The following is a 54,398-nucleotide window of genomic DNA, read 5'->3' as shown; positions in this document are numbered from 1 at the left end:
ATGCCCACAACCTCAACAACAGACGCAGACAGAGGCCCTCGCGGCCTCATATCAGAAAATCGGAGCGGCGAGAGTTCCAACTAAGAAGGCGGCGTCAGTGGTCCTGCTCCCGGGGTCCACTTCACTGTGTCGTAATCCTACGGTTCAGGTGCTGCTTGCAAAACGCCCAGATCTGGTAGTGCCAACTGATAGGATTTCCATCCGATAAATACGCTCACGCGATTGCACTGCCACGCAAAGCCACTTGCGACCGTCGTTCTCGGTTACGCGACCTTTGCTGCCAGCTCCTTGAGAATACCTCCGCGTCCGCAAGTTATTGACGCTCGCACAGGCAGGGCCTACGCCGTTTCCGAGTAAGCCCTCCACGGTCACCGGTTTCGCTGCCCAATTTGCGCGAATCCAGCCGACGTCGAGCGCTGGTTGGCGGCCGAGCCCCGTCTGAGGGCGCTGGCAATTCTCGGTCGCCTCGCTGAGCAACGCCCCAAACAGTTCGGCCCGCAGCACACCATCGTGCAGCGCTTGTTGGGATGGCTCCGACGCAAATCAGCCGAAACGATCATCCCGCACGGCGCAAAGCTGCGACGCTGGCCGCGTGTAATGGGCATTCCGCGACGTCTCCAGTCCCTCCGATTCTGCGCGCCATCGTGGAATCTCGGACTGGCCCACAGCGGGAGCTACATCGTTTAAGCGAAAGTCACACCGGCAGGGGAGGCAATACGGGCGCAATATGGCAGGCCGGATGACGGGCCGGCACCACGCAGATGAAATGGCAAGGATGACCGTGCATCTCGTGGGCTGCCAGGGGGTCCAATGATGCGTACCCACTGGCGGCGCGAACAGTCCACTGTTAAGCGGCGAATGTCTCTCCAGGTAAGGACAACCGAAGTGATCGCAGGCCTCCAGTCCGGCGCGATCGCTTCACCGTCGGGTTGCGTCTCATACCCTTGTAAGCCTAACGAACCCTCCTTCCACTAATTCGGCTTTGTAGGCCCGATTGTTAAGTAGGATTGTGGCGGGGTTATCTGCGGTCGGCATGAAACCTTCTTCGCGCAGCTTGTCCATTAGGGCAGGTGTGGCCCATTGCTGTCCTAGCGGCATTCCGTAGCGCCATTTCTCCGCAAAGAAGGCTCCGAAGTCCGGTACTCCCGCCCGGCCGGCCCCAACCACTTGGTCCTCCGCGGGGTTATGAACAAGACGAACGCGATTGGACTCATCCAAACCGGCCGTGTAGCGGTGACCTTGGATTTCATAGGTCATCGTCGGCTGGTCCGAGTCCGGCAAGAGACCGTGGTGGAATAGCCTCTCAACCATGGCGTCAGGGGCGATTTGCGAACCGTGTGAAAATCTCTGTGGAGCGGCGAATGAGACATCTACCGCTTCCTCAGGTGCGGCAGGTGATGATGGTCCAGCTTCATTCATGATCTGACTGAACAAATCATGATCTTCCTGTGTCCAGATGTGCGCCGTTGGCGATTCCGGTGAACGGGCATTATCGATCGGGTTCGGATCCAGAAAGCTCTCCTTTCTGTTATAAGAACAAAGGCCTCTTGAAGATCTGCCCCCAGGGAATGAGCTGAAGTTCGTCACGAATTCAGAGATGGGTGGCTTCGTCATCGAGAGGCCAAGTTCGAATGTTAAAGAGGCTGGCTTTCGAGAAGCTGACAAAGGTCGAAAAAGGAGACAAACCCGCGGCCGCAGCTGCCCCCTCTGATGCGATCATCTCCGGGCCAAGTCTCATTCCGCCTGGCCTCGCAGTCGGCGCGCGGGTCTGCGTCGTGCATTGCGTTCACCTGAGCGTAAAGCTGGTTAGGAGGTCCAGGTGATGCGGACCGCGACCAGACTCAGTCTTGCACCGAACATGTGCATTTCGACCTCTGCCCTCGACCCGTCGTTCTGGCTGACGCTTCGAGCCTATGCTCGGGGCCGCTAACCAGAATGGCCACGATAGTCGCGCGAGCGCGAGAACAGACGAGAGCGAGACCTACGTGAGAGTCCGGCAAGCGCGGAGCGAAGTGTTCACCTGAGATAACGAAATCGCTGAGACGCAAACCAGCCGAGACGATCATCCCGAGCACGGCTAAAGGTGCGGCGGTGCCGGTGATCCGGGGACTGCGGCCGCCGCTGCGTGTAGTGGGTAGTCCGCGAAGTCCCCAGTGCCTCGAACCCTGCGCGCCATGATACAACATCCGAGTGACAGCCGGAGCTACATCGGTCAAGCGGAACGCTACGTCCTCAGGTGAGGCAATACGAACCGCCAACTTTGTCCCGGCTGCTATCGACGCTCTGCGTCATGCAGATGGCACTCGTGTCAGGGCGTTGGAAAGAGAATTCACTGGTGTCCTGAATAAGGAAAATCGTCGTAATTCGTGCGCGCGGTGGCGAGGTCGCCGCTGAAATGTCCGCTTCCTCCAAGCGTCCGTTGGCGAAGAACCGTAGGCCACATTCGTGCTCGCCCGTTGCGGGCGCACGAACAGTAGCTCCTGGGGATGCGTCACTGGTTTGCCTTAACAGCTCTCTAAGTGGTTGACCAAGATGTACGCCCCCTGAACCTTTGGCAGCGCTCCCCGAACGACTTGAGATCGGCCTCGTCGGCGTCGGGGCCGAATAGCCGGGCCTTCTCCCCGTCCCGGCTGATGCCCTCGCGCAGGAGATAGCCAAGATGCGGGCGAGCGGCGCCGAACGCACGTTATGACTGGACGACCTAGGTCTTGATGGTCGCCAGACGCGAGCGTCCCGCGAGCAGGCGTTCGCCCACTCGCCGGCGACCCGGCCGGGACGCAAAGGTGGAGCACTGATGATTGGTGGATCTTGTCCGCCGCGCGAGAGAGAGCGGCAGGAGCGCTGAGCGGCGGCAAGCGCCTTGGCGACGAAGGGCGTGGCACGCTGACTCCTTAAGGAGCGGACGCAACCTGGCCGAGGCTGAAAGGGCGCGAGACATCGCCAATCGTGTTCGGCGCCCGCCAATTTGTCCCAAACTCGCCAAAGCAGCGCGATGTCTGGGTGCCCGACAACTATAGCAGGTCTCATATTTGTCTTGCCGGGAAGGCCAGCGATCAGATCAAGGGTAAAATGGGCCACGAAAGGCGGGCATTTTTATTGCAGAGCTTACCGTGAGGTTCGTCGTGACACGCTTCAGCCTACATGTGAACAGGCGATGGCCGTGAGGACGAGCTCGGGCAAGTGGAATGCAACTTTGCGCGACCTGTCTGGTCGAAATGTTCGGGCCATGGATCGCGCTCCAGATCAGGTCGAGGATGGCGAGGCAATTTACTCCAGAGGGGCTGGAGCCGGTCCTCGGTCCGGCAGACGAACGCTTGACACGCCGCGCGGTGTTGGGCGCAACCATCGGCAACATTATCGAATTCTACGACTTCGGGACCTATAGCTTTTTCGCAATACAGATCGGTCAGGCGTTCTTCCCGGCAACTGACCAGTTCGTCAGCCTCATGCTGTCACTCGGAACCTTCGGCGCAGGTTTTGTGACCAGGCCGATCGGAGCCATCGTGCTCGGCTCGTATTCGGATCGGGCCGGCCGCCGACCCGCGATGACCGCCAGCTTTGCCATGATGAGCGCCGCGGTCCTGTTATTGGCTATCACGCCATCGTACGAGACAATAGGACTTGCCGCTCCGTTGCTAGCCATTTTCGCACGCTTGCTGCAGGGCTTTGCTCTCGGAGGTGAAGTCGGTCCAACGACAGCCTACTTGATGGAGGCGGCCCCCACCAAAGCCCGCGGTCTTGCGGTCTCCTTTCAGCCCGCGAGCCAACAGGTAGCTGCGACGGCCGGAGCGTTGGTTGGAGAAATACTCTCGCTCACCATGACAAGCGAAGCGCTCAATGCGTACGGATGGCGGGTCGCGCTGTTGCTCGGCGCGGCTACGTTGCCGTTTGGACTTTGGTTGCGGAGCGTCCTGCCCGAAACGCTGCACCGCCCCGAGGCGCCGGTTCTTGTCACCCAGCCCGAGGGGCGACCACCTACCGATCGCCGCATCATGAGCTTGGGATTTGTCATCTTGGCCAGCTGCACGATCACGACTTATGTTACGGGATACATGACGACCTACGCGTTGAACACCCTCCGCGTTTCCACGCCTCTCGCCTTTGCTACTACGCTCATCAGCAACACGGTCGGAATTTCTGCAGCACTGCTGGGCGGCCTGCTCGCCGACCGCGTAGGCCGTCGGCGTATCATGATATGGCCGCAGGTCACTGCATTACTGATGACCTATCCGGTATTCTTGTGGATTGCAGAAAGCCGCAGTGCCTTGGCACTTCTAGGAGGTCTCGGCGTCCTCACCCTGATCGGAACGATTCCGTATAGCGCCTTCTACGTGAGCATGGCCGAAGGTTTGCCCAAGTACATTCGTGGTCGCGCGTTCGCGACGATCTACGCTTTTGCGATAGCGATTTTTGGAGGCACAGCTCAACCGATCGTCACCTGGCTCATCCACCTTACCGGGAGTGCACTCGTGCCCGCCTGGTACATGCTCTTCGCGGGCGCGGCCGCGCTTTGTGCCATGCTTATGATGCCGGAGACGGCGCCACTCAATTATGTGCCCGACCATAGACGAATGGCCGTACCGGCACGACCGCTGCCCTAGTCATGCCCGAACAGGTAAGGATGACATCTATGATGTCCGAAATGCGAAACATCGAGCCGGAGGACGGGTATGGAGCCAGCACGTAAAAGAGAATCTATCCTGAAAATTCGAGCAGCTTTACATCGAGCAGCAGCTCCTGTCGGAGCGCAGCGTCTCCGTCTGAAATGACTTTTCCCCATTTACCCGATCTTGGCCGATGCGGCAGTTGCACGATCGGCGGATGTCACCGAAAGGCTGTAAGTGAGCCGTCACTCTGATCGTCGTTTAGAGAACAAGAAGGCGCGGCTTGTACTATCTACTAGCGCAAGTACGGCATGAGGATGCGGCCGCTGTCGGAGCAGCGGCCGCACGAGGGTCAATCCTCATCTCTGCTTGATATGTTTCCCGCTGTCAGTGCTGGACGCACGAGGGATCCGTCAAGCAAAAAAACAGATCGCAGATACCATTCAACGGGTCATCCACGCACTCAGGATATGATGTATCGGCTACCGGCGCACTCGCCGCAACCGGCTGCGCGGCAACGTTTGCAGCAAAAGGAGGCATTACCGCCGTTGCAAGCGCGAGGGCGCTCGCGGTCACTAACACAGACTTTTTCATTCGAGATATCGCTTCCCTAGGTTAGCCCCAGCCGCCCTCGAGGGTCTATATGACCACGTTGCAAGCGGTAAAATTGATTTTCTTGATCAGATCTATTGACCGAATGGATAAGTATGCAGCAATCGACGATCGGCTCATCGATGCGATGGGCGACGAGTTTCAAATTTGGCTGAAGCAACGGCTGGCCGAAGCGGGTCTGACGGACGATGCCGAGGTTAAATCGTCAACGAGATCGCCTGCGAGATCAAAAGCGAGGTGATGCACCGGGTGCTTAGGGAGCACGGCATCCAGCTGTAAAAGCTCGGCCAGGCCCGTCTTACGGATTGCTGTCGCGAGCTCGCGCCATGACACAATGAACAGTCCCACCAAGCTGATCGTGCGGCGCAGCCTGCTCTTCCGACGGTGCCACCGTTGCTCACTCGTGGCGGCGAGTGAAAAAAGCAGGGAAATGACTGACCATACGCCGGTGTACTGAAATTGTCTCCGCGGCGCCCGGCGCCATTGCAGTTGAAACGAAGAAGCTCCGACTTACTCGGATTGAGACGCTCAACGAAGAACGACAAGCCCAGCATCTTTTGGGGGGCCAAGGAGGCGTGATGCTGGGGCCGTCGTAGGCTGATGCTAGAGTAGCAAACAGGCGGCGTTGTTGTGCACCGCCCGGTTTGATTCGTCAAAGCGGCCGGGACGCTCAGCTCCCGTACATCCGGACCATCCGCGATCCGTTGAAGCTCGCCCGAAGAGTTTGCGCGCCAGTTCGCCGCGGGCAGGCTGGTGAAAGCACTGTGACACCGGGCGTATCGCCGCCAGCATCTGGTATATCTCCCGCCTGCAATAGTCAGCGGCCCAGCTTCTCGTCCGAGCGCCGATGTTCGCCACAGCAGAGAATGGCAGCTTGCTTGTACGACGACCCACCATCCTCCGGATCGCCAGCCGATACCCCTCCCGTAAGCAGTGTTCTCTCCCAGGCTCCAGCCTTCTGTGAGCTGGAGCCCGACGACGCTCAGCGCAGCTCAGGCAATCCGCCGAGCCGGTCCGAAAGGCATGAACTCACGCCGACGGCTCACCGCCGCAAGACAACCAGCTCACTAGATCCCCAGTCGAGCCATCTGAGCTGAAGCGTGCTCCGGGTCGGGAAGGGGCTGCCACGGCTGGCCAGCGGCGGTGCTCAACAAGGACCTACAGAACGCAGGAGTAAGCTTGCCGCGGTGGACCACGACGTTCTCGTGCCCCTCGGCGGCTCGAGCGTTCTGCCAGTGCTGATTGTAGCCGCGCTGTTCGTCAGACTTCACGTGGCTAGCGGCGAATTCGCGATCGCCCAGCGTTGCCAATTGCCAGGCATGTACCGGCCGCTTGGTATGGATGTGTACCCACATCGGCCTTGGCGTCCCGCCATTGCTCAGCGCCATGGGCTGTAGCTTGATTTCGAACAGCGTCCCTGGCTCTCCCTTCAAGGCGCGAGGTGGATCCACTGACGCCAGTTCCCCCGCTGCCCGCAACTGTGCAAGGTATTTCTGCGATGGAAACGCATAGCTCTTCATGCAATCGCTCGTGATTGCTGCCTTTCGCGCGCTCAATGACTTTGCCTGCCCCTGAACCTCGGACCCCATCCTTTGAAGCCGGACTATCTTTTCGTGCACTTCGGGCACCTGCGCAGCCGTGAGCATGCCCCGTCGGCGAGGCTCCTCCAGCGCGACTACACAGGCCTCAATCTCGGAGGACTGCGTCTGCAAGCGCTTGATCACGCGATTCAGGACATGTTCGGCGTCCTCGGGCTTCATCTGGCGCGCTTGCGAGACGGCGCTTTGCTGAGCCCGCAGATCGAACTGCAGCAGCTCGTCCAATCGCTCAAGTAATCCCGGCAGTGCCTTCCTGGAGGGCGGAGCCTGCCACATCTGGAGGTGATCGGTCGCAGAGGATGACGCAGCTGCCTCCTCCGGCGTGGCGAGTTTCTTTGTACCGAGATCCGAGAGCACGATGACCTTGCCCGTGGGGGCCGTCGTGACATCGGGCCTGGCGAGTTGCGCCGCAGGCGGGCTGGCCGTCGAACTCCCCTCGCCTGCGGCTGCTCCGCGCCTTGCTTTGCCCTTTCTGCGCACTGGAGTGCCTTCACCCACCAGGGCAGTGTTTTCTGGCAGCGCAGCCCAAGCCGGCGGTTCAATCGTCACTTCCGTCTTTGGCTGCAATGCCAGCAGCCGCATGACGTCGTTCGCCGTCACCCACGCACCGTCCACGATCTCGCCAAGCAACTGCAAAGGAAGGTCAGCTTGCGTTCCAGCCTCCCTCAGGGGGGCAAGCATGCCCCTCAGTTGGGATGCAAATTCCGAAAGCCGTTCCATCACTCCTTCCAGAACGGCGCGGTGCTCGGCGTCGAGCACCGCTCCTCCGCGAACGGCGTCGCCCGTCGAAACAAATGCCGGAAAAACATCTCCAACAAAAGTCCCGAGCAGACGCACCCTCCCGCTCTCGTCCATGAGGGCGGCTCGCGCCTCTGGTGCTAACGTGCTCGCTTGCGACTCAATCAAGAGCTGCGCGAGAGCGATCCGCGATTGCAGATACATACACTTGGTAGTGAGCGCCCAGCCTGTATTGAGCCTGAGTTCCGCCTCTTCGGCCTTGCGCATCTCGGGCGTGCTGCTTGGCAAGTGGGCAGTAGCCGCACAGACTGACTGCATCCGCTCGAAGCGCAGCGCCTTCTTTCCCCACCACTCCATGCAGGCAGCATATTGGTTGGCGACGCCCGCAACGACGCGGCTCAGCTGCTCGGGCGGAGCGGTGTCTTTGACATGGTCGAGCAGGGCTGCTGCTTGCTCTCTCCTGTTCTCAAGTTGGTAAATGATATGGGTGGCCGCTTTGTTACATTGGTTCCCCGCATCCAGCGTGTCGTCGCGGAGCCGGCGAGCCTGATCGTCAGGCAGGATACGACGCGCCAAATTGGCAGGCAGATTCGCGTAATGCTCCAGAACTGCTGAGCCTGCTTCGACCACTCGATCGATCAGCTCTTGCGCCTTTTCCAAGTTGCAGCGTTGCGTGGCCGCTCGACGGCAAGCTTCAAACTTCTCAAGCAGGCTGTCCAAGTTTCGCTTTGCCGCCTTGATCTCGTTGCGCGTTGGCGCCGCCATATCTGAAGCCGCAGTTCTGTCTTGAGGCCCGGAGCGCATCCGCTCCAGGACGGCATCGAAGGATTGACCGCGTTCCCCAGGGAAGAGACCAGGCTCCAGGCTCGAACGGCTCAATTCCCCGGCGCTGTCGGCTCCCGCCGCCTCACCCTGTGATGAATCAGCTCGGCCAATACCTTTCATACTTCATCTCCGAATAGTCGAGAGTGCGCAGCCTGTCTGGATAGGCCCCCCAGCTGACGACTAGCTGACCAAGAGCATTCATCTGGATGCACAAGAAAGAAGATCTCGCCTTGTGTTCGACTTCCATCGCAGCTCCTCGTGTTGCTGAACGAGCCGCATCAGTGCCGGCGTGATCAGCTAGGACGTGACCGGGGCCCGACCTGCCCTGCCCGCGAGATAGTCCCGCCCCAATGCGGTGCCTCGGTGCACGCGAACTGGGCCAAGTCATCCCCAACCGCCTCCTGGACGGCAATTTTGGCCAAGCAGGAATGGCTAGCGTATGTCTATCGGCAGACCTGCGCTCGCAACACGCGTCCCGCTATCCAGCAAACAGACTTCGACCGAAGAGCTTACCAAGTCACCAGCCATACACGGGCGTGGCGAGACGCCGGAGGCCATCAGCAACAACATTCTCCAGGTCCGAACTGAGCAGAATCGACGTTGCGCAGCCTTCAAACTACATCTCGCCAAAGCCGGGCCGCGCCCAGGCCGGTTAAATCACACTCATAGAAATATGGCAGCGAGGGTACCAATCGCACCGAACATCAAGCCTATCAACGAACCGGCTGTCGGCACGTCTCTAAAGAGCAGGAGGGTGAGCATCGGTTCCACTACCAGAATCGCTCCCATCGATATCGCGACAATGATCCAGATATTCTTCAGATGCATGTAGCCCAGCGCGTATCCGAACACGAGGAGGATGCCGCCGAACGATATCAGGAGAAACATCGGCAACAGCATTGCCAGATCACCGCCGGCCTTTCCAAATTGCCGTGAGGCAATCAGCTCGGCGAATATCGAAAGCGCTTCTCCAAGGAAAATCGCTGCCACCGCTACAATCTTCAACATCAAATTCATCAGCCTCTGCGGTCCCGGCTACCCAAGGCAGCCCGGAGACGCGGCATCGGAGTTACCGTGGCGGTTGGCTTTTCGGCGTCAGGCGCTTTGCAAGTCGTCCGCGCGCTACACTATCGCTCCTCACGTGTACTTCGAACATCTGCCCGGCTGATATAGATTCCTACATGCAGCCATTGTTTCGCGCCGACCAAACCATCTTCGCTGCTTGCAGAAGCGAAGATGGTTCAGGACGGCCCACCCCACCGCGTGCCGGCTGCCAGACCGGGAGCGACCAGGGCCTAGGCTGCAATCCGCACGGGGAGAGCGGAATAGCCGTGCACGAAGTTGGACGCAATTCGCTCGGGTTCGCCGACAACCTTGACCTCCAGTCCCGCACCCAAAATCTCTTCCCAGAGGACTCTCAACTGCAGTTCCGCAAGATGTCGACCAAGACAGCGATGGATACCAAATCCGAACGAGAGATGCTGCCGTACATTCTTGCGGTCGATGACGAAACTGTTGGCGTTCTCAATGATCTCTTGGTCTCGGTTGCCGGAGATGTACCACATGACGACCTTGTCGCCCTTCCTGATCTGCTTCCCGCCTACGATGCTATCGGTCGCGGCGGTGCGGCGCATATGTGCGATCGGCGTCTGGTATCGAATAATCTCGGACACGGCACTCCAGACCAGCTTGGGATTGTCGGTTAGTTTTCTCAGTTCGGAGGGGTGCTGACTCATGAACAGGAGGCCGCCGGTAATCGAGTTGCGCGTGGTGTCATTCCCCCCAACGATCAGCAGAATCAGATTCCCGAGAAACTCATTCGGCTCCATATGGCGTGTGGCGGGCGAATGCGCCATCAAGGAAATCAGATCGAGGCGCGGCTCGGCATTGATGCGCTCGTTCCAAAGCCGTGTGAAATAATCCAGGCACTCGGATAAGATTGTGCTTCGCTTATCCCAGCTGTCGATCGCATGCCCTGCTTTCGGAGTTCCAACAGCTACGTCTGACCAATAGGTCAGGAGTCGCCGATCCTCAAATGGAAAGTCGAACAACGTGGCGAGCATCTGCGTCGTCAACTCGATGGAGACCATCTCCACCCAATTGAAGGCATCATTGCGCGGCAAGCCGTCTAGAATCGCCCTGACCCGAGAGCGGATCAAGATTTCGAGTTTCGCCAAGCTTTCCGGTCCGACTATTGGACCCACGGTATTACGCTGCTCGGCGTGCTGAGGAGGTCCCATCTTGATGAAACTCTGGGTCCAGTGCTCGGCAGGCACGTCAACAATAGTGACACCTTGCTCTGACGAGAATGCTTTGTGGTTTGTGTCTACCGCTACGATATCCCGGTATTTCGTCAGGGACCAATATGGGCCATGAGGGCTGTCTTGACAGTAGTGAACGGGATCTTCCCTTCGCAACCGCTCGAAGCACCCCCATATGCTGTCGTCTTGGAAGCGCTTGGCCTCGCTTACATCCAGATTTCTTAGCGGGACAACACACGCGTCGTCAGCTCTATAATCTTCCAATCGCCTTTCCATATCATCTCCGCAGATTCTGCTCTCGAGAGCTTACGGATCCAAAGGTCGCGATTCACCGTTTTCGAGCTGCCGTGACGTTTGGCTGCGACGCGCCGCTCGAGCAGACTATCTCAACGTGCGGCTAGCCGACCCTACCATATTGGGCAGTTCGGTATGGATTGACTTTTCAAGTTGATCTACTCAGTGGATCGTGAGAGCTTCACCGCTGGTGGGACGATGGCTGTGCGCTTGGGCAGCGCAAAGCGGAATGCACAGTCATAACGTAGGCGCTGCGTTCAGGCGCGGCCGGAGTGACTACTTTTGTCAAAATCACGACATTCATAATCGTCTGGCTAGGACTTTTCAGGTAGATCGATCCAGATATCCGGAGCACCATTCAGGAGTGTATCCTGATCCGGAACGTAGATATTATCGAAGACCCTGAGGCCATGAGCCGTTGCCGCTGCAACAATTATGAAGGGGAGCTTGACCTGCTCCAGGTCTGCGAAGCTATCAGCGCCAACAATGCGAACAAAATCGAGTTTAAACTGTCGGAACGCTATTTGAGTTGTAGCCGACGCGACAAGATCCTTGACGCTCGACGCCCCTTGGGCGATCTCTTTTCTCGAATGGTTGAGGGCCGTGAAGAGACACGAAAGCTCATCAAGCTCGGATCGGCTAAATCTTCGCAAGCGCGACGAAATGGGAACTCCGTTCCTGTATCTCACGGTCGGCACAAATCGTATCTCACAATCAAGAAGCAAGTCTGCGACAGCGCGCTTCACCAGGATCGCCTGACCGATATCCTTGAGACCGAAGTAGCTGCGAGTTGGTCGCGCATAACAAATCCAGCGGATTGCCCCCGTAACGGCTTCCTTCAAGTACGCCTCAGGCCCATCTAAACGCAAATGATAGTCGCCTTGCGATACGAACGTTCGATAGCCAGGCGGGAACATTTCGGTGTCGTTCGAGGAAATCACGGCAGTTGCTCCCGCACGTAGGGCAAGTCCAATATCAGCGTCCAAATCGAAATCGTAGCTCCCACCTGGTCTAAGCTGAGTCTTGTTCGGGTAGACTGTGACAATCGCGACGTCATTCTCCGATGCCGCTCTTCTGATCAGTTCTGCATGCCCATGATGCAGGGCGCCTAGGGTGTGTACCGTCCCAATACTCTGACCTGTTCTCGCCACCTCCCGGATGAACGCTTTGCCTGCGGAAAGACATCCCAGATGCATTTTCTTACTCCAGTTCTTTTGGACCCCGAAAGAGTGGTCTGATCGGTCGGATCGCAGAAGGTAGGCCCTGGTGTCGTATTGGCCGCGCACGCCTCCGAGCCCCAAAGAGCTTTAACGCCCGCTCACAGCTCGGACCACCGCACCAAGCTGCTCTAAGCTCACCGACATTGTACGCCCTTCTATTTTGCGATTTCCAAAGCCGTCAGGTCGAGCCTTCTCGACCACGTCTGATCAACGATGAGAATTCAGCCAGATAGCTTGATGACTCGCGCGGCTGATCAGCCTTCAAAGCGGTCTGCAGTCCCGGACATCGGTCGGCAAAAAACGGTGGCTCGAATGTGGTTATCTTAGCGCCCGAAAAGTCGACCTTTACGAAGCTGGCCTGGAACGGCGATATCCCACTCAGATTCGCGTCGCGCAAGGACGATTGGTTCATGCGAACGTATGCGACGCGCGTTGCCTCCAGGTTGGTGTCGGTCATTCCCGCGGCGAGATATGCCTGAACGAGATTGGATCCTTCGAGATTTGCGTGATCCAATGCCATTGATTGCGGGGGATCACCGGTCATCATCGACCTGTAGAGGTAAGCCTGGGATAAGTCGGCATATTCAAGATCGCAGTCGCGCACAAAGGCACAGCGGCCACGAAAGCCCGTCAATTTGGAGGCTCGCATTGTGCTCTCTGTAATCGAAATGCTTTCGCCTGATGCCCGAGACAGGTCCGCTCCATCGAGCTGACAGGAATGAATAGAGGCACCGTCCAACACAGCACCGATTAGGTTCGCGTTGGACAAGCTTACGGACAGAAGCCGCGCCTTGGTCAAGTCTGCCTGCTCAAGCTCCGCACTTGAAAGATTTGACAGGTGAACATCAGCGAAGGGAGCGCTCAGAGCCCTCGCCGCAATGCGGCCGCTCACCTTTGAGAGTCTCAGATACGGAAGATGAGCGCCTTCTAGGGTGAGACCGTCGACCGAGGTGGGACGCAAGATCGATAAACAGTCCCCCTTTGACTGGAAGAACGAGCAAGCCGCCAGGTGCGCTTTCGTGATCGTGACTTGGCTCAGCTTGGCAAAGCGGAAGGAAGCGGAAGGAAGGAAGCATTCATTGATGGTCGAACCCTGTAATTCCGCGCCATCAAATACAGCATCACTCGCGTCGCACTGGTAAATGAGAAGTCCGCTTAGCATCGCGTTGTCAAAGCGTGTCCTTTTCATGCTGCAACCGTGAAACAGACTTCCGGTTGCATCAATTACACTGCGCAGACTGGCATCATCGAAATTGCAGACCTGCGCTGCAATCGCGTGCATATACGCAAAATCGAGCTTGGCCCCGCGGAAACTTGCCCTCTCTAGCCCTGGGCAGATAAGGTTTGCCCCAGAAAGGTCTGCCCGATCCAACTTTGCTCCGTAGAGCTGCGCACGATTGAGGGTACAGCGTCGCAACGGGAAATCTGACAGGTCGTGACCGTTAAAGTTCTCGGAGGATAGCTGCAAACCAATTCCAGTCATTCTGATCGCCTCCTCGGTTCGCCTCCCGACAGCGGCCACTGCGCGCAGCCGATCGGCAGCTCGGCTCCAGTACCGAACAAACTCGCCATCTGATGAAAGTTTGTTTTTCGACTCTGACCAGTGCTCTGCCCCTTCATTCGCGGTGCACTCGCTATCAGCGCCGATTGTTTGCGACATGTCGACGATTCCGTATTGCCCGGATTAGGGGGGGCCTGTTATTGACCTCTTTTTTGGTAGTCCTTGGAGTTACGCTATGCGATTTGTGGCGAACTCGTCGGCGAAATGGCGACAAGATGCGTCGGTGAGACACCTATTGTGTCGGTGGCCTCCGCAGCCGGCACGCTTGAGCACGTCAGCCGAATTCTCGTCTTGCGTCCCCACTGCCGCTCGCTGCCATTGTTTACCGAGACCGGCTAACGCTGGCAGCGCAACGGTCGTTTGACAGTGCCGATATGTCCAGAAGTTGCGATTTGGCTCGTCAGCTCTTATAGGCAAATCCACATCGCTCTCCATCAAACCGAATGCGAAGAATTCAAGGTCTTGCTTCTTTTTCAGAAATGGACCCACGGCTTGCCGGCTGAAACGTGACCATTCACAGCGCTGCTCTCAGCCTTTCCTCGGCATTACATCAATTTGATAGCAATGACCGTGCCAGCCGCATCAGTCGTATTAATGGCTGAGTAGGCGTCATGAAATCGATATTGACGCCGAATGTTTTGAACCTGACAAACACGGTCTCATTGTCAGAGACCGCACCATCATCGCAAGGCTATCGTGAAAGCGACAATTCCGAGCTCGTTTGCCGGAGAGCAAGAGCCGCGAATCCTTGCGGGCACCCATCGATGACTTGCAATGCAACACTTGCGGATCGCCGACCTCACGGTTAGCGAGTGTTCGAACTCGGCTAGTCCTGCTCCGCGCGCCCGCCGGTCCATCTAAATGGGAGCCCGGGCCACAGCTGTCCTCGTCGAGCGATGATCGAGCGCGCAATCGTCACCAAATCGGCGCGCAAGGCGAATGCCCGTAGAGGATCGAATTCGAAGGCATTCACGCGATGCCTTCTTCGAGGATCGTAGATAACTGACCTATCTCTTGCTCGCGCACAAGACGCGGCATGGCGGCGATAAGGCTCTTGGTATATTCAGACAGTGGATTACGAAATATCTCTTCAGTGGGGCCACTATCGACGATTCTCCCCCGGCGCATAACTATGACGCGATCGCTGATATGACGAACAACACTAAGATCATGCGAGATAAAGAGATAACTTATGCCGAGGTGGTCGGCGCTCCAGAATTCATCAACAAGCCAGCTGCTTCTCAGGAAGGAGTTCTGATGCCCATTCGCGATCGGAACGTTTGGACTCGCGAGCGAGCGAGCAAGGATCGATAGAGGATCTTTACAGGTCGAAACCACGCAAACGCAATAGTTGAGTATTTCAATCTACTATCGTCTGTTGGCATCCCTTCTATTGCGACGTCTATCTGTCCATCGCTTAGCCCAAATGGTCTCTGATCAGGCTCGGCGCCGGCTCAAAGCGAGGAACATGAATTGATGCGCTCGAGAACACACGACAGATTTGGCCGACCGCACCCCCGGCGTTCTGACCTAAGCCATCACCGTCCTGCCATTAGCAACAGGAGTGCAACCCGCGAGCGCCAAGAGCCGCTTCCTTCGGCCATCCCGGCTTTGGATCAACCCAGGAAGACTGATGCTTGTCAAATTTTCATGCGTCGGTGCCTGGTATCTATCGCTACTTTGACCGGAAACGCGCCGGGCTCGGAGGAAGGAGGGGCCGATACGACCGACCGCGAGATTGCCCTAGGTCTTTTTGTTCAGCTGCGCCTGCAGGTCACACCAACGGCTTGCGCGGCGAGATGTTTATAAGGCGCGACTAACGTTGTGGTGCATTGTGTGGCGCATCGGCTGCAAGCGTCAACGCCCCATTTTTCTTTTCCGAACTGAGGCGCCCGAGCGCCAGTCCTTGCCGCCACGTTCTTTATACACCCGAATCGTTTGTGGCCCCAGCCACGTCTGGTTGGCAGTTCAACGTCTCGCGGCCGCACAGCCTGTTAACGTTGCGAGTTAAGCCACTAACCGTGTGTTGCGGATGCCTGGATCGGAGCCGCACGCCCGGCTCTTGTTTTACGGCCAGCGCCCCGCGTACCGACGCAAGGCCCCGCATCAGCGGTCCCGACAGAGGACAATGAGCTTCAGCCATCCCAGCCCGGACACGAGCCCGACGGCTGCGGCCAGACTAAGCTGTTCGGACCACAGCTAGCATCTTGACGAGCATTTAAAGGAGCTCCACTGGGAGCCGATGCAAGCTGGCCCAGGCATACTTCTCCACGCCGCTCAAGCCCACCGATAGCCGCGCTTCCGCCGCGCTGCTTCTGCCGGACCTTCACACGGCGCTGCCGTGGAGCGGATACCGACGATGGCCCCATCTCCAAACTCCGCTCTGCAATGAACAACAGGCTCGCTGGCATAGTCGGAAGGGCCCCGAATTTTCTTCAATGAGGCTGGTCAGGTGTTCGACAGCTAACCCTTCTAGCATGGCAAGACTTTGTCCGGACAGGAGGCCGACTTGATGGCCCAAACTCTGGAACAGAAGAATGACTTGGATCCCCGGTCAGTCCGGCCCGCACGCCCTCAACACACCGATCCGCTCGAGAACAGCCTCGGTGTGTTTTATCGACATTGCGCGGGTCGCGGTTTCTGATCCTTATCGGATCAACTTCGTACGAATGATATTGACAAGGCTACCAAAGGGAGAAGGGCATGGACCCATTTGAGGACGTCAACCGATCCGAGGCTCGGATGCATCACCTCGAGCCGCGACAGGAAGAGACAGCGCAAGCAGACTTTGAGCAGCGGCTTAAAGAGTCTCAGCCAATCCTCGCAGCATCGGCTTCACCCGTGGCTGGATCGAACCGGACGGTAACGGATGGTAACAAGAGAGCGCAAGCTATACTGGAGAATGAACGGTGCACGGCTCCATCCTTTGTCAGAACGCGCGCTCAACTTGCCGCAACGCTGACGTGCGCGAACATTGCGGAACTCAGAAGAGAAATCGAACTCGCTGCGCAAAGATCAGCAAAATGGTCACGAGTGAGTGGATCGTCAGTCGACCGCGTCGATATTGGCCGCGTTTACGACGACGTGATGGTATCATCATACCTGGAGCTGCAGCGCTTTCAAAACCACGCCAGTCATTGCAAACCACATGCGTTGGACCGTCTAAGCGCGATGGCCCATTTGCGTTCCATGGCGGCTTTGCGTTACGACGCCGCCCCTTGGAATATCTGGGGAGGCCAACGACTTGATCTGGGTCGCGCAGCGGCAGAGCACGTGAGGGGCGATACCAGTTGTTCGCCTTTTGTGTCGCTGTCAGAGGAGGCCTCACAACTGCTCCTTTCGCCGGACGATGACAACGAGTATGGCGCCAAAGTCATCGCGGAAAACGCGAATGAGTTGCACACCTACACGGTGCCGAGGGTCACAACTTGGACGGCGGAAGAGATCGTCAGTATTCTCGAGGACGGACTGAGAATGATGAACCCGCTCTGGCATGGATGAGTGATACCCCGACTGAGGAGCGTGAGGTACTATTTCTGGGCGGAAACTTGGACGACTATCGGACCGCTAGCGCATCTAATCCATATAGAAAGTCAGGAACAAAAGGCTGAGGTACGGGCTACGGAAAGGGTGATTTGCCTTTTCCGGCGCTCGGAAACATCGAACGCAGCGTTTCGCGCTACCAATAATACTCCGGTCCAACTGGCCAGCGCGGGCGACCGGCCGCGTTCCGCGCTTGGAATGAGAGTTTCAGCCCAAACCTGTATGGTCTCTAAAGTTCGCCCACTTATCCTCGGGTTGGAAGGGCCCGTGCCGATCATTATTCACTTTAGCTTTCCGTCTGGCCAGGTCAGGTTTTGCGAAGCTAACATGAGTAGCGATAGAACGAGGTAGTCATGCCCGCCGACCGCAGCATGGATCGATACAACGAAATCAGCCCAACCGACGGCCGCGCTCTTCTCTTCCGTTGGCCGCAATTTGGCTGAACGAGGTGCTCGTCGGCACCTCGGGCGGATGCTCAAGCTTTCGAAACCACGGATCGTTTGCTCAGAGAGCTTAGATCTGCGCCCGAACGCAGTTTACGAGCGGTGAGCAAACCCATAGCAGCCAGCCCAGATGATCTTAAGCGGGATCGTTCATTCACCTTGTGGCTGCATTCGGCAGTACTGAGATTTCAGGTGAAAGGATCCCAAAAAGAGGCGGATGAAAGATAAGAGCGCACCCGGGCCTAAGGTCGTCATCATTGCGGGCCCGCGGCTGGAGCGACTTGGGAATAATGTTCTTACGATAACCGCAGCCGTGAGGACGTCCTTCGAACTCATCTGAAGCGTTCAACTGAGAGCCTTGGGTCCGCCCATAAGACGACTACCTGAACCGCCGACCTTCCAATCCCTGAGATGGAATGGAGATCGGCGGCCCTCATGAGTTACCTGAGCAGCAAGTTCGTACAACTTGATCCTCGTCCGACGAAACGACCGTCAGAAACACTCTGATCTTTCCTGACGATCGAAAGGATTGGTATCCGTGCGAAGGTGTCCGCACGAAAGGATTAAGTCTTCGAAGCGCCCCCTGCTCTGTGCTCTTCGTTACCAGATGAACTTTGCGCCATCCGGCAGTTCGCAGATGAATTCTCCCTGGTTCACGAGTTCGGTGGTCCCGACGACAAGTTTCGAGGCTCGCACCGTCAGCTTGCCTTCGCGGCTAAGGCTATGGCGGATGTACTCGGTCACGGCATGCCCGGAGCTGTCGACCGTTTGATGAGCATTGGCGAAGCTGATGCCGTTATGGACGGTCACCCTGAAGGCAGTGATGACCAGACCGGCTTGCGTCGCGGACGCAGGCTTGACACCCTCCGCTGTGGTACAGCGGCTCATGTCCAGTATGAGCTTTACATTCTTCCCCGCCTGGAGGGCACTGAGCACCTCAGTGTATTTCGGCGAGGGCTCATCGGCTCTCGCCGGCGCGCTCACGCTCGCGGCCGAAAGCAAGGACAATAGGATCGGTAGTGCTCGGCCAGTAAACTTCATATGCTCTTCTCCCTCGATAAGTACCGCAGATTGCGCTTTTAAGGACGTCGTGCTCGCAAGCCGTTTGTCTGCTTCCAGACACACGCGCGCTCGCGCCGGTACAAAAGCAGCCTGTCGCAACGAGGCGCAAGTCGCCGTGATGGCTATTCCGACATCACAACCTCGTAGGTCAGGTTTGCTGGAGTGACTTAGCTTCGCGCGCCGACTTGAACGATTTGATGCAGCGTCTCCTCCGCTTGGAAACCACAAAACGGCAGCCGGTTGCGCTTGTCCGTCGCAGTCCTAACGGGCGAGAGAATGCTGTTCTCACATCTGCATAAGGAGACGATCCAGGAAAGAAATTCGACCAGCCGCAAGCGCCAGTTCGTCCGCCTTGCTGTGCACCGTCTCCCTAGATGACGCGTCCGCAATGAGGTGGTGGAGCGAACCTGACGCGGCGGTCCGAAAAAGCTCAATCAGGGGACCCGATCTCGGCCTGATCGAACACCAATGTCGGAAGGCACAAGGTAGCACCCTATTATGATCCGTCGCTTCGCGCGGCTTCCGTCCAGCTGACCGTTCGCGTCGTTGACGGAATCTATTCGACTCATTCCAAAGCTATTCGCTACCTGGATGCGTTCCATCAAAACAATCGATTTTGTCGATCGCGCCTAAAGCCCCATAATCTCTCGTGATGTATGGAGGCAGCATTCAAGAATGTCCCTTGGCAATCGATTCCTTCTTCAGTCCCTTTCCGGTCAAATCGGCTTGCGCGCTCCGGCGTCTGCATCCCAGAAGTTAGCTGTCCCTGTGCGTCACATAGAGGCATCTCGCCACCGTCTCCTTGCTAGATTGACACGCATGAGATCTCTGACGACCGTGAGGTCACGCCTTAAGGCCTAGCAAAGACGACTGCCTTCACACACTGTCATCGGCTTTGGCTCAAGCTACGCCTTATTGGACCGACGAAACGCTCATGACCCTGGCGAGAGGGCCGAGCGTTCCGCAGGTCGATAGTCTGGCTTCAGAGGTCGCCATCGTTTCAGAATGCTTGCGAGGTCGAGAGCACTGCTACGACCAGCGGTCAAAGCACTTGAATCTCACCTAGCGTCAGATTGTAGGATTTCCGACAGCCCCGCGACACAGAACCAGCTCGCGTGTACCCTTCCTGACAGGTAGCAAGAATTGCGAACGTCTCAAAAGCACAATGCTAAGCCGCTCCGTCCCTCACGCTGCTGGACTGCTCCTCTCCGGAACGCTGGCGGTCGCCATCTGGCCCTTACTGGGCGAGACCCGAACATTCTGGCGCCGTGCACCCCGAAAGACGAAATGGTGCTGGTGTAGTCACCTGGATCTATGCGCGATGACAACCACGAGGAGCTCGATTGGATCGTTCGCAGCTTCCGCTGGGCTGCGGCGGACGAGGGGACCTCGGGCGCGACGGAACTTCAGGGCGGTCGACGTCTTGCGTGCAAAGAGTCGGCTGCGAGAGGGTGTTCTTCAAACCGGGAGGGGCATTGATCGTTTCGTCGAGCATCTCAGCCTGTGAAGCCATTGGCCAGGTGCGTCGCGTGATGTGTCTTCGAATGCGGAAAGACTTGCATTGTCGTGACTTCACGACACGACAGGCTCAACAGCCCAGCAAGACTGACCGCAGACCAAGACGAATTGGGGAAGTTTCCAAATGTCGGTTTCGCTCATCTGTTCAGTCACAAATCCGATCGTCTCCCGCGCTTTGGTTAAGATTGCGCGGCCTGGCGCTATTCGCACTGCAGGCGTTGGCTCAGTGCACGCAAGAACGGCTGTGATCGGCCTGCGAACGCGTCAGCGAGCTGCCGCGGTTCAAACAGAATCAGCTCTCTTGCTCGCATGAGCGGCATGTTGAGCGGCGCCGAGGTCGTAAGCAGCCCCGAGGGGTCCGTGGTCCATCTGACGACAATGGACCGGCAGAGACGGATCGACTGTCAACATGTTCCGCCCTCTCGTTTCGGGCTGTTCAAATTCACACCAATCCAGCCGCCTCTCAGTTCCATCGAGCCCATGGTCAATCGTGACGCGCTCAGGTCTTGACGTGGATGGACGAGAGGCGATGAAATGCGAATTCTCCTGGTTGATCATCATGCGGACTTTGCCCGCGCCGTGAAGGAAGCGCTCTTAAATTGCGGCTTCGCCGTCGACGTGACACGCACGCTGGATGAGGCGGCGGCCGCGCTCGATTGCGCGAACTACCACATGGTCCTGGTCGAAACGGATTTGCCCGATGGAGACGGATTGGACTGGCTGAAGCAGCTGCGGCGCGAGGGACGGTCAATGCCGGCGGTGATGATGAGCAGTCTCAATGATCTCGGACGGCGGATTGCAATTTTCAATGCGGGCGCGGATGATTTTCTGCCCAAGCCCGTGTCTATCGACGAACTCATTGCTCGCATGCGGGCCATTTTGCGACGGTCAACGCAGATGATGGCGCCGGTAGTGACATTCGGGAATCTGCATTTCGATCCGATCGCGCGACAGGTCTCGGTCGGTGGTCGAATACTGAGAATTGCGCGCCGCGAAGTGTGCATTCTTGAACATCTGCTCAACCGCGCCGGCCGTACCGTGCCGCGCGCATCGCTCGAAGATAGCTTGTATGCATTTGACGACGAGGTCTCGACCAATGCGCTGGAAGTCGGGATTTATCGCTTACGCACGCATTTGAGCCAGGCCGGTGCAACGCTAAGGATCAAGACCGCGCGCGGTGTCGGTTACACTCTTGAACTCATTGGCGCAGCATCGGCTGCCTAAGCCGATCCAACTTGAAAGCTACACTCCCTTGAACGTCATTAACAATGCCGCCGGCGCTGATGAGCCGTCGATGGTCGCCAGCGGGTTGCAGTGTGCCGCTTTTCCCCGCCTCTGCTACGTGCTGTGCGCAGTCGCTCTGCTATTTCCGCTTGCAGTCACAGCTCAGACAAAGCGGGATGGCAAGGGAGAACCGCCACGCGCGGCGCCAGGCAGCACCACCGGCACGCTCAACCTAACCTCCTCACAGGGTAAAACAGTTCATCTGACCGGACCGGCTGCGAGCATTTTTATAGCCGACCCGGCGATTGCGGATTATCAGGCGCCATCGAACACCACGATTTTCGTGTTTGGCAAAAAGGCCGGACGGACGAGCCTGTTTGCCCTGAACGACAACGGAGAGGCTCTCGCCGAGCTGCGTGTTGTCGTTACCCAACCGATCGAGGATCTGCGGGCCGCGCTTAAGGCCGAGGTCGGCGACTATCCAATTCAGGTCAGCTATACCCCGCGCGGCGCGATCCTTAGCGGTACGGCGCCTAGTGCCGATGTCGTCGAGACCGCCAGGAAGGTCACCGAGCAGTTTCTTGGTGCGGGCGCGCTGGTTGTCAACAAGATCCAGGTCGCCGGCTCATTGCAAGTGAATCTCAGCGTACGGGTGGCAGAAGTCTCCCGCAGCGCCGTCAAGGATCTCAACATCAACTTCACGGCCTCGAGCCCAAACGGCGCTTTCCTTGTGACCGGCAAAGGGGGCGGGTCCGGCGCGGCCGGCGGCGGCGGCACGATCGGGATTGGGTTTAGCGCCGGCAATACCAACCTGAGCGCTGTTCTCGACGCTCTCGCGAGCGAGCACCTCGCCTCAATCCTGGCTGAGCCGAATCTAACGGCCATGTCCGGCGAAGCCGCAAGCTTCCTCGCCGGCGGCGAATTCCCCATTCCGGTGATGCAGGACAACCGGCAGGTGTCCGTCCAATTTCGCCAGTTCGGCGTGAGCCTCGAGTTCGTTCCGACGGTTCTCAACAATAATCAGATCATTGTCCGTGTGAAGCCCGAAGTCAGCGAATTGTCGAGCGAAGGCGAGGTCAAAATCAATGGCATGGCGGTCCCTGCCCTCTCGACTCGGCGGGCCAGCACCGTGGTCGAGCTCGCCAGCGGTCAGAGCTTTGCAATCGGCGGCCTCATCAGGCGCAACTTCAACACTGATATCGGCGAGTTTCCCTGGCTCGGCGATGTGCCGATCCTGGGCGCGCTTTTTCGCTCCTCATCGTTTCAAAAACGTGAAACCGAGCTGGTCATTATTGTCACGCCCTACATCGTACGGCCCGCATCGAACCCGAACAAGATGAGTGCGCCAAGCGACCGCATCGCACCGCCCTCAGATGCGGGGCGGATTTTGACAAACACGGTGGCCCGGCCGCCGCGAGATCGCGATGCGCCTCGCGCCAGCACACCAGGATTGACCGGCAGCGCCGGCTTTATTATCGAATGAGGATCGCCAAATGACTTTGCGACATCTGTGCTACCCGATCGTTATTGGAGCAACATTGGGGGGCTGCGCAAATACTGCCTCGATCCAGCCCGCGCCGGCTGACCAAGAGATCCGGGTCGAGCAGAAGAGTAGCGTGCTGTTCCTGCAGAGCCTTCGTGGCCCCGAACGGCATCGGCTGCGAAGCTTTATTGCAGCGACCAGTCGCGGCCGGCGAGATGCCCTCCATGTGCGTGTCATCGGCCCACCCAGACTCATTGCACAGGTGGCCCACGAGGCTCGCGCCATGGGCGTTGCCACCTACAACATCCACCTGTCCGCTTCTCGTGTGGATTTGCCGGCTCGTTCCGGGGGGAGGATTGAAGCGATCACTTTCGAAGCCCATCCTCCGGTCTGCCCCTCGCTCTCCATCGTCGCTCCTACAGTGAACGACAATTCGTTCAATCCAACCCTTGGCTGCTCAGTCCGGAATAACCTTGCGGTTATGGTCAATGAACCTGGCGACTTGTTAGGCAATGGCGCTGTCATGCCGACCAGTGGTGATCGTGCAGTGCTTCCCTTCACCGCACTTGGGGCCACGTCGGCGGGCAACAGGAGCAATTTGGAGAATGAAACGCATAGCAGGGTTGCGCCAGAAATCCAATAAGCGGCTCGTAAGACCCGAGCAGCATGAACATCGGTTGGCCATTCTTGTCCATATCAGTCTTGGAATCGGCCGACGAGCCTCCTGGAATCCAATCTTTGCCCGGTCCTTTTCTTGGGATCGTGCAGCTTGCCGATCAGGTTCTGGGACAGTTGGGTCGTTGACCAGAGATTTGAGCGCATCGCTGTTTTGCGCGACGCTAAACTAGGCCGGCGGCAAAGACTGCCTTTGCAACCCTCTCGAAACACTCCATCGGAACGGCCTTGCCCATCGCACCCTTCCGGATCAGCTGACGCGCCAACACATGATCCTCGACAATGCTCAGACGTTGGGCGCGCGCCTCCGCCAGTAACTGTGAAGCCGTTTCGCCCTCGCCGCGGCACACCAGTACCGGGACGCCGGTCTCGCCCCGAACGTAGCGCAGTCCAATCAATGTCGCTCGCCCCGTCAGTATCACTGTCGCCCGATGAATGCCGAGCGGAGACTCGTTCGCCGACTCCCGGCGGAGCCTGCGGTGTTCACCCTTGATCTGCGGATTACCATCCTGTTCCTTGGACTCGCGCTTGGCTTCGCTCTGCGTCATGCGCATGTCGCGCAAGAACAACCAACGCTGAATGAGCAGATCGGCCAAGCCGCCAATCAGAAGAGCGCCGGCAGCAATCGCGATCAGCACTTTGAGCTCTTTAAAGACAAAACCAAAGCAGCTCAAATCGCACACGGGCAAGTATACCAGTGCCCTCCAACTTGCGAGCACAGTGAAAACGAACGTAGCGCCAAGAACCAAAACTTTGACGATAGACTTTCCAAGCTCGACAACCGACCGCTGGGAGACAATCCGCTTCAGCCCTTTGACGGGGTCCAATTTCTCAAAGCTGGGTTTAAGCGGCTCAACCGAAATCGTCAGCCCGCCGCCGGCCAAGACACCGGCCACAATCGCCGCAGCAACCGCCGCACCTAGGATGGGAGCCGCGGCTGTTATAGAAAGGTCCATCAATCCGACCAACGCCTGCCGGGCCGCACTGTTGAAGGGCTGTTCCTGCAGCTTGTCGGTGAACCGCACGGCTTCGCGCCATCCGTCTTCGATCGGGCCCGCCCTGAAGCACAGGCAGCCGAAACCAGCGCAAAGGCTTGCCGCGGTAACAAAGTCGGCGCTCCGCGGGCTCTGCCCTTTCTTCCGCGCGTCCCTCAGCTTCTTGTGACTTGGTGGAAGGTTTTTCTCTTCGCTCGTGTCGTTCATTTCAAGAACTTCTCGAGCCACTCCAGCACGCCGTTGAACCGAATGATCTCTGCTCCCATATATTCGATCAGGAAGACGGCGTAGCTGGCCATAATGATGCCAAAGGCGGCATTCTTGATGGTCGAAGAGAGATCGTTCAGCTTGACTTGCGGCGCAAAGCGCCCGAGCAGCATGAGGGATACGTCGATCAGAAGCAGCAGAGCCAGCACGGGCCCGGCGACCACGAGGGTCGTATGCATGATATGGTCGAGAAGCCCGATAAACTCCATTGCCCCGTGGTGGGTCAGGGGCGGTAGCAGCCGATATACGGGCCAGATCAGATAACTTCCATAGAGGCATCTGACCATGGTCTGCAGACCTCCTGATACAACGAAGATCGTAACCGCGGCAGTCCCGAGAAAGAGCCCCATCGGGGCGGCTTGACTGCGTGTGGCAGGATCGTCCACCTGGTTGGAGATGCCGCGCTGGGTATCAATGATGTCACCAACGGCCTGGATGCTCCAGAGTGGTATACTAAGCAGAAAACCGAACAGCAGGCCGATAAATATCTCCTTCAAGCCGAGGAGCGAGACCGCAACCATACGGGTACCCGGATCTAGTGTCTGCAAGCCGTTCCTGATCTGCATCAAGCAAGGCAATCCAATCACAACCGTCGCGCTTGCGCGGATAATCCCGCTAATGTGCGGTCGCGTGAATACCGGAAGAACCAGCATAATGCCGAGGGCCCGGGCCCCACCAAGTCCGGCCGCAACGACGAACTCGACAGCAGTCTGAATCAGAGTTTGCGTCTCGGTAGGTGACAAGGCATCCATTTGAGCTCAGCTCGGCGTTCCTTCAGCCAATGCAACCGTCGCACTCACGTCGCCATGATGTGAGACGTCAAGAACTCTGCAGATCTCGTGTCCGAGCGGTTGCAGAGCGACAGGTCTCCCACAAGGCAGATGACTTCGGCTTCAACCATCCATATGACTACAGCCATCCGGCGCAGAGGTATGACCATTCGATGAGAGCACCGGCGAAAGCCGCTGCGCGCCTACAAGCCACGCTTCTTCCGCTCTCACCGGCCGCAGCGCGGTTTGGAGATCTGAGGGCCTCAAAGCTTCCATCAATTTCGCAGTCTATGGAGATCGGCTCGAGCGGCACCTTCATTCGCAGGCTCATTCACCAGAACGCCAGAATCGTGGGGCCGCTTGCAATCAAAGCAGTTCGCCCGTTCACTGCGTCGACAACTCGCCAGGCAATGCATCGAGGACCAGGTCTCAGCAGGTAATTCCGTCACGTCGTAAGCAAAACCCAAATCGAATGGATAGAACTTCCAAATAGGGTCATTCTTCCTCCGAATAAGGCAGGCTCACGGAGCCGAACAGGACAGTTCGGATACCTATCCGTCGCATGCTAGTGAGGCGAGCTTTCGATAAGCTGACGAACTCGCCCTTTTGTGGTTCACGATCAAGGCCGACAAACGCGCGCTATAGCTAAAACTCAGACAGCCGTGCGTTCCGCGCTCTAATACCTCGCTGTGAGCGCGGGGAACTCAGTGAAGATCTGCTGGGCTTGCTCGATCAGCGGCGCGCTCAGCACCGGAGCAAACAGAACGAGCACGGCGACGACGACGAGGAGCTTCACGGTAAGCGGCAAGGTTTGATCCTGGAGCTGGGTTGCTGCCTGCACGATGCCGATACCCAATCCCGCCACGAGGGCTGCCAGGAGCGGCGGTAGAACCCAGATCATGAACAGGACCAGTGATCGGCTCAGGTGGGTGAGGATGCTGGCCTCGTGCATCTCAACTCCCCGCAGATGCGTAGCTTAAGACCAATCCGTGCATGAGCCGTGACCAGCCGTCGATTGTGACGAACAGAAAAAGCTTGAAAGGAACGGATATCATTGTTGGTGACACCATTGACATGCCCATGGCCATCAGAATTGTCGTCACAATCAGGTCAATTGTGATGAACGGAAGATAGAGAAGGAAACCGATTTCAAACGCGCGCTTAAGCTCCGAGATCAAAAAGGACGGCACGAGGATCGCAAAATCATCGGCTGTTGCGTTGCCGCGCATCTCCGCCGACCAGATATGTTCCGTCGACGACAGGAAGAACGTGCGCTGCTCCTCAGTGGTGAACTTCTTGAGATGGGCGCGCAGCGGCTCGCTGCCCTCCTTGGCGGCGGTCAACCAGTCGTCGGCGGTTTGGTAACGAAGTTGCATATCGGTCACGCGGTTGTATGTTTGCTCGAATACCGGGGCGTCTATGAACACGGTGAGGATCAATGCAGCGCCATACAGAACGATGTTCGGTGGTATGGACTGAGTGCCGAGCGCGTTGCGGATCAGGAAGAGAACAACGGAAACCTTGATGAACGCCGTCGTTGTGACGACTGCGAACGTCAACAGGCCAAGGCCGACGGTCGTCGCAACAAGCGCAAGGATGCTCGGTTGAATGTCAACCATTGACCGCCAACCTGCTACGTAACCGGATGCCCAACGCTTCACCGACACGTACGATGTCGCCGCGGCCGATCAATTGACCGTTGGCGACAATGTCGACCGGACCGTCCAGCTGCCGGCCAAGCTCGAACACGTGCCCCTCGCTGATGCTTCTCAACGTACCCAGCGGGATGGGCCAGCGGCCGCATTCGAACACAAGCGTGATCTCAACACTGTCGATGTCGGCTTCCGAGGGCGGGATTGCTTGCTCCGCTTGGGGTCGTATCGTCATATTTGCATACCTTAGAGGATGGGACTGCAGGCGGAATGGTCCGCGAAGGATAAGTCTGTCGGCCGCGACCTGCGCCGGCGCCCACAACTTGTCCGCAGCGAGGATGAGCTGGCCATGGGCAAATGGAATGACGTCGGGCAGCAGTGCGTCGCCGGCCTGTGCTTGACGAAGAAGCCTGACGGGCGCCCGCAGCGAGCCGATCTCTCTCGCAATCACGACCGGCAATTCCGAAGAAATCTTGCCTAAGTCTCGCGGTAATTGGCCGATCAACTCGCCTAACACACGAAACGCAGACGGAACCAGACCGTCAAGTGGCGCGAACAAGAACAGGCGGGCCTTGGCTGCCAGCGGTCCGAAAGTAACGTCGAACTCCAAATAGGGGTCTTTGGCCGTCGCGTCTTCGATGCGGATCAGCTGCAAATTCCGCGCGAGCATGATCTCTAATCGAGCGAGCCAAGGTTCCAGAGCAAGTTCTAGAAGCAGCGAGCGGGTTGGGTCGGAAGGTAAAGTAAGGCCATACTGGACCATTGAAATCAGCGCCTCGACGAGAAGGCGGGGCAAGGACAAGACAGCGGTCTCGCCTCCGGCGCAAAATACGCAGTCGAGCATCGACATGGCATATGGCTCGGCCTGCCAAACAAGCCGGCTTATACGGATCGATAGCGGCTTATCGCGAAGGCGGCTCTGCAGAACCGTGCGTGGTGCGGCGACCTCGTTGAGCCACGAGACCACGCCATGCGACAACTTTACCGCTGGCTGAAATAATGCGGGTTCACCCACGGCATTTACCGACAGGTTCCACGGCAGCTCGCGACGTCATAAGAGAACAAGCCATCAGTTCGAGCCACCGACCGCTTGGCTGCGCGAACCACCCTGATATCGGAGCAAAACCTCGTCGTCGGCATCGATTTCGGCTGCACACTCCGAACGGACAGCGGTGGTGCGCTGGACATCGCCCTCAATCTCCTCCCATTTCTGGCTCGCCGCCGAACGCTTGGCCCATATGGTCCGCGCCTCATTCACTGACCGCTGAGCCTGGTCATGCGCGACGCGCGCCTGCTCACGCGCCTGGCGTGCCGATTCGATCTGTGCTGCCAGTCGCCCAAGGACGAGTTGACAGCGACGATCGAGCTCGGTCACGGACATCGTCTTGAGCGACGCCAGCTCCTGATAAAGTTCAGCTTCGACCTTGGCGCGACGATTCTCCGCGCCTTCAAGATTCTCAGACGCTCGCTGCAGCGCTTCGACCGCAATTCGGCGCCTGGCTTCCATGTTGGATAATTCACGAAGCGCGCTTCGCTCTCTCATGTCTTTCACCAGCCGCAATTTCGACGCTTGCACGAGATTTAGGCCGTCAGACGCGACATCCATGAAACGGTCTCCTCAAAGCTAGACGGCTCGTCCTGTCCTTGGCGCAAGAATGCGCGCAGTTCCTCGATCGAATCGATTGCCCGATCGGTCAGTGGATCGCTGCCCGACTTGTATTCACCGACCTTGATCAGGAACTCAGCCTCATTGTAGCGCGAGAGCAGATCGCGGAAGACGGATGCCGCCTTGCGATGTGGACCAGAGACGACCGCATCCATGACACGACTTCGGCTCGACAGCACATCGATGGCGGGAAAATGCTCTCGCGAGGCCAGCGCGCGCGAAAGCATGATATGACCATCGAGAATGCCGCGCGACTCTTCGGCGATCGGATCGCCCGTGCCGTCACCTTCGACCAGCACGGTATAGAATGCCGTGATCGAGCCCCGCTCGCCCATACCGGCACGCTCCAACAGACCAGGCAGCAGCGCAAAGACGGAAGGAGGAAAGCCGCGCCGGGTAGGAGGTTCTCCTGCGGCAAGGCCGATTTCGCGCATCGCACGGCTAAAGCGCGTCAGCGAATCCATCATCAGAACGACCTGCAGCCCTTGATCACGAAAATACTCGGCGAGTGCGGTCGCCATATGAGCGCATTGCGCCCGCTCCATTGCCGATCGATCGGATGTCTCAACGACAACGATCGTGCGAGCGAGGGCATCTCCAATATGACGTTCGATGAATTCGCGTACCTCGCGTCCACGCTCTCCTATGAGCGCAACCACGGTGATATCTGCGGCCGCGCCTTTTACGATTTGCGACATCAGCGTCGACTTACCGCAACCGGCATCTCCATAGATTCCGATCCGCTGCCCTTCGCCACACGTCAGAAGTCCATCCAGCACGCGAACGCCGAGCGGAAACGTCTGCTCGATGCCACGCCGCCTCATCGGGTTGGGCGCCTTGCCGCGGAGCGGACGCGTGTGGATCGTCTTTATCGGCCCCTTGCCATCGAGTGGACGGCCGAAGCTATCGATTACGCGGCCGAGCAGGTCGGGCCCGACTGACACCTCCTGCATGCGCCCGGTCGGGAGCACTTCCGCGCGGTGGGACAAGCCTACCAGATCGCCAATGGGCGTCAGCAATACCCCGTCCGGCAGCAAACCGATGACTTCCGCTTGAAGTGACCATCCGGAAGCGTGATCCTGCAACAGGCAAAGTTCTCCAACACGGGCCCCCGGCAACACGGCATGGAGCAAGGTGCCGATCGCACGCGTGATCCGTCCCCGCACGGCACGCGTATCGACATCCTTTGCTGCGAATCTTAGAGATGCTATCGCCGCATGCACATCTCCTTCTCCGGCCGATTGATCATGGCCTGATCGTTGCGTCGTCACGGATCGCTTTCCTGAGAAGATGGATTAAGGCTGAGACGCAATGTGCGGAGCTGCGCGGCAAGTCCTAAATCGACACTGCCGAACTCACTCCACAGGACGCACTGGTCAGGCCCCACGGCCGGGTCCGGATCAATTCTGACTTTCGGCCGACTATCCGTTCCGTCGAACGCCACGAATTCACGCCTTAGTGCATCAGCATTCACAGGAGACACGTGAAGGCATACTTCTGCGCTGCCATACCTTTGCTCGATGGCGTGACGAACGGTCCTTACCAACATCTCACCCGGATCAAAGGAGCCCAACAAACCGGTCAATATCTCAATCACGAGCTGTGGCAACTCCTGTTGCAGAACGGCTTTTCGCCGGGCCACATCGGAAGCAGCTCGGGCGACCAGCTGTGCCATTTCGTCCGAGCCTGACCTAAGACCTTCGCAATGGCCGCGCTCCCGCTCCTGCTGATAGGCTCTCCTTGCCCAACTGCGAACCCTCCGCAGATATCGCTCGGCTAGCGCGAGCGTCTGCACCGCATCGTACCAGATACCAAGTTCCGCGCATGGTATCAGCGGACCAAGCGGCCGTATCCGCGGGCTATCTGGCAAGTCTGTTTCGTTGGCCGTCATGCCGCTGGCTCCTCCGTGGCCAAGTGGGCCACCACCAAAGACAGTAACTGACCCGCTGAATTGTGGTGTTCGGCTGTTGGGGATTCGGCGGTGGTCCCCACAGGTAAGCGGAAAAGAACGCGCACACGGTCAAGCTCTGATGCGTCCTTGAGCCAAGCACCAAGGCAGGCACATCCGTCATGTTCAATCTGGCTCGCGAGCTTCTGCGGATCGTCAATCGATGTGGTTGCGACGGCGATGGATGAGTGTCGGATTGCGAAAGCATGAGCTTCCGCACCAATATTTTCGATCAGAATCGCTACATCGTGCCTTGACACAAGCTTGAGCACCGAACGGGCATGCCAGATACTGCCGGCGAGCAGGGCCGCCCGACGCGGATCATGCCCGAGCAGAACGTCCCTACCCCAGTCGGTTCCGTTCGAGACCAGCTCACTGCCCATTAGCAATTCGACCAGTCTTTGCTGCAGTCTCGGAGTCTTCTGCAGCTGCAGCACTGTGGCGGCCGACAGGAGCTCATCAAGATGGCCGGCAAACCGGCCGGGATGAATCAAAGCGGCAAGCTCGCGCAGGCGATCGGGATGCGGGTTGAGTGAATGATTTGGGTCAGTGGATGCCATCGATACGGACCTGCTTGCCGCCTATTTCGAATCGGAGGACGGTTTTTTGCCGGCGGACTGGACCGCTCGCTTGCTGGCACCTCTGCCGAGATTTGTCACTTTGCGCCAGGATTGACGAAGCTGTCGCCCACGTGTGCTCAGCAGCACGTAAGATAGAATGCCCAACGCGGCGAGCGCACCTCCTGCACCGATCGCAATGTGAGTTGCGATGAATTTGGTTGGTGCGGCGGAAGCTGCCGCCGGCACAACGGAGACCTCATGCTGAGCTCGCTCAACCGGCACGAACACGACCGCCACCTTGTCGTACGATAGACCTTCGATGCTGTTGGCGACGAGCATCTTGATCTGCGGCAGCAAGGCTGAGAGCTTCGCGTTCGAGGCGTGTCGAATGAAAACCGACGCCGAGGACGGGGTTGCATCCTGTCGCAAAAGATCATTCTTCGGCAGAACGACATGAACACGGGCGGAGAGAACCCCATCGATATCGTTGATCGTGCGCGACAATTCTTCACTGAGAGCATAGACGTAGCGGGCTCGCTCCTCAACCGGAGAGGCAACGAGGCCCGCCCCCTTGAACACCTCACCAAGACTCTTGAAGGATTGGCGCGGCAAGCCATGGTCATTCAGCAGCTCGATTGAGTAGGCGAGCTGCCTTTCTTCCACCTGAATCGTGCTGGTCCCATCCTTACCGACCACACGGATGGCATCGACGCCCTTGCTCAGGAGCAGCCCAAGCATCTCGTTGGCTTCACGCTCCTGAACTTTGGTATACAGATCAGCTTTGCAACCGGCGAGGGTCAGCAAAAGCAGCAACAGGACGAGAGCATCAAGCCGCTTTCTTGCGGGCCGGCCATTACCGATCTTGTCTTTCGTCAAGACAGCCAACGGCCCGCTCAGCCCGCCGATAGAAGCTTATTCAGAGACGAACTGACAGCACCTGTCCCCTTGGAGATGAGCGAAACCTGGATGACGCCGCTGTAAACATCCCGCAGATTCGCCAGCGCCGAGTCGAAATGATCCGCACCCTCCGGTTTTCCCACTGGATGCACCTCCACTTGCTGCACACGCAAGACCGGTTGTGCGGCCGGCCCAAGCTGCAGACTCTTGGTAGGATTAGGCTCGCCGACGAGCGTCGGCGAAACTGCACCCGACGGAAATGGTTTGCCCTGGTGGATAGCAGAAATGCTCTGAAGGACGCGATCGCCTAGCGGGCTCGCCGGCGCTACTGCGCGCTGCACTTCCGGCAGCGATGGAGCTGGCGCGTGCTCGGTCACAGAAGAGACGACACCTTGGTTCGAGGCCACCTGCGCAAGACTCTCGCCAAACTGAGTGTGCGCCGGCGAACAGCCGTTAGAGGCACACTCTACGGAGTTGGCAGGGATCGACGTAACGCCAAACAACATGGAGGAAATCATTTCTGTCACGTGGTGAGATGAGCCGTTCGTTCACACGAATGGGCCGCACCTTAGAGAAGCAAGCTGACCAAAAACTGACGAGCATCTGTCATCTAATGATCACGGTTAGCTTCCAATTTGGGACGAAGCATCGGCTTCCAAATTTTGGGACAAATTCCGGTGCTTGTTCTCAAGTGTAAAAATAGCAGGAATGCTCATCCCATCCACAAGGCTGCACATCTTGAAGAAAGTTCTCTATGCTGGTGTTTTCATTTGCTTTGGCGTCGTCGAGGCGCTCGGCGCTCCCCTGGCGCTGCCATCGACGCCTTATAGTTACACAGTTCTGGATCAGGACCTCGCGGCCGCACTGCAGGAATTCGGCAACAACCTAAATATCAGAGTCAATATCAGCACCGGGGTGAAGGGTCGGATTCGGGGGCGAATGCCGGATCTACCACCGCGAGAGTTCCTCGAACGGCTGATTAATCTCTACAATCTTCAATGGTACTACGATGGGCTGGTGCTCTACGTATCCGATGCGCATGAGGCGCAAAGCCGCCTTTTGGTCTTGAGTCCAATCAGCTTTGATGCGTTCAAGGCGGCACTCGATGCGCTCGACATCTCCGACGAGCGTTACATCGTGAGACCCGTACCGGGAGATGGCCTCGTCTTCGCCTCTGGTCCACCCCGCTTTGTCGCGCTTGTGGAGCAAACAGTAAAAGGACTTGCGGCGGAGGCACAGGCACGGCGAAACCCGAGCGGTGCCGAAAAGCCGCCGCACGAGTCGGTTTTGATGCTGTTTCGCGGATCCTCCAGCGTGGTCATTCGCGAAGGACGACCGAATGACGCTCCTTCGCCGGAGGCACCACATCAAGACGGCGTGGTCCAAACACCCGATGCAGGTAAGAAATGACTTGATGACAACAGATGGCCTCGAAGAGATGCAATGCGTCTGCTTATGCCCTCTGTCAGCTTTTCGAAAGCTACTGCTGCCATTGTCAGAGCGCGGATGTGTAGATGGCCGATGCCGCAGGGTGGCGCAATATGCCAGCAGCATCGGTGAGCGTGCTTTTCCACTTTAGCGCCTCATGCGAGCTTTTGAACAACTCCACGAAGTCCGTCATGCAAACGAGCTTCGTCGCATAAGAATGAAAGCCACTCCGCTGTCCAAAAGGAGGAACAGGATGGACTTCAACGCGCTAAGCCGGGCGGACAACAGCCCAGCGTCCCACTCCTCCTCATCGCCCGCCGGTCCAAGGGAGTTTGAGCGTGAACTAATGGCATTGCATGAAATACCCGAATACAGCCAGGACCTAATTTGGCAGGAACTCGGAGGCAGATCATCGCGTGTCGAGCCATCATTGAGCGGCGGCGAGCGGTCCAATTCCCAACAGCCGATCGCTCAACACCGCGCGGACGCCTCCGATTTCGGCAACGACCTTGTTTGGCAAGATCTTGAGCCTTGGCTCATGCGGGCCGGGTCACCTCACGCTGGACCGTCTCAAGCTGGGCCCGCGTTGCACGCAGGGGTTGCTCCGCCGGAAATTGGAGATTTCGCCATGGCGAACGGTCGTCGCGCCAAGGACGACTGGGTCTTCACTGGCCAAACAGCTACGCCCGCTCAGATCGAAATGCTAAGAAGCCGCGATCTCATACCTACCAGGGGTGTCCGGACAACAACGTTCACCATCCTGGGTGTGCCTCACACGGCGGAATGGCGAGAAGAAGGTTTTATTCGTCTCATACCGTCGCTGGACCCTTCCCTTTGGCCTGTGGGTTCGAGCGAACACTCGCCAAGCGGCTAAGCATGATGACATGAAGAATGCCGAGTGCAGCTGAGCTTCGATCCGCTCGGGGCAATAGGGGCCGCACAATACCGTCGGACTCTTCGAGCATCTACGCAAGCGCCAACTGGTGGGGCGCAGGCGCGAGGTCGCTACGCGTGGGTGATTTCCACCATAAGATGCTGCGGAGACCTGCGACCTTGTTTCACGAATCATCGCACGTGACCATCCGCAGAGCGGCAGACTCGGCCTCTGTAATTTGAGCTAGTGGGCCCGGAGGCGAGCGATCGAGCATAACAAGCAAGGCAATTCCGATATCGAGAACCCATCACCGCCTCTCACACCATCATTGCGCGTCTCGTTGTGAAACCTCTGAGCGCCGTCAGCTTTTGGAAAGCTAATCGAACCTACCATGTGGCGTGAATATCTAGACGGCGATGTGCCTATAGATTGTAGCGGAACTGAGCGCTGGGGGCGCACTGAGCAATCGGAAGCAAGTGGTAGGAGCCATCGAAGCCCATCGACATTTCTTGCTCGTTGTTCGTCGCGATTCTCGGGCTGCGCCACATGACCGGCTTGTGGTGCGATCTCAAATCAGAGGACGTATAATGTCAGTCAACAACCTGTCACTAACCGCCAACTCGAGCTTGTCCGGGCTGGCCCCCGGACCCTCATCGGCGCGGGATCTTTCAAACTTCGAGGCGATGCTGGCTAGTTTCTCGTTGAAAGACGATGACCGTTCGACTGCACAGGATCCGCCGGCTGCAGACTCAGCCAAGCAGCTGACGGAGGAACTCACGCAGGAGGTGCGGAACATCCTCCCGCCGGAGATCAAGGCTGCACTGGACGCATGTCAGCAGGCCCCAGAGCCATCCTCCGCGGAGTCCTCCTCCGCTGCGAGCGCCCCGAAGATTGCAGAGGCACCCGTACAAAGCTCCAGGATCACGTGGAACAGCGGCACGCTGACTGATGCCGAGCTGCAGATTGTGTCGGTGCTGAACCGACACAAAGACAAATGCCCGCTGGATTGGAAATCTCTTGGAGATTTGGCCAACGATCCCTCCACACCGCCGGATCTAAAGGCGGCGATCGAGGCTCTGCAACAGGACCCAGAGCTCTTCTATGCGATAGGCTCGCAAGGTGACGGCCGCTGCGGCGGGAAGATCAAAGCAGGTGATCTCTCCGGCTTCTCCGATCACCACCCTCAGGTTTCTGCTTTCCAGGAGCAGCGGGCAAAGAGCTATACGCAAAACTACATCCCTTCCGACGGCACCCGGAATGGCGAGCCATCGGTGATGACCCAGACCGATGCATTGCGCGAGCTCTATCGGTATTCCGACAACCTGCCTAAGAACCTGAGCCTTGCGGATTTAAAGCGGATCGTCGACGGCGAAGCTAAGACCGGCAAATGCCCGCCACAGGTCCTCGCGGCCGCTCAATACTTCCTCGACCACCCGGATGAATGGAAGCACTTGTACGGAGGCTCGATAGACAAGGTCCACAAAGAGGACTTCCTGCAGGTTGCTTCATCATCGATGAATCTCACGCAAGCCGAGCTCGATACGCTCAATACGATCAGCAAGAACCAAGACGCTTTCTTCGGGAAGGGTGATCTGACCCGGGAAAAGCTGGCGAGCATGGTGGATGACAAGAGCCTCGCGCCCGAGGTGCGAAAGGCGGCCTCCCAGCTGCTCTCCGATCCTGTGTTGTTCGGGTTGATGAACAACGCGATTACGGGCTACAAAACCCACCATAAGTTCTTCGACTTCGGCGGCGGCCATACGGTCGATTCCGGCAACATCAGCAACACCGACTTCAACCAGTTCTTCAACAACATGTCGGGTGCGAACCGCACCGTTCACCAAGTGAAGACGCATGCCGTCCGAACGCCTGCCGAGCAGGACGCGGTCGCGGACATGACGATGGGAGTGGCAGACCAGCCCGACATCAAGTCTCCCAAAAAGAACGGTGGCGCCTTCATGCACGCACTTAATGACGTGCTCAAAGTTGGCTCTAAGGTATTCGACTGGGCCGCGACAGCAGTCGGTGTACTTGGCTTCATTCCAGGCTTGGGTGAATTGGCCGATCTGGCGTCAATGGTGCTCGAAGCCGAGGCGCAAGCTGCAAATCTTCTTCACACTGCCATCAGTGGCGGCAACATAAAGCAAGCGCTGGAAGAAGCCGGGCTGAGCCTTGCGGCACAGGCGGTGGGCTGCATCGCCGGACCTGAAGTCAAATTAGCAATGCGAGAAGGCTTGGTGAAGCAGGCAATTCAAGAAGCCGCGACGGCCGGCGTCAACCTGCCGGTTTCGGTGGCCCAGTCCTACGCGGAGGATTATCTGAATAACCTGAAGGCTCGCATCGAATCCGAGCGCTTGCAAGCTGCAGGCGCTAATGCCTAGGCGGAGCGACGCTATCTTCTCAGGATCACGCTGGAAACGCTAATCGAGCTTGCGCGGCCTCCGCGCGGTTGGGCCTCTCTGCCGAGCAGTAGGTCGCGCAAGCTCTACTAGCATACTTGAGACCGCCTCCGAATCCGAGGAACTTATTTCGGCTTCTTCACTGCGTACAAACTATGTTGGCCGCACTCGATCGTTCGAATCCGACCTCAACTCCAGTCTGCCGCTGTGAAGTTCACATCGACTGCATACGCCGCCTGTCAAGACCGCGATGCATTAACACTACGCGACAGACCGGCCGCAGCCGCGGAGCCTGCCGGTTGCGCAAGGATCGAGAGCACATTGGTCCAGAGCGGGTAGAAGTCCGAAGGGCTCTTTCTCGAGTGGCGGGCTTCTGCTCGGTCTCCCTGAAAGTAAGTCGCGATTGACGGATCTGCTATGGGCCCGCCAGGACCGAGAGACCGCTCTTGGCCGCTGAATCGGCCGTCAACACTCTGGCTTTCCGCCTCGCTCCGACCAGGTCAAGCTCCATGCCGCTTCGCCTGACTCCAAGCAAATTGTCGAAAGAGCTCGGAGGCATCGCAAGGGACGTGAGTTCGAGATTGCAGCACGTCGGCCTCAAAACGCTTTTGTTAGTGGTGGCTTTGATATTTCGCTATTGAAGCTTTCGAAACGATGAGCAACGTGCTCACCCGATCAAGCTCCACAAACGATTGTTTGTCTTAACCATCTGATCTCCAGCTTTCGCGGGCAACTTGTTCAAATACGGTCGGCTGGTGAAGACATATAATGATGATCGACCATCGGCTCATTACATTTTCTACGACTCGTCAGCTTGTCGAAAGCTAATACTTGCATAGTGGAGGGCGGAAACTGCCTCCATTGGCACGATCGAATTGACATAGGAGAACCCGATGCGCGTTACGAGCTCTAGCGTCGCTGGGCACGTTGATGCTGACCTCCATGCGGCTGGCGGCAAAAGCGGCGGCAAAAAAGGATCTCACAAGCCTGGCGAGCGCGACGATCATGCCGGATCGCCTGATGCAAACATTCCCGTAAATGGCGGCGCGTCCATGGGCGGCAACTCGCAAGAAGCCGCTATGCAGCAAGCGTTCAGCGTCGCTTTGGGAGCCGTTGCTCTCCAATTTGCGAATAGTGCAATGAGCCATTTCGACGATGTCATGGCCGAGACAGAGGAGGATTCCTGACGTCGCATATTGCGACGTTAGGAAATAGGAGCCGCACGTCGCGGCGAAATTCGAGCACACAGGAGAATAGTATGTCTAAAAACGTTGGTGCGTCTCATACCTCGACTGCAGGTGGGGCAGCCGGCACCGCTACTGCTGCAGCCGGTTCCACGGCTGCTGAAGTTGCTGGAGAGGCGGCATTCCAACGGCAAATCGCCGCTCTGACCTTGACCAGCACAAAGGCTGCTGAGAGGGATGTTGAACTTCGCGTCGTCTCGACCGAGCTCTCGACCGTCAAGAAAGCGGCCGATGAGCGGGTGCAGTAAGGGATGAGATGGGGCGACGTCGCCGCCCCACTTTCCCCGGCTGCTTAGTCTGTGAAGTCGCACGGGCCGTACGGTTTTGCCGTACGGTTCCGTTCGCTGTTCAGGAAACCGATCGTGAATGAACCAAATTGCCCGCATTTCGAAGTGTTGTCGGGGTGTTACTCCGGGCTGACAAGTAAAGTGGGGGTCGGATCGTGTCTGATTGGCAGCAGCCTCGATGCTGACTTAATCTTCGTCGAACAAGGCCTCGAACCGCACCATCTTCGTGTCACCCCTCATTCCAATTCAATCGAGATCGAGGCCCTTGCGAGGGACGTTAGGATCGAGGGGCACGAGACTGTTTTACCGAACGAATCCATTGTTGTCCCTCTTCCTGTCGTTTTGCATGCCGGGGCGATGTCCATTCGCTGGACGATCGAGGACTACAAACAAGCTGGCTCCATCGACTGCCGGCATATATCGCTCGCCTTTCTCGCTTTGGTCCTGATCAGCTCTGCCGCGGTTGGCGCAGTCTCATCCAGTTTTGTCCAGACCGATACCACCGTGGCGTCAAGTCCGTCGTCCCCTGCTCCGGACATTGCGCCCAAGCTGGCGCTCAGCGCTCCTGATGCTCTGGCCACCGATGCAGCTGCCGAACGGTTGCAAAAGGAAGTTGACAGAGCGGGACTTGTCGGCATCAAGGTCGGCTCTGGGGCGGGCGTTGTCACCGCCGATGGCTCAGTTACGCCCGCCTCGCTCGCCACATGGCGAGACGTCCAGCAGCGGTTTGATCACAATAGCAATGGCGCTTATACGCTCGTCAATGCGGTGGCTATCAAGGATGAGAAGACGCCTCCCGCAATTGGGGTCCAAGCTGTTTGGCGCGGGAGCGACCCCTATATTGTCATTGCTGGTCAAAAGTATTTCGTCGGCGCGCTCTTGAGCAATGGATGGACCGTCTACGCGATTGAGGAAGGGCGTGTTCTGCTGAGCCGGGATGGCCGGCTTGCCACTCTGCCCTATTAGCGTTTTAGGCCGCAGGTAAGGAAGCAAAGTGCCATGACTAGGCTGCCCCCCAATCCCGTCGAGCCCGCCACCTCTTTTCAGGAGCCAAACGTTGATCATCATGCATCTGCCATCACGCGGGTCAATTCTCGAGCCAAGTCCATCGGGATCGACCGGACGCGCGGCAATGATCACAAGAGCCACACCTCAATTTCTCGCCATAGTGACGTGCTGGATCGGTTGGTGGACGCCACGATCGAGAGCGCGCTCGAGCTCAGTTCGATCGATGCAGTTTCGCGCATCAATCTAGACGAGGCGCGCGCCCCGCCAGGTCAGATCGAGCCAAGCTCGGAACTCGCTTGGCTTAACGAGCCCAATCTCGCGCACAGTCTGCTCTCCTTCGTGACGCCGCGCTTACGTCATTCGCATGTTCTGCGTCCAGAGCAACACGGCCTTCTTCTGGAGCGTTTGGCTGATACGCTATCAGCCGCGCCAGAGGATTTGGTGCCACGTGAAGGGGCCGCCCTTCTCCAACTGGAGCTGCAACGTTTAATCCTGCTCCGGCAGAGTCACAACGGCTTGATCAAAGGCTAGCAATGGTCGGGCCAGACAAAGTGCAACACTTCACATCTACACAGCCGCCGATCGTTTCCGAACCCGGCGCTATCGAGCTGATCTCCGGGCCGGAGCGAGATTTGCTCTGCGTGCTTTCTTATGTCTACCTTGCGTGCGGACAGAGCGCCAAGAGCCTGGCTCTGTTGCGGCTGGTCGCTCACGAACAGTCTCAAGACATCGGCCTGCTCCGCATCCTGGCCTACGCTCTCATCTCGGAGCGTCGCGGTGACGAAGCACTGTCGGTATTGGACAGGCTTGACAAACTGGATGACGAGCCGTCTTCGTGTCCGCCCTTGATGCTGATGCGCAGCCACGCCCTGCGCCACGCTGGCCGCATGACCGAAGCGCAAGCCGCCTTCAAACGCTATGTTTTGTTGCGGGGCAGCACAGCTGCAGTCAAACAACAATAAGGCTTCTCATGGCCAACCTTCTACGAAATCTCATCACGCGCGCGCCGGCTCACCCGGATTTGATGGTCGCGTTGATGCTTCTTCTGGCGATCGGAATGATGATCATGCCGATCCCGATCGTCGTGATCGATATGCTGATCGGCTTCAATCTGGGGTTTGCCATATTGCTGTTGATGGTAGCCCTGTATCTCAACACGCCGCTCGACTTTTCGTCCCTGCCGGGCGTCATCCTGATCTCCACCGTCTTTCGTCTCGCTCTTACCGTTGCAACGACGCGACTGATCCTAGCCGAGGGCGATGCCGGCAGCATCATTCATACGTTCGGCGATTTCGTCATATCCGGCAACATCGCCGTCGGCATTGTCATATTCCTGATCGTGACCATGGTGCAGTTCATGGTTCTCGCCAAGGGCGCCGAACGGGTGGCGGAGGTATCGGCGCGCTTCACGCTCGATGCGCTGCCGGGCAAGCAGATGGCGATCGACGCGGAGCTGCGCAACGGCCATATCGATCAGCACGAAGCCCGCAGCCGGCGCGGCGCGCTGGAGCGAGAAAGCCAACTGCACGGCGCGATGGATGGCGCTATGAAATTCGTGAAGGGCGATGCCATAGCCGGACTAATAGTCATCTGCATCAACATGCTGGGTGGCATCACGATCGGATCGCTCTCCAAGGGCATGTCCCTCGAGGAGGCGATGCATCATTATACCATCCTGACGATCGGTGATGCGCTCATTTCGCAGATTCCGGCCCTGCTGCTGTCAATTACAGCCGCAACCATTGTCACTCGTGTCAACGGTCCTTCTAGACTCAATCTCGGCGCCGATATCGTCAAGCAACTTACGGCCAGCACACAAGCGCTACGCTTGGCCTCCTGTGTCTTGCTTGTGATGGGGTTCGTTCCTGGCTTCCCTTTGCCGCCCTTTGTCATACTGGCCGCGCTGTTCTCCGCCGCCAGCTTTCTCAAGGTTGGCGTGCAAGAGGGCAAGACCGCTCCCAAGGCCGGCGCCGGTCCCACCGGTTCGGCCGCCGCTTCCGCACAAGGTCAGAAGCAAACCGTGCCCGCGGAGGCACTTCCGATTACGCTGTTGCTAGCGCCGAGCCTGATGCAGGCAATCGACATAGGGGAACTCGAGCAGTGCGTCGCACGGGTTTCGGCACTGGTTTCAGCTGATCTTGGCATCACAATTCCACGCATTCCCGCCCAAAGCGCACAGCACCTCGCCCAATCGCAATTCCGGGTGGATGTCGAAGGAGTGCCGGTGGAAGAGGGCGCCATTGACCCGACACAACTCTTACTTAACGACGACGTGGCGAACATTGAACTGAGCGGGATCCCCTTTTGGCAGGATCCAGACACGAATCGGATCTGGATCGAACAAGGCCACGCGCCCGCTCTCAAAGCTGCCGGAATAGGGCACCACCGTCCGAGCGAAATCATCGCCTTGCGCGTCCAGTCGACGTTGACACGCTATGCTCAGCGCCTGGTGGGCATTCAGGAAACGCGTCAGTTGCTTAGCCGGATGGAGCAGGAATATGCCGATCTGGTGAAGGAGGTGCTGCGCACGACACCGATCCCTCGCATCGCGGATGTGCTACGTCGCTTGCTGGACGAGGGCATCCCGATCCGGAACACCCGTTTGGTTCTGGAGGCGCTTGCAGAATGGAGCGAACGGGAGCAAAGTGCCGTATTGCTCACCGAATATGTGCGCTCCGTTCTGAAGCGGCAGATCTGTCACCGCTATGCCAACGCCCATCGTGTTGTGGCGGCCTTTATCGTCGAGCGTGAGACCGAGGATATCGTGCGAGGTGCGGTGCGCGAGACCGCTGTCGGTCCCTACCTCGTTTTGGAGGATCGGCAAAGCGAGATGCTACTTGCACAATTTCGCCAGATTCATTCGAGCATCGCGCGCAGTCAGAACCAGCCAGTTATCCTGGGCTCGATGGATATCCGCCGCTTCGTCCGCGGATTTCTCACCCGCAATGGAATAGACCTACCTGTTCTCTCGTATCAGGATCTCGCCTCGGATTTCACCGTCCAGCCGATTGGCTCCGTCAAACTTGCGCCTGGCAAGGACAAGACTCCTACAGGCGGGCATCGTGACCTCCTGCCTGCGGCCGGCTGACGAGCACAGGTGTGGGGTCGTGAGGTCGCTTATGAATTCATGTAAGATTAATGTTCTGCGGCGCTGGCGTAACTTTCGTCGCCATTCGTGCTCGGCCTTTCTCCCCATGCTTGCTATTGTGCTGCTCGCGGGTTGCGCTAACTCGCACACGTCGGGACTTTCACAGCAGCCGACGTCTACGGCAGAGCTCGTTGGGGCCAAGGAGGTCGATCCAGCTATGCGCGATCGCATCTCACACGCCCTCGGTAGGGATGCTGACGAGAAGGCTTTGCGCGATGCGCTGAAGCAACGACCGGACAATGTCGATGCGGCAATTCCTCTTGCGCGGGGCCTGCTGATGCGTGAAAGCCCTGATGAGGCGCTTGAGGTGCTCGACAACATCTTGCTTGCAGCACCCGGCGACCTGCGCGCACTGAATGCCAAAGGTGTTGTGCTCGATCACGAGGGCCGCCATCACGAGGCGCAAACGCTATACCGCCAAGCTCTGGCAATTGACCCAGAAAATCCGATGTTGAGCAACAATCTCAAGCTGTCGCTCGCCCTTGAAGGGACGACGCAGAACGGCAATCCGGACCCACAACTGCAAGCGGATGGCCGGCACGCACCGTACCGTTAGAGGTAGTCAACGAACAAGAGCCGATCGCAGCTGCTCAGTGCCTGTCTGTCAGCTTACCGACAGCTAGCGGATTATTAGCCGCCGTGGAGGCTCAAGACGTAAATATCCTGCGAAGCGACATCATTTCGTACAATGAAACCGACATGTATAACCAGGATCAGTAACCCAACCACACGCCAAGTGTATCCGCGACGGATGAATGAGGTGACTCACGAACAATGTCTCGTACTGAACTGATGGCCAAACGTTTCCAGGACATAGTCTCTACTAAGAATTCGGCGCTATCGAATTCTTCCTCCGGGTCGATCTTCGATGGCAACCCCGCCGTACTCGCTCATTTCCAAGCCGCCAGGGTTGATATCTCAAAGTCTTCAGTTTGCTGGATGAGATGAAAGCACCTCGACGATAGATCTCAGCGTCACTCACCGTTGGCCAACAACCCAGGCGATATCCTCCTGGAACGTCAGCTCCGGCTCAATGGCGACGAACCGCTCGTCCTCATCCAATCGCCCAGCGAAAGCTCGCGCAGCAGCGTTTGGTTTTGCTGAGGTAAGCGACTCGATGATGGCGCTTGATCCCGCCAAGCAGGGCAACAAGTGGAACAAGAAACAAAGATGCCAAATGCGCCAGCAGGCAGCTTGTATCTTTGCCGCAGCTGAAGACAGTAGCGCCAACGCCGACATGATTTCACGACGGCTGGCTTGCGCAACCGGATCACCTGGCCACCGTTCTCCCTCGTGAACCTTACTTATTGTTCGATCGTAAATCTGCGAAGCGCCCGCTGCCGTTAACGAAAACATGCGGCCGAGGAACTAAAGTATCTCTCGAGCTCCGCGATCGCGCGTTCCTCCCATTCCGCAGCTTGCACTAGTAATGAGTCCCGTTGGATTGGCCGAAATGCGGCGGACTGACGGCACAACGAAGCTATCGCGCGATAGCGGCGCACGTTTTCCATAACGGCCAGTCCGGTCATGTGTGGATCTCCTCCCCTGCTATCCCGGGCAAGAACTTGCTCGAAAACCGTTTTCGATCCGTTAGCAGTCGGAGTGGAAGGCGTGAATGGTTGGCAGAATCTTGTCGGCATGAGGGGGACCGATAATGAACGTCTTCCACAAGGCGCACATCCACCCGGCTCGGCAGTGCTCCATCCGGGCGCTTCTGCACCCCGTTGTCTCAGTTTATTGGTTGGATAGCGGAATGTAGAAATAGCTAACGGCAACGAAGCACGTTTCGGCTTGCAATCTCAATCAGACGACTGTGATCTGGCCTGTCTTCGAATCCTCAGAAGTAATGAGTAATCCGTTTATTGGTGATTTGAAGGACGAAGAGGGCCGATGCTTTGTCGGCATCCCTTTGCCTCCATAAACAGCAAACGGCACGCAACTGTGACTTCCTCCGTCTCATCGACGCTAGCGAGACTGAGCAGTTGTTTACCTCGCCGGTCGACAACCGAAATGCTGCTTAGAGACAGATCCTCTTAATCTCGCAACCCTAGGCGATCTACCAGGTCGTGTAGGTAATCGCATAACCTTCCGCGGCTCGGTTTACTTGATTTAGAGCGTTAGGCCATCTGACTGAATCGTCGGGGATTGAACGAAGCCGCTGGCGCGGCATGTAGGGAGGCATAGCAAGGATTGCCTCCTGTCTGAGAGGATTGCGGGTTTTCGAAGCCCAACCCTTTAGACAGGAGGTTTTCCGATGGCTGAGATCAGCCCGCTTCGCCGCCGCATGATCGAGGACATGACGGTCCGCAATCTGTCGCCGGCGACGCAGCAATCCTACCTCAACGCCGTAGCGAAGTTGAGCCGGTATTTCGGTCGTTCTCCCGACCGCCTCGACCTGGAGGATATCCGCGCCTTCCAGGTTCATCTGGTTGCGACGGGGATGTCTTGGCCGGCGCTGAACCAGATCGTCTGCGCACTGCGGTTCTTCTACGCTGTGACGCTTGGTCATGACACCGTTCCGAAGCGCATCGCCTATGCGCGTAAACCGCGCAAACTGCCGGTCGTGCTGAGCGCCGACGAGGTCGTCCGCTTCCTGGAAGCAATCCCGAGCCTCAAGAGCCGTACCGCGTTGACCACTGTCTATGCCGCAGGCTTGCGCGTATCGGAAGTGGTCCTCTTGAAGGTTGTCGACATTGACAGCCAACGGATGTTGATCCGGGTCGAGCACGGCAAGGGCGGCAAGGACCGTTACGTAATGCTCTCGCCGCAGCTTTTGAGGATTCTGCGGACATATTGGCGGCTCACTCGGCCAAAACGATGGCTATTTCCCCGCCGCGACGACGAGCGTCCGCTCGTCCCAAATGTGCTGCACGCCGCCTGCCGCTCAGCCTGTGCTGCGGCCGGCTTGAGCAAGTCGGTGACAGTGCATACGCTTCGGCACACATTCGCGACCCATCTGCTGGAGAACGGGGCCGACGTACGCATCATCCAGGTGCTGCTCGGCCATGCCAGTGTGGCCAGCACGGCGCGCTATACCCAAGTCGCCACAAAGACCATCAGCAATACCCCAAGTCCACTTGACCGGCTCCGCCTGGAGGTCGTGCCGCCCGGCTGAGCGGACCTGATGGCTCCGGTTCTGGAAGTGGCAGATATCTTCCGCCGCTACGGCGAAGCAATTTCGGCAAGCCCGTGCCGGGCATCTGGGCCGCGTCGAGCGGCGCGTCATGGGCGCGATCACGGCATGCCGGACGGCTGTGCTTGGCGGCCACGTCGAGCAATGCGACGACTGCGGTGCCACCCGCATCGCCTACAACTCCTGTCGCAATCGGCATTGCCCGAAGTGCCAGGGCTCGGCGCGCGCGCAATGGCCTGCCGAGCGACAAGCCGAACTCCTTCCCGTGCCATACTTCCACGTCGTCTTCACCTTGCCGGCGCCGGCCAGAGAGATTGCTTTCCAGAACAAGGCGGTGGTCTATGCCATTCTGTTCCGCTGCGCGGCCGAGACGCTCACCACCATCGCGGCCGACCCCAAGCATCTCGGCGCTCAGCTCGGTGTGACCGCCGTCCTCCATACTTGGGGTCAGCCCCTGCAACACCATCCGCATATCCACTGCGTCGTACCTGGTGGTGGACCTTCACTCGACGGCACACACTGGGTCGCTTGCCGGCCCGGCTTCTTCCTGCCGGTGCGCGTCCTCTCCCGGCTGTTCCGCCGCCTGTTTCTGCAAGAGCTGCAAGCTGATTTCGCGGCTGGTCAGCTGGGTTTCTTTGGCGATCTCGTCCATCTCGCCGATCCCGCCGCATTCGCCGAGCGCCTCGCCCAACTTCGACGGACCGACTGGGTCGTCTACGCCAAGCCGCCATTCGGCGGGCCCGAACAGGTGCTGGCTTGTCTCAGCCGCTATACGCATCGCGTCGCCATCGCCAACAGTCGGCTGATCTCGCTTGCCGACGACAAGGTGAGCTTTGCCTGGAAGGACTTTCGGCAGAATCGTAAAGCCAAAGTGATGACCCTTAATGCCGGTGAGTTCATTCGTCGCTTTCTCCTGCACACCCTGCCGGACGGCTTCCATCGCATCCGCCACTATGGCTTCCTCGCCAATGGCGGGCGCAACGATAAAATCGTCCTCTGCCGTCAACTCCTTGCCGTCCGCAACGCTCCGACTGACCCGCGCGGAGAACGCCTGCGGGCCAGCGTCCCTCACGGCCACTGGAAAACAATAACTTGCGTAGCCGCTCTACCAACCGCGGCATCATCGCCCCCTGGGTACTCGATGGCCCGATCAACCGCGATGCCTCTGAGACCTATGTCGAAAAGGTGCTCATCCCCGATGCTTCCGCCAGACGCCCAACTGGTCCAATTCAGCCTCGCGTGCTCGAGGCGCGTATCCATGATCTGGTTTTCCCGATCCCGTCTCGTTAACCGTTGCGCCATACTCTCCGGTTGACCTTCTCACACTCTCACGGTCCCTGCCGCGGAGCTACTTCGCCGCAGCCGGAACCCGATAAGTTCCGCCTCTCGCCAACAATGCCTAGACGATGCGCGCGGTCTTGTTGGCGAGGGCGACGATCACCAGCATGGGCGGCTTGCGGGCAAGCATGCGCGCAAGCCAAGGATTTGCTGTCGAGCCTTTGCGCATTGCCCAGCGCACGGCCGCGCTCGCGCCAATGATCAGTAGTCGGCGCAGGGTTCGTTCGCCCATGCGGGATGTCTCGCCGAGCTTCTGCTTTCCGCCGGTGGAGCGCTGCAGCGGGGTGAGCCCCAGCCAGGCCGCAAAGTCGCGTCCCCTCTTGAAGGCCTGCGCCGTCGGTGCCAGGGCAAAGAGCGCCGTCGCCGTGATCGGCCCGATTCCTGGGATTGTCATCAGCCGCTTCGCTTCGACATCCTCCTTGGCGCGTCGGGCGAGCTATCGGTCGAGCAGCGCCACCCTCTCGCCCAGTGATCGCAACTGCTCGGCGAGTAGCCGCAGGATCGCTCTGGCCAACTCAGGAATGTCGGTCGTCGATCGCGGACATAGGTTTGGCAACATGAAAGGGGCCTTGCGCAACCACCATCCCAAATTCGGCCAGATGGCCGCGGGTCGCATTGATGGTTTGGGTGCGCTGACGCACCAGGAGGTCGCGGGCGCGAAACACAACGGCCGCCGCCTGCTGCTCTTCGCTCTTCACGCCACGAAACGCATCGTCGGCCGCTGGACGGCTTCGCAGATCGCTTCCGCATCGGCGGCATCATTCTTCTGCCGTTTCACGAAAGGCTTTACATAGTCTGGCGCGATGAGTCGCACCGCATGCCCCAATTTTCCGATCTCGCGCGCCCAGTAATGGCTGCTGGCGCAGGCTTCCATGGCGACCGTGCAAATCGGCTGCGCGGCAAGAAATTTGAGCACCTGGTCCCGGCGCAGCTTCTTGCGGAAAAGTACGGTTCCCGATGCATCCGCGCCGTGCATCTGGAACACATTCTTCGCCAGATCCAACCCGATTATGCTAACTTCCGACATGGACGCCTCCGTTCAAGTGATGGTCAACGACACCACTTTGGCACAGCGATGGCGTGAGGGGGCGTCCACCCCATCAACCTCTCCAGCCACAAAGGGCCGCGCATACGGGAGGTGCTCGCGGCGGCCGGCGCTACGCTTCTCTTTCTTCCGCCCGTACAGTCCCGACCTCAATCCCAATCGAAAATGCCTTCGCCAAGCTCACAGCAAATTTGCGAGAGGCCGCCGAACGCACCGTCGGCGGCCTCTGGGATGCTGTTGGGCGCATCATCGATACCTATACGCCCGCAGAATCCACAAACTACTTCGCCGTCGCAGGCTACTCGCAACTTGATCGGCTAACGCTCTAGCAGTGCGCTTGCACGGCGGGAGTGCACAGGGATTCATTAAGCGAAATCGAAGAAGGCCAGAGATACTCATCGATGCTCATCTCAAGTAGTATCGCCGCAAGTTCCGAAAAATAAGAAAGACTATGCGAACGAGGCTAACGGCCGGGATCTCCTGGGACGTAGACTAACCACCCCTTGGTCCACATCCGATTGACGCCCCGGCCTCCCATCCGATGCCACGTGTGCCGCTCATTGTGCTTCAAAACGTGCCGCAGTCCTCCCCCTCAACAGGCGGCGTCGTGGATCTGCTGAAACTATGGTGCCTGTCAGCATGGCGGCGCCGCCAGAGTCAGGTGAGGCCGTGTTGCACCGGCGACTAGCAATGACGAGTGTCCCCGGTTTTTGCGGCCGTGTGCATCACGAAAGGCTACTGCGCCATTCAAGCGGACGCGTCAGCCAGCCGAAAGGCCTCTGGCCATCAGCCTACCAAAACAAGGAGACGACGGCTCTCTTGTTTGTTTGTAGCATATGCCGTGCGAGCGTACGGCTGACAACAGATGACAAATGTTGCGCCGGAGCGCTCGGACGGTACGCGATTAGGGGCACTGATGATCACGCCGTTTCGACGGAACTGGAGTCCAAAAGAATTATTCGATGCTCTTACGCCAGCGATGTTCGCCGCCGAGCCGTCGGCTGTCCGCGCACGTTGGGACAAATTGTGGCCAGATCTGTACACAGAAGATGACGCCCGGTATCTGAAACAAGAATTAGTGGCGCGAAATCTTATTGCTTCCGATGAAGCTGCGGCATTCTTCAACGCTTGGGCGATTGACGAACGGCGCCACACCGACGGATTCATCCGAATCATTGAACTTGTCGCTAACGGGTCGGAAAAGGATCTTCGGGCGAGATTGGACGCCCGCACGCATGATTTTGGTGCGATCGTTGAACACCTGAAGGACGAATTCTCCTTAATGGTTATAATCGCGTTTGATGAGATGTGCACTTGCCGCGCCTATGCAGCAGAAAAGCCATTTTATGATGCCCTTGGGAACAACACGTTCCATCATTGGCTGCGGGAGGTTATTGCCGACGAGGCGGTCCACTCGATGAACGCGGTTAACGTTATCCGCGCACGCTATCGCGACCGCATCGACCAAGCCGCCACAATTCTCGATAACCTAATCCGCGCGTCGGATAATCTACGCTATTCTGGCACCTTCCTGCTGGACTATTTCGGCGCAGTTTACTCCAAGGAGTTGCTCGCCGACTCCCGCCTCGCGACCATGAGAAATATTGCCAAGCCACTCATCGTGTAGAGCGAGATGTGTGCAGCGAGCCTGGCGAAAGTTGCACCGGCGTCACATCGCCGATCAATCCACCTTTTCTGCAAGTTTACCATTCTATCAGTTGACGCCAAGTTGTCCTGACGCGTCGTGCGCATTGTCGCCGCCGCCACCATCTGCTCAGCGAGCCGTTCACCTGATGGTTGGCGCGCCAAACCTCTCCTTGACCATCGAGCGGATTTCCTCGGAGGCGACGTCCCCAGCGGCGCCGGCCTGACTTCGCGCCTGTTCCGCGAAGTCCGCGAGAAGCGCGGACTGGTCTATTCGATCCGTGAGAACCTGGTCCGCTGGATCATTCAGCCATGTTTCTCGGCAATAGCGCCACCTGCGCCGATCGTGCCGACGAAACGGTCGAAGAAATCGAGAAGCAGGTCCGCCACGTCGCCGAGGAAGGACCGACTCAGCAGGAGCTCGATGATGCAAAGTCCTACCTGAAGGGCTCGCAAGCGCTGGCTCTCAACACATCATCAAAGCTGGCACGAACGCTGCTGCAGCGTCAGCTTGACAAGCTGCCCATCGACTATTTCGAAAAGCACAACACCATGGTCGATTTGGTGACGTTTGGAGGACGCCAAGAGAGCAGCGCAGCGGCTGTGGGGCGGGGGTCTGCTCACAATTATCGTCGGCCGCTCCCCAAAGGACGCAGCGCGGCCGAACACCATGCCAGCGGGGACAACACCCCCGCCAGGCGCCGAGCAGCTAGGCGCCGCCCCGACGGCGCCACCGAATTGACTTTCTAGCAGCCCAGGCGCTTAGCAAGCGCCTCCCTGTTGCGCGCAGAGTGTCTAGCCCCCGCCTTTAGCTCGCGGAGATATTCGATCATCGGGCAGTTACCATGCGGCCGCTCGAGTGCCGCTTTTGCTCAATCGCTTTGCCAAACAAGGCGGCAGTCCGGCGTGAAGTCTTCAGCGTAGCGAAATGCAAAAATAGAGCCATCACCAAGCAAGACGGCCTCGGCGGGGGCTACGCTGAGGCAGAGCTTTCACTGTGGTCGTGCCATTGGAGGAATGGCACAGACGTGGAGATAACCGCTTACCAAATAGCTTGTTCTTAATTTCTTTTCATTTCCGGCCTGACCAGCGATCGCCGGATCGGAGCTCTTCGCGGCGGCAGGGGATCGCTACTTTCCGCGGCCTTCGGCGGCAGCAATGAGGTCGATACTTCCTGTTTTCCACCCCTCCCTCGATTGTTGCAGTAAGCATCCGCCTTGATCGCATTCAGTTGTGCTCGAGTTGCGTTACCCTGGTCGGCTGGCGTGCGTACCGTGGCGCCAGCGGGATCGATGCCGCCTAGAGCTCTAGGGGCCTAACAAAGCTTCGGTGGTTGCCCCATGAAGGATATGAAGGTGAGCATGACGTGGCTTTACGCCCAGGCCGAATATGCAGACCAATTATCTAAAGCGCGACCGACCAGAAGAAACGAGAACTGGACGCGCATCTCGCACCGGCGGGCTTGCCTAGCAAATCAAAAAGGTGGTCAGAGTGGGCGCTTCAAAAGTGTAATGTACACCGTCTGCCGCACCCCCCAGCGAGAGCGCGCACGCGCCAGGCCATCGTTCATTCCCTGCAGATTCTTCTCGACCTGCACGTAGCCTCATCGGCGAAATCTGTGCCCAAGACAAAGATCGTCCCGGTCGCTCGACGCCGACTTTCTTTTGACGAAGCGTCCTCGATATCGCTTCGTCACCGCCATCGGCCGGCGAGCCCCGTGCACCCTTCGATCCTGTTCCCATGACACGATACCTCGCCTCGGCGCGAACAGATGCATGCTTGCTGTTTGCGTCAGCATCAGCGCTCGCATATCTCGATATTCTTCAGCAGAGTGAGAGTTCGGTCGTTCAGGGTCATCTCTCAGTGATTGACCAGCCACTTCGCTGTCTGCCGAAAAGACGACGATCTGATCCAGCATACCTTTGATGATCTGCCAAGTCATAGTTGGACCGCGTAGCACCGCCTCGATTGCGCTTCCACCGAGCTCGCAATCTGACGCTACGTAAGATTCGGCCGCTTCATGCCAATCATAGCAGCAGCGATAGATATCCTATGGCAATCGCCACGATCACCACAGGCAGCCGTTGATACTTGGTGACGCGCATTCCAGCCGTTTACAAACCTCACGTAGATCACCAGTACAAGTGATTTACTCTCCATTTTCGGCCTGCATCGTCGTTGCGATCCAAGGACGTCACTCGCTTGATGTTGAAAACGTTCATCGGTTGCAGAGCTCTCGCATCGAAGGTTCATTGCCCCTTCTTTCTGCCATGTTCGCACCCAAAGCAGAGACGCGCCGGTTGCGTACTTTGCGCGCCGCGATAGCGAGTGTCTCAGGAGATTTCCATGGTGAAGCCAGTTGTAATTGTGGTCGGTGCGGACAAGGGAGGTGTCGGCAAGACGACCGTATCACGAACGCTACTGGACTACTTCAGCGTCAACAACGTGCAAACACGCGCATTTGACACGGAGTCGCCGCGGGGAACGCTGAAGCGCTTTTATCCCGAGATCACCGAGATCGTCGACATGACGACGACGGCGGACCAGATGAAGATCTTCGATACCCTGAACTCAGGGCTGTCCGTCACTGTCATCGATGCTCGCGCAGGCTTACTGTCCTCTGCGCTGGCTTCCTTGCGCGACATCGGATTTCTGGACTCGGCGCGGTCTGGCCAGATAACATTCGCCGTGTTCCATATCCTGGGATCGTCCATCGCCTCGCTAGACGAGATCGCGGAAACCGCGACCTTTATGAGCGGCGCGAAGTACTACCTAGTCAAGAACTTCATCAACGACACTCAATTCTTCCAGTGGGATCAAGCGACATACAATTCCTATTTTCACCGCATCAAACATGCGACCGAGTTGGTCATACCGAAGCTTAACGAGATGGCCTATGAGCAGGTGGAAGTCGCATCCGTCCCATTCATAGACTTCGTCGCAAACAAGGGGCGGAACGATGAACCTGCGAACAACTCCTTCGTGCTGCGCGGCTATGTCCGGCACTGGCTGGCAAATGTCTGGAACGAATTTGATCGCATCAACTTGACGGAATTGGCCGGCGCCAAGTCCGCCACCCGTGCCGGCGAGAAGTAATCGCATATTCGGCGAGCTCAGGCCGGGCCCACGTACGAAACGAAATTGATCTGCTGGCTATGTTAGCGACCCCAATCTACATTATCTGCTCTCCTAGCCCGCAGGTCGGTAAAACCCTCATCGCTCGGGCGATGAGCGAGTTCTTGCTGCTGAAAAACGGCACAGCGCTGTCGTTTGATGTCAACTTGAAAGAGCCATCGTTGCTCGACTACCTCCCCAACATCACGGAAACCGCGGATGTGATCGACACTTACGGCAAGATGCAGCTGATGGACCCTCTTATCATCCACGATCGGGTACCCAAGGTGATTGATCTCGGATTTCACGCCTTCGACGAATTCTTCAAGATGTGCGAGGAGATTGGCTTCATGAAGGAGACGGCGCGCTGCTATGTCGCCCCTATCATCCTCTACGTCGCGGGCGCAGACCGTATCTCCTTTCGCGGTTATGAAATGCTGCGCCGGCGAATTCCGCCGGCGTCGCTGGTCACCGTCCACAATGAATTCGTGCTGCGCGGCGGATTACCTGATCCGATGGATGGCGAGCGGGTGATTCGGATTCCCGCACTTCCGCTGTTCCTCAAGAGATATATAGACCGTCTTGGCTTTTCCTTCACGGGATATCTGCGCAACGAGAAGGACTGGTCCACCGAGCTGCATCAATGGATCCGACGGAATTACAGCATGTTTCGCGATCTGGACTTGAGTGTGATGCTGCGAGGGTCCTATCGATCGCGGGGGACGGATATCGATAGCCTACGTTTCACAAGGACCACTTGAGATTTCGGTCTGCTCGCCATCTATTCGTCCGGCCTATGAGTGGTCGTTGACCAATGACTTCAATGGCGTTCGCAACGCGAACGCATGAATTGCGGTATACGACTCTTCGCTTGGATCGCGCATCTTTACCGTGATCGTCCGCACGGACCGCGCGACCGGTAATTGACGTCAGCTCATTCGCCGGATGCCGCAAGTAGACACGCCCGTCCTCGAAAGGATCGATGACTGTCTTGACCTTGTGAGCAGCTAGGCAGTCGTCCGTGAAGAGTGGCTCCGATTGAGCTAGAATCGCATTTGTCGTTGTGGACTGTTTTGCGTTTGCAGGGGTTTGATGCTTCGGGCGTCGGAACCTTGCAATTTCATTTTCGGGATTCCGTCGAATCGCCAACCATGATTCCGTCATCGCATCGGAGGTGGCGATGCGACCGAAGGAGCACAGGACGACGGGATCGGGCGATCTGTTCCGGGCCAGGCTGGACCAAATCATCAATATGAAGCACGAGCTGGTTCAGCTCGCCGGCAAGGTCGATTGGGACTGGATCGACGGCGAGATCGCGCC

General features: G+C 58.0%; 39 protein-coding genes and 6 pseudogenes. 24 read left to right on the top strand and 21 right to left on the bottom strand.

From position 1 onward, the window contains the following. Window positions 1–936: 936 nt before the first annotated feature. Window positions 937–1,614, bottom strand: coding sequence for a hypothetical protein (locus tag ACTEK7_RS35810; RefSeq protein ID WP_225129466.1), 678 nt, complete (start codon window positions 1,612–1,614; stop codon window positions 937–939). A 1,640-nt stretch (window positions 1,615–3,254) separates the two neighbouring features. Between ACTEK7_RS35810 and ACTEK7_RS35805 the strand changes: the two genes are divergently transcribed. Both ACTEK7_RS35805 and ACTEK7_RS35800 read left to right on the top strand, forming a co-directional pair. Then, window positions 3,255–4,601, top strand: a complete 1,347-nt coding sequence (locus tag ACTEK7_RS35805) for an MFS transporter (protein ID WP_225129468.1) — start codon at window positions 3,255–3,257, stop codon at window positions 4,599–4,601. A gap of 646 nt (window positions 4,602–5,247) precedes the next feature. Continuing rightward, window positions 5,248–5,457 carry a hypothetical protein gene (locus ACTEK7_RS35800; RefSeq protein WP_225129470.1) on the top strand — a complete coding sequence of 70 codons (210 nt, stop codon included), beginning with the start codon at window positions 5,248–5,250 and terminating at the stop codon, window positions 5,455–5,457. Window positions 5,458–6,283: 826 nt separating this feature from the next. Here the strand turns inward: ACTEK7_RS35800 and ACTEK7_RS35795 are convergent. From ACTEK7_RS35795 to ACTEK7_RS35770, 6 genes are all read right to left on the bottom strand, one after another. Beyond that, window positions 6,284–8,497 (bottom strand): hypothetical protein, encoded by a 2,214-nt coding sequence (locus ACTEK7_RS35795; RefSeq protein ID WP_225148665.1) that lies wholly within the window; start codon window positions 8,495–8,497, stop codon window positions 6,284–6,286. Window positions 8,498–9,040: 543 nt separating this feature from the next. Continuing rightward, complete coding sequence (locus ACTEK7_RS35790; protein ID WP_225129472.1) at window positions 9,041–9,394, bottom strand: hypothetical protein; 354 nt, start codon at window positions 9,392–9,394, stop codon at window positions 9,041–9,043. 278 nt (window positions 9,395–9,672) lie between these two features. Further along, window positions 9,673–10,914, bottom strand: a complete 1,242-nt coding sequence (locus ACTEK7_RS35785) for a cytochrome P450 (protein ID WP_306469169.1) — start codon at window positions 10,912–10,914, stop codon at window positions 9,673–9,675. Between the two features lie 332 nt (window positions 10,915–11,246). Beyond that, window positions 11,247–12,128, bottom strand: a complete 882-nt coding sequence (locus tag ACTEK7_RS35780; RefSeq protein WP_225129476.1) for a pantoate--beta-alanine ligase — start codon at window positions 12,126–12,128, stop codon at window positions 11,247–11,249. A gap of 202 nt (window positions 12,129–12,330) precedes the next feature. Next, the gene (locus ACTEK7_RS35775) at window positions 12,331–13,812 is read right to left on the bottom strand and encodes a pentapeptide repeat-containing protein (RefSeq protein ID WP_225129478.1); all 1,482 of its coding nucleotides are present in this window, start codon (window positions 13,810–13,812) and stop codon (window positions 12,331–12,333) included. A gap of 870 nt (window positions 13,813–14,682) precedes the next feature. Further along, complete coding sequence (locus tag ACTEK7_RS35770) at window positions 14,683–14,841, bottom strand: ABC transporter ATP-binding protein (protein WP_225129635.1); 159 nt, start codon at window positions 14,839–14,841, stop codon at window positions 14,683–14,685. 1,575 nt (window positions 14,842–16,416) lie between these two features. Here ACTEK7_RS35770 and ACTEK7_RS35765 point away from each other — a divergent pair. Further along, window positions 16,417–17,214 (top strand): hypothetical protein, encoded by a 798-nt coding sequence (locus ACTEK7_RS35765; protein WP_225129480.1) that lies wholly within the window; start codon window positions 16,417–16,419, stop codon window positions 17,212–17,214. Window positions 17,215–18,299: 1,085 nt separating this feature from the next. Here ACTEK7_RS35765 and ACTEK7_RS35760 read toward each other — a convergent pair. Next, window positions 18,300–18,740 carry a VirK family protein gene (locus tag ACTEK7_RS35760; protein WP_225129481.1) on the bottom strand — a complete coding sequence of 147 codons (441 nt, stop codon included), beginning with the start codon at window positions 18,738–18,740 and terminating at the stop codon, window positions 18,300–18,302. A 2,073-nt stretch (window positions 18,741–20,813) separates the two neighbouring features. On the opposite strand from ACTEK7_RS35760, the gene ACTEK7_RS35755 reads away from it, so the two are divergent. Genes ACTEK7_RS35755 through ACTEK7_RS35745 form a run of 3 tightly spaced genes read left to right on the top strand, consistent with a single transcriptional unit; the run spans window position 20,814 to window position 23,629 of the window. Further along, window positions 20,814–21,503, top strand: coding sequence for a response regulator (locus ACTEK7_RS35755; RefSeq protein WP_225129483.1), 690 nt, complete (start codon window positions 20,814–20,816; stop codon window positions 21,501–21,503). A gap of 28 nt (window positions 21,504–21,531) precedes the next feature. Next, window positions 21,532–22,986 (top strand): type II and III secretion system protein family protein, encoded by a 1,455-nt coding sequence (locus ACTEK7_RS35750; protein ID WP_225129485.1) that lies wholly within the window; start codon window positions 21,532–21,534, stop codon window positions 22,984–22,986. Between the two features lie 10 nt (window positions 22,987–22,996). Beyond that, window positions 22,997–23,629: a CpaD family pilus assembly lipoprotein gene (locus ACTEK7_RS35745; RefSeq protein WP_225129487.1), complete on the top strand. Its 633-nt coding sequence runs from the start codon at window positions 22,997–22,999 to the stop codon at window positions 23,627–23,629. 196 nt (window positions 23,630–23,825) lie between these two features. Here ACTEK7_RS35745 and ACTEK7_RS35740 read toward each other — a convergent pair whose 3' ends face one another. The 11 genes from ACTEK7_RS35740 to ACTEK7_RS35690 all read right to left on the bottom strand — a co-directional run bounded on the left by ACTEK7_RS35740 (window position 23,826) and on the right by ACTEK7_RS35690 (window position 32,934). After that, entirely contained in the window at window positions 23,826–24,863 is a 1,038-nt protein-coding gene (locus ACTEK7_RS35740) for an EscU/YscU/HrcU family type III secretion system export apparatus switch protein (protein WP_225129489.1), read from the bottom strand. Continuing rightward, window positions 24,860–25,675: a type III secretion system export apparatus subunit SctT gene (gene sctT / locus ACTEK7_RS35735; RefSeq protein ID WP_225129491.1), complete on the bottom strand. Its 816-nt coding sequence runs from the start codon at window positions 25,673–25,675 to the stop codon at window positions 24,860–24,862. The genes ACTEK7_RS35740 and sctT overlap by 4 nt, the downstream gene beginning before the upstream one ends. 694 nt (window positions 25,676–26,369) lie before the next feature. Further along, window positions 26,370–26,645 carry an EscS/YscS/HrcS family type III secretion system export apparatus protein gene (locus ACTEK7_RS35730; protein ID WP_225129493.1) on the bottom strand — a complete coding sequence of 92 codons (276 nt, stop codon included), beginning with the start codon at window positions 26,643–26,645 and terminating at the stop codon, window positions 26,370–26,372. 1 nt (window position 26,646) lies between these two features. Continuing rightward, window positions 26,647–27,312, bottom strand: coding sequence for a type III secretion system export apparatus subunit SctR (gene sctR, locus ACTEK7_RS35725; RefSeq protein WP_225129495.1), 666 nt, complete (start codon window positions 27,310–27,312; stop codon window positions 26,647–26,649). Continuing rightward, window positions 27,305–28,360 (bottom strand): type III secretion system cytoplasmic ring protein SctQ, encoded by a 1,056-nt coding sequence (sctQ, locus tag ACTEK7_RS35720; RefSeq protein ID WP_225129497.1) that lies wholly within the window; start codon window positions 28,358–28,360, stop codon window positions 27,305–27,307. Before sctQ ends, sctR begins: the two co-directional genes overlap by 8 nt. Window positions 28,361–28,414: 54 nt before the next feature. Continuing rightward, the gene (locus ACTEK7_RS35715) at window positions 28,415–28,951 is read right to left on the bottom strand and encodes a hypothetical protein (RefSeq protein WP_225129499.1); all 537 of its coding nucleotides are present in this window, start codon (window positions 28,949–28,951) and stop codon (window positions 28,415–28,417) included. Further along, entirely contained in the window at window positions 28,927–30,282 is a 1,356-nt protein-coding gene (gene sctN, locus ACTEK7_RS35710) for a type III secretion system ATPase SctN (RefSeq protein ID WP_345944107.1), read from the bottom strand. Before sctN ends, ACTEK7_RS35715 begins: the two co-directional genes overlap by 25 nt. Continuing rightward, window positions 30,279–30,902 carry a type III secretion system stator protein SctL gene (gene sctL / locus ACTEK7_RS35705; RefSeq protein ID WP_225129501.1) on the bottom strand — a complete coding sequence of 208 codons (624 nt, stop codon included), beginning with the start codon at window positions 30,900–30,902 and terminating at the stop codon, window positions 30,279–30,281. Before sctL ends, sctN begins: the two co-directional genes overlap by 4 nt. Beyond that, entirely contained in the window at window positions 30,899–31,519 is a 621-nt protein-coding gene (locus tag ACTEK7_RS35700; protein ID WP_225148667.1) for a nodulation protein NolU, read from the bottom strand. The genes sctL and ACTEK7_RS35700 overlap by 4 nt, the downstream gene beginning before the upstream one ends. Window positions 31,520–31,540: 21 nt before the next feature. After that, window positions 31,541–32,395, bottom strand: a complete 855-nt coding sequence (gene sctJ / locus ACTEK7_RS35695; protein ID WP_225129505.1) for a type III secretion system inner membrane ring lipoprotein SctJ — start codon at window positions 32,393–32,395, stop codon at window positions 31,541–31,543. Window positions 32,396–32,412: 17 nt separating this feature from the next. Then, window positions 32,413–32,934, bottom strand: a complete 522-nt coding sequence (locus ACTEK7_RS35690; RefSeq protein ID WP_225129506.1) for a nodulation protein NolB — start codon at window positions 32,932–32,934, stop codon at window positions 32,413–32,415. A 190-nt stretch (window positions 32,935–33,124) separates the two neighbouring features. On the opposite strand from ACTEK7_RS35690, the gene ACTEK7_RS35685 reads away from it, so the two are divergent. The 9 genes from ACTEK7_RS35685 to ACTEK7_RS35645 all read left to right on the top strand — a co-directional run bounded on the left by ACTEK7_RS35685 (window position 33,125) and on the right by ACTEK7_RS35645 (window position 43,360). Continuing rightward, entirely contained in the window at window positions 33,125–33,826 is a 702-nt protein-coding gene (locus tag ACTEK7_RS35685) for a secretin N-terminal domain-containing protein (RefSeq protein ID WP_225129507.1), read from the top strand. A 1,479-nt stretch (window positions 33,827–35,305) separates the two neighbouring features. After that, entirely contained in the window at window positions 35,306–37,099 is a 1,794-nt protein-coding gene (locus tag ACTEK7_RS35680) for an HrpF/NolX family T3SS translocon protein (RefSeq protein WP_275945353.1), read from the top strand. Window positions 37,100–38,010: 911 nt separating this feature from the next. After that, the gene (locus ACTEK7_RS35675) at window positions 38,011–38,304 is read left to right on the top strand and encodes a hypothetical protein (RefSeq protein WP_225129509.1); all 294 of its coding nucleotides are present in this window, start codon (window positions 38,011–38,013) and stop codon (window positions 38,302–38,304) included. 71 nt (window positions 38,305–38,375) lie between these two features. Beyond that, the gene (locus ACTEK7_RS35670) at window positions 38,376–38,609 is read left to right on the top strand and encodes a nodulation protein NopA (RefSeq protein WP_225129511.1); all 234 of its coding nucleotides are present in this window, start codon (window positions 38,376–38,378) and stop codon (window positions 38,607–38,609) included. Between the two features lie 114 nt (window positions 38,610–38,723). Beyond that, window positions 38,724–39,614, top strand: a complete 891-nt coding sequence (locus tag ACTEK7_RS35665; RefSeq protein WP_225129513.1) for a SctD/MshK family protein — start codon at window positions 38,724–38,726, stop codon at window positions 39,612–39,614. A gap of 33 nt (window positions 39,615–39,647) precedes the next feature. Then, a complete protein-coding gene (locus tag ACTEK7_RS35660) occupies window positions 39,648–40,187 on the top strand; it encodes a hypothetical protein (RefSeq protein ID WP_225129515.1) in 540 nt (179 codons plus the stop codon). A gap of 2 nt (window positions 40,188–40,189) precedes the next feature. Further along, a complete protein-coding gene (gene sctY, locus ACTEK7_RS35655) occupies window positions 40,190–40,618 on the top strand; it encodes a type III secretion apparatus assembly chaperone SctY (protein ID WP_225129517.1) in 429 nt (142 codons plus the stop codon). A gap of 8 nt (window positions 40,619–40,626) precedes the next feature. Then, window positions 40,627–42,744 carry a type III secretion system export apparatus subunit SctV gene (sctV, locus tag ACTEK7_RS35650; RefSeq protein WP_225129519.1) on the top strand — a complete coding sequence of 706 codons (2,118 nt, stop codon included), beginning with the start codon at window positions 40,627–40,629 and terminating at the stop codon, window positions 42,742–42,744. 217 nt (window positions 42,745–42,961) lie between these two features. Then, the gene (locus ACTEK7_RS35645; protein ID WP_225129520.1) at window positions 42,962–43,360 is read left to right on the top strand and encodes a tetratricopeptide repeat protein; all 399 of its coding nucleotides are present in this window, start codon (window positions 42,962–42,964) and stop codon (window positions 43,358–43,360) included. A gap of 787 nt (window positions 43,361–44,147) precedes the next feature. Here ACTEK7_RS35645 and ACTEK7_RS35640 read toward each other — a convergent pair. After that, complete coding sequence (locus ACTEK7_RS35640; RefSeq protein WP_225129522.1) at window positions 44,148–44,333, bottom strand: hypothetical protein; 186 nt, start codon at window positions 44,331–44,333, stop codon at window positions 44,148–44,150. A 725-nt stretch (window positions 44,334–45,058) separates the two neighbouring features. Between ACTEK7_RS35640 and ACTEK7_RS35635 the strand changes: the two genes are divergently transcribed. The 3 genes and pseudogenes from ACTEK7_RS35635 to ACTEK7_RS35625 all read left to right on the top strand — a co-directional run. Then, window positions 45,059–45,919, top strand: coding sequence for a tyrosine-type recombinase/integrase (locus ACTEK7_RS35635; RefSeq protein ID WP_225129524.1), 861 nt, complete (start codon window positions 45,059–45,061; stop codon window positions 45,917–45,919). Between the two features lie 9 nt (window positions 45,920–45,928). Continuing rightward, window positions 45,929–46,985: pseudogene (locus tag ACTEK7_RS35630) on the top strand (IS91 family transposase); the annotation flags it as partial. Next, a pseudogene (locus tag ACTEK7_RS35625) lies at window positions 46,977–47,137 on the top strand (IS630 family transposase); the annotation flags it as partial. The pseudogenes ACTEK7_RS35630 and ACTEK7_RS35625, both read left to right, overlap by 9 nt. A gap of 199 nt (window positions 47,138–47,336) precedes the next feature. Here ACTEK7_RS35625 and ACTEK7_RS35620 read toward each other — a convergent pair. Next, window positions 47,337–48,302, bottom strand: a pseudogene (locus ACTEK7_RS35620) (IS110 family RNA-guided transposase). Window positions 48,303–48,377: 75 nt separating this feature from the next. Here ACTEK7_RS35620 and ACTEK7_RS35615 point away from each other — a divergent pair. From ACTEK7_RS35615 to ACTEK7_RS35590, 6 genes and pseudogenes are all read left to right on the top strand, one after another. Beyond that, window positions 48,378–48,649, top strand: a pseudogene (locus tag ACTEK7_RS35615) (transposase); the annotation flags it as partial. 587 nt (window positions 48,650–49,236) lie between these two features. Then, a complete protein-coding gene (locus ACTEK7_RS35610) occupies window positions 49,237–49,947 on the top strand; it encodes a hypothetical protein (protein ID WP_225129526.1) in 711 nt (236 codons plus the stop codon). 231 nt (window positions 49,948–50,178) lie between these two features. Next, a pseudogene (locus ACTEK7_RS35605) lies at window positions 50,179–50,706 on the top strand (M16 family metallopeptidase); the annotation flags it as partial. 1,604 nt (window positions 50,707–52,310) lie between these two features. Continuing rightward, on the top strand, window positions 52,311–53,060 hold the full coding sequence (locus ACTEK7_RS35600) for a P-loop NTPase family protein (RefSeq protein WP_225129528.1): 750 nt from the start codon (window positions 52,311–52,313) through the stop codon (window positions 53,058–53,060). 59 nt (window positions 53,061–53,119) lie between these two features. Then, window positions 53,120–53,839, top strand: a complete 720-nt coding sequence (locus ACTEK7_RS35595) for a hypothetical protein (RefSeq protein WP_225129530.1) — start codon at window positions 53,120–53,122, stop codon at window positions 53,837–53,839. A 419-nt stretch (window positions 53,840–54,258) separates the two neighbouring features. Beyond that, window positions 54,259–54,398: pseudogene (locus ACTEK7_RS35590) on the top strand (IS5/IS1182 family transposase); the annotation flags it as partial.

The organism is Bradyrhizobium sp. JHI2711 (genome assembly GCF_056156565.1).
Note: the sequence above shows the minus strand (reverse complement) of the source record. Positions and strands in the feature narration are given on the sequence as shown.

What these genes read in the sequence shown, in the direction of transcription:
- ACTEK7_RS35810 (WP_225129466.1), bottom strand. Translation starts at nt 1,614, where the DNA reads ATGACGAAGCCACCCATCTCTGAATTCGTGACGAACTTCAGCTCATTC.
- ACTEK7_RS35805 (WP_225129468.1), top strand. Translation starts at nt 3,255, where the DNA reads ATGGCGAGGCAATTTACTCCAGAGGGGCTGGAGCCGGTCCTCGGTCCG.
- ACTEK7_RS35800 (WP_225129470.1), top strand. Translation starts at nt 5,248, where the DNA reads ATGACCACGTTGCAAGCGGTAAAATTGATTTTCTTGATCAGATCTATT.
- ACTEK7_RS35795 (WP_225148665.1), bottom strand. Translation starts at nt 8,497, where the DNA reads ATGAAAGGTATTGGCCGAGCTGATTCATCACAGGGTGAGGCGGCGGGA.
- ACTEK7_RS35790 (WP_225129472.1), bottom strand. Translation starts at nt 9,394, where the DNA reads ATGAATTTGATGTTGAAGATTGTAGCGGTGGCAGCGATTTTCCTTGGA.
- ACTEK7_RS35785 (WP_306469169.1), bottom strand. Translation starts at nt 10,914, where the DNA reads ATGGAAAGGCGATTGGAAGATTATAGAGCTGACGACGCGTGTGTTGTC.
- ACTEK7_RS35780 (WP_225129476.1), bottom strand. Translation starts at nt 12,128, where the DNA reads ATGCATCTGGGATGTCTTTCCGCAGGCAAAGCGTTCATCCGGGAGGTG.
- ACTEK7_RS35775 (WP_225129478.1), bottom strand. Translation starts at nt 13,812, where the DNA reads ATGTCGCAAACAATCGGCGCTGATAGCGAGTGCACCGCGAATGAAGGG.
- ACTEK7_RS35770 (WP_225129635.1), bottom strand. Translation starts at nt 14,841, where the DNA reads ATGCGCCGGGGGAGAATCGTCGATAGTGGCCCCACTGAAGAGATATTT.
- ACTEK7_RS35765 (WP_225129480.1), top strand. Translation starts at nt 16,417, where the DNA reads ATGGACCCATTTGAGGACGTCAACCGATCCGAGGCTCGGATGCATCAC.
- ACTEK7_RS35760 (WP_225129481.1), bottom strand. Translation starts at nt 18,740, where the DNA reads ATGAAGTTTACTGGCCGAGCACTACCGATCCTATTGTCCTTGCTTTCG.
- ACTEK7_RS35755 (WP_225129483.1), top strand. Translation starts at nt 20,814, where the DNA reads ATGCGAATTCTCCTGGTTGATCATCATGCGGACTTTGCCCGCGCCGTG.
- ACTEK7_RS35745 (WP_225129487.1), top strand. Translation starts at nt 22,997, where the DNA reads ATGACTTTGCGACATCTGTGCTACCCGATCGTTATTGGAGCAACATTG.
- ACTEK7_RS35740 (WP_225129489.1), bottom strand. Translation starts at nt 24,863, where the DNA reads ATGAACGACACGAGCGAAGAGAAAAACCTTCCACCAAGTCACAAGAAG.
- sctT (WP_225129491.1), bottom strand. Translation starts at nt 25,675, where the DNA reads ATGGATGCCTTGTCACCTACCGAGACGCAAACTCTGATTCAGACTGCT.
- ACTEK7_RS35730 (WP_225129493.1), bottom strand. Translation starts at nt 26,645, where the DNA reads ATGCACGAGGCCAGCATCCTCACCCACCTGAGCCGATCACTGGTCCTG.
- sctR (WP_225129495.1), bottom strand. Translation starts at nt 27,312, where the DNA reads ATGGTTGACATTCAACCGAGCATCCTTGCGCTTGTTGCGACGACCGTC.
- ACTEK7_RS35715 (WP_225129499.1), bottom strand. Translation starts at nt 28,951, where the DNA reads ATGGATGTCGCGTCTGACGGCCTAAATCTCGTGCAAGCGTCGAAATTG.
- sctL (WP_225129501.1), bottom strand. Translation starts at nt 30,902, where the DNA reads ATGACGGCCAACGAAACAGACTTGCCAGATAGCCCGCGGATACGGCCG.
- ACTEK7_RS35700 (WP_225148667.1), bottom strand. Translation starts at nt 31,519, where the DNA reads ATGGCATCCACTGACCCAAATCATTCACTCAACCCGCATCCCGATCGC.
- ACTEK7_RS35690 (WP_225129506.1), bottom strand. Translation starts at nt 32,934, where the DNA reads ATGATTTCCTCCATGTTGTTTGGCGTTACGTCGATCCCTGCCAACTCC.
- ACTEK7_RS35685 (WP_225129507.1), top strand. Translation starts at nt 33,125, where the DNA reads ATGCTCATCCCATCCACAAGGCTGCACATCTTGAAGAAAGTTCTCTAT.
- ACTEK7_RS35680 (WP_275945353.1), top strand. Translation starts at nt 35,306, where the DNA reads ATGTCAGTCAACAACCTGTCACTAACCGCCAACTCGAGCTTGTCCGGG.
- ACTEK7_RS35675 (WP_225129509.1), top strand. Translation starts at nt 38,011, where the DNA reads ATGCGCGTTACGAGCTCTAGCGTCGCTGGGCACGTTGATGCTGACCTC.
- ACTEK7_RS35670 (WP_225129511.1), top strand. Translation starts at nt 38,376, where the DNA reads ATGTCTAAAAACGTTGGTGCGTCTCATACCTCGACTGCAGGTGGGGCA.
- ACTEK7_RS35660 (WP_225129515.1), top strand. Translation starts at nt 39,648, where the DNA reads ATGACTAGGCTGCCCCCCAATCCCGTCGAGCCCGCCACCTCTTTTCAG.
- sctY (WP_225129517.1), top strand. Translation starts at nt 40,190, where the DNA reads ATGGTCGGGCCAGACAAAGTGCAACACTTCACATCTACACAGCCGCCG.
- sctV (WP_225129519.1), top strand. Translation starts at nt 40,627, where the DNA reads ATGGCCAACCTTCTACGAAATCTCATCACGCGCGCGCCGGCTCACCCG.
- ACTEK7_RS35645 (WP_225129520.1), top strand. Translation starts at nt 42,962, where the DNA reads ATGCGCGATCGCATCTCACACGCCCTCGGTAGGGATGCTGACGAGAAG.
- ACTEK7_RS35640 (WP_225129522.1), bottom strand. Translation starts at nt 44,333, where the DNA reads ATGACCGGACTGGCCGTTATGGAAAACGTGCGCCGCTATCGCGCGATA.
- ACTEK7_RS35635 (WP_225129524.1), top strand. Translation starts at nt 45,059, where the DNA reads ATGGCTGAGATCAGCCCGCTTCGCCGCCGCATGATCGAGGACATGACG.
- ACTEK7_RS35610 (WP_225129526.1), top strand. Translation starts at nt 49,237, where the DNA reads ATGATCACGCCGTTTCGACGGAACTGGAGTCCAAAAGAATTATTCGAT.
- ACTEK7_RS35600 (WP_225129528.1), top strand. Translation starts at nt 52,311, where the DNA reads ATGGTGAAGCCAGTTGTAATTGTGGTCGGTGCGGACAAGGGAGGTGTC.
- ACTEK7_RS35595 (WP_225129530.1), top strand. Translation starts at nt 53,120, where the DNA reads ATGTTAGCGACCCCAATCTACATTATCTGCTCTCCTAGCCCGCAGGTC.